The sequence below is a fragment of the Nocardioides sp. PD653-B2 genome (genome assembly GCF_002117935.1).
In the GTDB taxonomy this organism is placed as follows: Bacteria; Actinomycetota; Actinomycetes; order Propionibacteriales; family Nocardioidaceae; genus Nocardioides.
Genome location: NZ_BDJE01000062.1, coordinates 1 through 54,702, shown reverse-complemented (window position 1 = coordinate 54,702; position 54,702 = coordinate 1). Strand labels below are relative to the sequence as shown.

The window sequence follows — 54,702 nt, the reverse complement described above, 5'->3', positions numbered from 1 at the left end:
CCTACACGAAGATCCGCCTCGACGAGCGGTCGCTCGCGACGGTGATCGACGGCATCGCGACGCTCGACGACTCCCTGGCCCGTGCCCTGTGCTGGGGAGCCGCCTGGGACATGACCCGCGACGCCGAGATGTCGGCGACCGACTTCGTGGCGCTCGTGCTCAGCGGGGTCGGCAGCGAGACCGACGCGTTCGGCGTGAGCCGGATCCCGACGTACGCCGCGATGGCCGCGACCCAGTACTCCGCCCCCGGCAACCGCGCCGCGCTGCGTGCCACCTGGGAGCAGGGGCTGCGCAAGCTGCTCGAGAACGCCGAGGCCGGCAGCGACCACCAGCTGTCCTTCGCCCGCGCCTACGCCGGCGCGGCCCACAGCGACGCCGCGCTGAGGGACCTCGCGGCGCTGCTCGACGGGTCGCTGACCTTCGACGGGCTGGCGGTCGACACCGACCTGCGCTGGACCCTGCTCAACGGCCTGGCGAAGAACGGCCGCGCGGACGCCGACCGAATCGCCGAGGAGCTCGAGCGCGACAACACGAACTCCGGTCAGGAGCACGCCGCCGCCGCGCGGGCGCTGCGCCCGACCGCGGAGGCCAAGGCCGAGGCGTGGGAGATCGCGATGGTGCGCGACGACGTCGCCAACGAGACGCAGCGCAGCGTGGTGCTCGCCTTCCAGGCCTTCGGCCAGGACGACGTGCTCGCGCCGTACGTCGAGAAGTACCTCGCCGCCGCCGACACGATGTGGGAGGAGAAGGGCACCCAGCGGGCCTCGACCGCGCTGGAGTTCATCTTCCCCAAGCAGCTGGCCAGCCAGGAGCTGCTCGACCGGGTCGACGCCTGGCTCGAGACCTCCCCGGCCAACCCGGCCGCCAAGCGCTACGTGCGCGAGGGCCGCGACGACGTCGCCCGGGCGCTGGCCGCCCAGGCGAGGGACGCGCAGGGCGCGGGTTTCACCGGCTGACCGCCGATCCCCGCACGACACGCCGAGACCGCTCGGCGTGTCGTGCGGGTTCTGGCGGCTGACCGGTGAAACCCGCTGCCGCTACTCGCCTGCGTGCAGGGTCTCGGGTGCTCGGGCGTGGTCGGCGAGCATCTGGATGCCGCGCTTGAGGCCGCCGACGAGGTCGCCTGCGGCGAAGAGCGACTCCATCTGCAGCGTCGTCAGCTCGACCTCCTGGTCGGAGAGGGTGCGCCGGACGTAGCCGCCGGTCACGATCTCGAGCGCCCGCGCGGCCGGGTCGAGCATGATCAGGATGCTGCGGGCCGGCGCGACCAGGGAGTTGTGCAGCTGCGTTGCGAACGCGCGCGCGTCGTCGCCGGCGCGGCCGACGAAGACGCTGAACTCGTAGCGCGAGACCTGCTCCGCCTTGCGGATGGCCTCGTCGATCTGGAACCGCTCGTGGTTGTTGAACTCACCAACGCCCACTTGCGCCACCAGCCTTCGACTCCTCGGTGTCGGGAGCCGGGAGCGCGGCGGTGCCCTTGCTCGGGCCGCCGAACCACTGGTCCTCGGTCGCCTGGCCGCCCGGCGTGAACCGCTCGCCCTTGATGACGCCCGGCAGCACGACGGCCAGGGTGATCAGCGCGAACAGCAGCAGCGGGATGCCGGCGAGCACCAGGAGTGCGTGCACCGGGGACACGGCGTCGGGGTCGCTCCAGAACTCGGGGACGTCCGCGCCGGCCGGACCGGAGAGGCCCAGGACCAACCCGCCCGCGACGAGGACGACGGACGTACGACGGGCGAGGTGCGCGAGCTTGGTGGTCACGCGCAGCAGGATATCCGCTCCGTGTTTCGGCGGTTGGACCGCTCTCGGGTGGACTGGATCACACCGGCAGTCGGGCGTGGCCTGCGGACTTGCGCCGGCCTGTACATACTGGGCGCCATGTTTGGGCTAGAGACGCAAGGAACGTGCGCCGACGGCCACGAGGTCTGCAACCTGACCTTCAAGGCGACCAACAACCAGACGGCGGCCGACGTGGCCGACATCCTGATCGGCAAGCCGCTGGCGGTCCTCGGCCTGGTCCTGCTCCTCTTCGTCATCCGGTGGCTGCTGCACCGCGTGGTCGACCGGCTGGTCGCGCGCGCCGAGGACGGCGTCCTTCCTGACCGGATGAGCCGGTTCCGGATGCCCGGCAAGGCCGCCCAGAAGGCCACCGCGCGCGACCTGGCGACCTCCACCCGCCGGGTCCAGCGGGCCAAGACGATGGGCGACCTGCTCAAGAGCGTGGTCACCGGCATCCTGGTCGCGATCATCGGCACCATGATCCTGAGCGAGGTCGGGGTCAACATCGCCCCGATCATCGCGAGCGCCGGCATCCTCGGCCTCGCACTCGGCTTCGGCGCCCAGTCGCTGGTCAAGGACTTCCTGTCCGGCATCTTCATGATCTTCGAGGACCAGTACGGCGTCGGCGACGTGGTCGACGTGGGCGAGGCCAGCGGCACCGTCGAGGCGGTCAGCCTCCGGGTCACCCGGCTCCGCGACATCAACGGCACCGTCTGGTACGTCCCCAACGGCGCGATCCCCCGGGTCGGCAACATGAGCCAGAACTGGTCGCGCGCGGTCGTCGACGTCAACGTCAGCTACCGCGAGGACCTGGTCCGGGTCCAGCGGGTGCTCCGCGAGGTCGCTCACGACCTGTGGGAGGACGAGGACTTCAAGGACATCATCATCGAGGAGCCCGAGGTGACCGGCGTCGAGATGTTCGCCCCCGAGGCGGTGACGTTGCGGGTGCTGATCAAGACGGCCCCCATGGAGCAGTGGGGCGTCGCCCGCGCGCTGCGCCAGCGGATCAAGGCCCGCTTCGACCACGAGGGCATCGAGATCCCGCTGCCCCAGCGCGTCGTCTGGAACCGCGAGGAGAAGCGAACGGGCTCCCCCTCCGAGGAGGAAGAGCCCGTCACGGGTGGTTGATCGGGGCCGCGTCAGCCCAGCGACGCCTCGAGCTTGATCGGGACGGCGGCGAGCGCCTGGCTCACCGGGCAGCCGACCTTGGCGCCCTCGGCGGCGGCGACGAAGTCCTCCTCGCTCATGCCGGGCACGACACCCTTCACGGTGAGCCGGATCTCGGTGATGCCGGTGCCGGGGACGAAGTCGACCGCCGCGCTCGTGTCGAGCGAGGTGGCCGGGGTGCCCGCCTTCGCCAGGCCGTTGGACAGGGCCATGGAGAAGCAGGACGAGTGCGCGGCCGCGATCAGCTCCTCGGGGCTGGTCTTGCCGTTGGCGTCCTCGGCGCGAGAGGCCCAGGAGACGTCGTGCGTGCCGAGGCCGGAGGACTCCAGCGTGACCTGTCCGGCGCCCTCGAAGAGGGTGCCCTCCCAGTGGGTGCTGGCGTTGCGGGTGGTTGCCATGTGCGTCGATCTCCTCGTGTGTGGCTCGGAAGACTGGTTCGATCCCGAGTCTGGCACGCCGGTGTCGGGTCGCGATCCGGGCCTGGTCACAATGGACGCATGACCACGTTCTACGAGGAGATCGGCGGCTTCGAGACCTTCCGGCGGATCGTGGCGAAGTTCTATGAGGGCGTCGCCGAGGACGAGGTGCTCCGGCCGCTGTACCCCGAGGAGGACCTCGGCCCCGCCGAGGAGCGCTTCCTGCTGTTCCTCGTGCAGTACTGGGGTGGGCCCACGACGTACTCCGACACCCGTGGTCACCCCCGGCTGCGGATGCGGCACGCACCCTTCGCCGTGACGCCCGAGGCCAAGGACCACTGGCTGACGCACTTCCGGGCCGGGCTCGACGAGGTGGCCCTGACCCCGGAGCAGGACGCGCAGTTCTGGGACTACGTCACGCACGCCGCGCAGTTCATGGTCAACAGCCTCGAATGATTCTCGGCTGACGACGTAACACCGGGGGCCGCTCGCGACAGGTGAGGGGTGGACGGGCGGATCTCCGCCACCCCCATCTCAGGAGGCAACTCCCCATGCGCAGGACCACCACCGCCGTCTCGGCCACCGCCGCCCTCACCGCCGCCCTGACCTTCGGCGCGGCGTACGCGACACAGGGCGGATCGTCGGCCCCGACCGCGGATGACACCTCGCCCACCGCCTCGGCGTCCTCCTCCCCCGTGACCAACAAGAACGGCCACGAGGTCGACGAGCACGCGGCGGCGGGCCAGGCACGTGCCGCCGAGGCGCGGGCGAAGCACGCGGCGCCCACGCCGGCGCCCACCGAGGCCACGGAGCCCTCCGAGGTCACGGAGCCGACCGGGGCCACGGAGCCGGCGCCGGAGACCGAGGTCAGCGACACCGAGACCCCGACCGAGGACTCGCAGCCGAACGAGCACGCCGGCACCCACCCCGACACCCACGCGCTGCCGGGCGGCACCGACCACGGTCACGACGCCGGTCACCCGAGCGAGCACCCGCACCCCGTGCCGCACCAGGGCCATGGCCCGAACGAGCACGCCGGCGACCACCCCCACGAGCACGCCACCGCGACGCCGGCCCCGGCCGCCGGCTGACCCCCCGATCCGGACGGTCCCGGCGCTCTGTGACCCCCGCTAGCGTCGGGACCGTCCTACGTCCACCCCGAGGAGGCACGCATGGCTGATCAGCCGGCCCGCAGCTCGTCGCTGCGAGCAGTCGTGCCGACCCTCGAGCCGGACGAGACGTTCCTCGCCCGCCTGAGCTCGCTGGCCGCGGCCGGAGCCCCCGTGCGGGAGAGCGCAGCGGCACCGCGCGCGACCTGGCGGGTGGGTCTGGCCGCGGCCAGCGTCGCGGCGGTGCTGGTCGGTGCCGCCTGGCTGACCGGGCTGGGTGCGCCGGCCGGCCCCGATCCGACGCCGGCCCCGACGACCCCGGCGAGCAGCCCCGGCTCGCCCGACCCCACGCCGACGGCCGCGGCGCCGACCGAGCGGACCCGGCCGCCCGCGACCTCCGGCCCGTCCTCGACACCCGCCGGCACCGGGCCCGGCGGGTCCGTGCCTCCCACCGGCCGGCCGAGCGCCTCCGCCGGTTCGGGCGGGGGTCCCGCTCAGAACCCGGGTCAGCAGCACCAGGGCAACGGGCGGGGCAACGGGCCCGACGAGCACGCCGGCGACCATCCGAACCAGCACGCCACCGAGAAGTCCGGCAACGCGAACGAGCACGCCGGGGCGCATCCCGGCCACGGAGCGGGTGGCAGACGGCCCCGGTGAGTACCGACGACGCGGTGGTGGCGGGCGCGAAGAGGGGCGACGCCGACGCTTGGCGCGCCCTCTACCGCGAGCACGCCGGCCGGCTGGTGGTCTGGCTGAGCACCCGGCCCAGCGGTGACACCGCGGTCGCGGCCGACGATCTCGCCGCGGAGGCGTGGCTCGTCGCGGCCGAGAAGATCTGCGGCTTCAGCGGTACGTCGTCGGAGTTCGCCGGCTGGTTGTTCGGCATTGCCCGCAAGCTCGGCGGCAACACCCGGCGCCGCGGGCTGCGGCGCAACACCCACCCCACCGACCTGCACGCCCTGGCAGAACCGCCTGCCGTGCCGGGGCCGGCGTCGGCTCATGCTGCCCACGACTGGGTGGTCCGTGCGCTGGCGACCCTGCCGCGGCGCGAGCGCGAGGTGGTGGGCTGCCTCGACGTGGTCGGCCTCGATGTCGCGACCACGGCCTCCGCGCTCGGCATCTCCGCGGTGGCCGTCCGGGTCGCCCACCACCGCGGCCTGCGCCGGCTCCGCGAGTCGGGCGTCCTGGCCGACGATCAGGCGGGCAGCAGCGTCCGCAACGCGTCGAGGTAGGGCGCGGGCGGCGCCGTCGAGCGCTGGGTCTCCTGGTCGAAGAAGACGATCGCGACCCGGGCGCGGGACAGCACCGCGTCGCCGTCCATGATCAGCGACTCGATGGTCGCCGACCGGGTGCCGACCCGCGAGACCCACGACCACGCGTCGTAGGGCTCGGGCCGGAAGAGGATCGGGACGCGGTAGTCGACGTCGGTCTGCGCGACCACGAGCGAGACCGGCTCCAGGCCCTCCCAGAGTCGCGCGTTCAGGAAGATCCGCGCCTCCTGGAGGTACTCGAAGTACTTCACGTTGTTGACGTGCCCGTAGACGTCCACGTCGGAGAACCGCACCTGGATCGGGTAGCGGCTGGCGGTCTCGGGCCGCACCTTCCGCACCGGGGGGAGCCGCACCCGCTCGGTCGGCTCCAGGAAGCCGGCGAGCGTCTCCCGCTCGAGCTCGGTGAGCCGGCGAGGGCTCTCGGTGGAGAAGACGTACGGCGTCAGGACGGTCGTCGCCCGGAGGTAGACGCGACGGCCCTCGTCCCCGGGGAGGTCGTGGAAGATCTCGTAGGCCACGGTGAACGTGGCCGCCCGGATCTCCGTGACCCAGCACTCGATCGAGACCGGTCGGAAGCCGAAGGTCAGCGGGGCGAGGTAGCTCACCTCGTGGCGCACCACCACGGTGCCCTCGGCCAGCGCGCCCTGGGCCGCCGGGCCGTGGGTGCGCATCATGTCGACCCGAGCCTCCTGGAGGTAGTCCACGTAGACCACGTTGTTGACGTGGCCCAGGAGGTCGAGGTCGGCCCAGCGCATCGGGCACTCGTACAGGTGTCGCACGGCCCCGATGCTGCCAGAGATCCGCTCGCCCGGGCGGCACCGGGCGGATGGACGGACGTCAGTGCAGGTGGGCGAGCCCGCGGTAGTACGTGCCGACGGACTGGTGGCGGGCCAGGCGGACCCTGCGGTTGCTCGTGACGAACTCGGTGAGGACGGCCAGCGAGGCGGCCGACGTCACCACGCCGAGCACGATGAAGGCGATGATCATGAACGAACCGAGCGGGGTGATGACGGTCATCACGGTTCCTTTCTACAGATGTAGACTCCTGCTTCTGTAGAAGGTACTGCCGCGCCCGGAGGCAGGCAACGACGCGCGGTAGTGTCTCCGGTCACAGCCCGTCGAGAGGTGTCCATGCCCGCCCGCGAGACCGCCGCCGCCACGGTCGAGGCGCCCGCCCTCAGCCCGCGGCGCCGCCAGCTCCTCGACGCGGCCCTGCACGTGATCGCCGACCACGGGCTCCGCGGGCTGACCCACCGGGCGGTCGACCGACGAGCGGGTCTGCCCGAGGGCAGCTGCTCGGCCTACCTCCGCACCCGCCAGGCCCTCCAGGGGGCGCTGACCGAGTACGTCGCCAGCGCCCTGCTGGCGGACGTCGACCGGCTCGCCGACCGGATCCTCGCCTGCGACGTGGACGACGACGGCGAAGGCGTGCGGGCGGCCCTCGACCTGTTCCTGCACTGGCTGGACCAGCGCGAGCTGCTGGTCGCCCGGCTGGAGCTGACGATGGCGGCCACCCGCGACGCCGATCTCTGCGCGATCCTGGCCGACCACCGGGCCCGCCTCATCGGCCTGGTCGAGGGGATCATGGCGGCCACCGGCAAGGAGCACAGCTCGGAGAGGGCGGAGGCGCTCGTCGCGTCCTACGACGGCGTCCTGTTGGCCGCGCTGCTGAAGCCGGCCGCCGAGCGCGCGGACTTCCTGAGCCGCTCGCTCCAGCTGCTCAGCAACGGCCTCGCCGGCGCCCCGGGAGCGTGACGAACGCCTCGGTCCGACGTACTAGAACACGGTCTAGTGTGGCGAGCGCAGCAACCCCCATCCGAACGGAGAACCCATGCCCGAGGCAGTCATCGTTTCCGCCGCACGCACCCCCATCGGTCGCGCGAACAAGGGGTCGCTCACCGAGCTGCGGCCCGATGACCTGACCGCGTTCATCGTGCAGGCCGCCCTGGACAAGATCCCGGAGCTCGACCCCCACACGATCGACGACCACTACCTCGGGTGCGGCCTGCCGGGCGGCGAGTCCGGCAACAACATGGCGCGGGTCGTGAACGTGCTCAACGGCCTGGACGACGTCCCCGGCGCCACCATCACCCGCTACTGCTCGTCGTCGGTGCAGACCACCCGGATGGCCTTCCACGCGATCAAGGCCGGCGAGGGCGACGTCTTCATCTCGGCCGGGGTCGAGACCGTGTCGCGCTTCGCCAAGGGCACCTCGGACCACTGGCCCGACACCCAGAACCACACGTTCGACGAGGCCAAGGCGCGCACCGCCAAGGCTGCCGAGGGCGGGCAGGACTGGCACGACCCGCGTGAGGACGGCCTGCTCCCCGACGTCTACATCGCCATGGGCCAGACGGCCGAGAACGTCGCGAAGCTGCGCGGCCTCAGCCGCCAGGAGCTCGACGAGTTCGGGGTCCGCTCGCAGAACCTGGCCGAGAAGGCGATCAACGACGGCTTCTGGGCACGCGAGATCACGCCGGTCACCACGCCTGACGGCACCGTGGTCAGCAAGGACGACGGCCCGCGCGCCGGCGTCACCTACGACGGCATCAAGGACCTCAAGCCGGTCTTCCGGCCCGACGGCGTGGTCACGGCCGGCAACTGCTGCGGCCTCAACGACGGCGCGGCCGCGGTCATCATCATGTCCGACACGAAGGCCGCCGAGCTGGGCCTCACCCCGCTCGCCCGGATCGTCTCCACCGGCGTCAGCGGCCTGTCCCCCGAGATCATGGGCCTCGGCCCGGTCGAGGCGACCAAGCGGGCGCTCGCCCACGCGAAGATGAGCATCGGCGACATCGACCTGGTCGAGATCAACGAGGCCTTCTCGGCACAGGTGGTGCCGTCCTACCAGGACCTCGGCATCGACCTCGACCGGCTCAACGTGAACGGCGGCGCGATCGCCGTCGGCCACCCGTTCGGCATGACCGGCGCCCGGCTCCAGAACACGATGCTGAACTCGCTCGACTGGCACGACAAGTCGACCGGCCTGATCACGATGTGCGTCGGCGGCGGGCAGGGCATGGCCCTGATCCTCGAGCGGATCTAGCGCGAGCGAAGCGACCGCGAGATCCGCTGATGATGGTCGAGCAAGCCGCGCGACTGAGACACGAAGCCGAGACCGGCGTGTCGAGACCGGCTGTCTTCACAGTCACGCGAACCCGGCGTCCGCACCGTCTGCTTACACTGCCCGGATGACGGACAACGGGGGCACGACCTGGCTGACCGAAGACGAGCAGCGCTCCTGGCGAGCGCTGCTGATGGGGATGACCCTGCTCCTCGACCGACTCGACGACGACCTGCACCAGGCGTGCGACCTGTCGCTGGTGGAGTACGAGATCCTGGTCCGCCTCTCCGAGCGGGAGAACCGGCAGATGCGGATGGCCCAGCTCGCCGACGCGCTGGCCCACAGCCGCAGCCGGGTGACCCACACGATCGCCCGGATGGAACGCGCCGGCTACGTCGTCCGCGGGAGCTCGCCGGAGGACGGCCGCGGGGTCGTCGCGACCATGACGTCCAAGGGTCACGACCTCCTGGTGCGGATGGCCGACATCCATGTGAGCGGCGTCCGCAGCCACCTGGTCGACCTGGTCAGTCCCGAGGACTTCGCGGCGCTGGGCCGCGTCATGGACGCCGTCTCCGACAACCTGGTCGCCGACCACCCCGAGATGGAGATGCGGAGATCGTAGGTGGTTGCGGCCGGCGACGGCTGGGGTCGCCGAAGCCGGTAGCGCTGCGGGGGTTTCGAGACGGTTGCTAGCGCAACCTCCTCACCCGACGGTCCGTCAGTCCCTGGTGAGGCGGCGGTGGGTGACCCGGTGCGGGCGGGCCGCCTCGAGACCGAGCCGCTCGATCTTGTTCTCCTCGTAGGACGCGAAGTTGCCCTCGAACCAGAACCACTTGGCGGGGTCCTCGTCGTCGCCCTCCCACGCGAGGATGTGCGTGGCGACCCGGTCGAGGAACCACCGGTCGTGCGAGGTGACGACGGCGCAGCCCGGGAAGTCGAGGATGGCGTCCTCGAGCGAGGACAGGGTCTCGACGTCGAGGTCGTTGGTGGGCTCGTCGAGCAGCAACACGTTGCCGCCCATCTTGAGGGTGAGCGCCAGGTTGAGACGGTTGCGCTCTCCGCCGGAGAGCACGCCGGCCTTCTTCTGCTGGTCGGGTCCCTTGAAGCCGAACGACGCGACGTACGCGCGCGAGTTCATCTCGAAGTTCGCGACCTTGATGAAGTCGAGCCCGTCGGAGACGACCTCCCAGACGTTCTTGTTGGGGTCGATGCCACCGCGGCTCTGGTCGACGTACGACAGCTTCACGGTCGTGCCGACCTTGAGCTCACCCTCGTCGGGCTGCTCGCTGCCGGTGATCATCCGGAAGAGCGTGGTCTTGCCGACGCCGTTGGGCCCGATCACGCCGACGATCCCCGCGCGGGGCAGCGTGAACGTCAGGTCGTGCATCAGGGTGCGGTCCTCGAACCCCTTGGCCAGGCCTCGGGCCTCGAGCACGATGTCACCGAGGCGCGGGCCCGCCGGGATGTTGATCTCGGAGGTGTCGATCTTGCGCATCCGGTCGGCCTCGGCCGCCATCTCCTCGTAGCGCGCGAGCCGGGAGCGGCTCTTGGTCTGCCGTGCCTTGGCGTTGGAGCGGACCCACTCGAGCTCCTTCTCCAGCATCTTGGCGCGCTTGGCGTCCTTCTGGCCCTCGATCTTGAGCCGGGACTGCTTGGTCTCGAGGTACGTCGTGTAGTTGCCCTCGTAGGGGTGGGCCTGACCGCGGTCGAGCTCGAGGATCCAGGTCGCGACGTTGTCGAGGAAGTACCGGTCGTGGGTGACGGCCAAGACGGCGCCCGGGTAGTCCTTCAGGTGGTTCTCCAGCCACTGCACGGACTCGGCGTCGAGGTGGTTGGTGGGCTCGTCGAGGAGCAGCAGGTCCGGCTGCTGGAGCAGCAGCTTGCACAGCGCGACGCGCCGGCGCTCACCACCGGAGAGGTTGTCGACGATGGCGTCCGGCGGCGGGCAGCGCAGCGCGTCCATCGCCTGCTCGAGACGGCTGTCGAGGTCCCACACGTTGGCGGCGTCGAGCTCGCTCTGGAGGTTGCCGGCCTCCTCGTTGAGCTTGTCGAGGTCGGCGTCCGGGTCACCCATGGCCATGTAGAGCGCGTCGAGCCTGGCCATCTTGTCCTTGATCTCGGACACGGCCTCCTCGACGTTCTCGAGGACGGTCTTGCCCTCCGTCAGGGGCGGCTCCTGCTGCAGCATCCCGACCGTCGCGCCCGGGCTCAGCAGCGCTTCGCCGTTGTTGGGCTTGTCGAGCCCGGCCATGATCTTGAGCAGGGACGACTTGCCGGTGCCGTTGGGCCCGACGACGCCGATCTTCGCGTCGGGGAGGAACGAGAGGGTGACGTTCTCGAGGACGACCTTGTCGCCATGGGCCTTACGCACATTGCGCAGGGTGAACACATACTCAGCCATGGTCCCCGAGCCTAGTTGGACACGAGCGATGAGACCCGATCGGGGGTCGCGGCGTCTGTAGGGTGACAGGCCCCGCCGGGGCCCGCGGAACGTCGAACGGGTGGAGGTCCAGGTGCGTCGCTCGCCACGGATGGACGATGAGTTCGAGGAGTTCGTGGCCGCCCGGTCGGCCCAGCTCTACCGCAGCGCCTACCTCCTGACGACCTCGCCGCACGCCGCCGAGGACCTCGTGCAGTCGGCGCTCGCCAAGGCGTACGCCTCGTGGTGGCGGGTCAGCGGCGCCGGCGACCCGGTCGCCTACGTGCACGGCGTGCTGATCAAGACCTTCCTCTCCGAGCGTCGCCGGCGCAGCAGCTCCGAGCTCCCCGTCGCCGAGCCGACCGACCGGGCTACCCGCGACGCCGACCCGGCCGACCGCGTCGCCCTCCTGGCCGCGCTCGCCGAGCTGGCGCCGGTCGACCGGGCGGTCGTGGTGCTCCGCTTCTGGGAGGACCGCAGCGTCGCCCAGACCGCCGCCGACCTCGACCTCAGCGAGGCCGCCGTCAAGAACCGCAGCCTGCGCGCGCTCAGGTCGCTGCGCACCCTGCTCACCGACACCACCCCCCACCCGAACGGGAGCGCCCGATGACCGACCCCGATCTCAGCACCGGACTGCACGACCTGATGGTGCGGTCGCTGGACGACCTGCCCACGCCGACCGAGCGCCTGCGCGCGGGGTCGCTGCAACGCGGCCGCGCCGTACGACGTCGGCGCCGCGCCGGAGCCATCCTCGGCGGGGTGGCGCTGCTGGCCACGGTCTCCGTGGTCGTGCTGCCCGCGCTGGCGGGCAGCCAGGCCGACGAGGGCACCGTCGCCACCGATCCCGGGAACCCGCAGCCGACGTTCGCCGAGCCGCCCCCGGGCCGGTGGGACATGCCCGGGGCCGTGATGCTGCACCGCGTGGCAGACCTCCTGCCCGACGGCATGACGACCACCGACGAGAACCTCGGCGACGAGGAGCTCGCACCCGGCGAGGAGCCGGGGGGTGGTTGGTTCGCGACCGACCTCGTCGACGAGGACGGAGACACCGTGGGTGGGCTCAACCTCGTGCTCTACCCGCCGGCCGACGACCACGGCGCATTCATCGACGACCACACCACCTGCCCGGAGCCGGCCGCCACCGCGTGCACCGAGCTGCGCGACGCGGACGGGAACACCATCGGCCGGACCAACCGCTTCGACACCGACGGCGTGATCGTCCGGGAGGTCACCCTGGTCGGGCCTGACGAGGGTCTGCTCTACATCGCCGGCTCCAACAGTGCTGACGACAAGTGGGGCGAAGGCTCGACCGTCGCGGCCACCGCTCCCCCGCTGAGCTTCGCGCAGCTGCGCACGATCCTCTCCGACCCGACCTGGCTCGACTGGACCCCGCCGGCCGGCTGAAGCTCACGCGGCGACCTCCTCCGACCGGTCGGTGTCGGTCGTCTCGTCGACAGGCTGCGGCTTCGGCGTCCGGGTGAACCGGCTGGTGCCCCGGCTCAGGTCGTGGCCGACCATCGTGGCGTCGACCTCGAAGGACGTCACCTCGATGCCCTGGGCGTTCAGCCAGACCGACACGGTGAGCCGGCCGTGCACCACGACCGGGTCACCCCGGCGCAGCGACCCGGCGCAGTTGTCGGCCAGTCCCCGCCAGGCGCTGACGGAGTACCACTGCGTCGGGGAGTCCTCCCACGACCCGGTCTTGCGGCTGTAGCGGCGCGGCGTGGCGGCGACCCGGAAGGCCGCGACGGGCACGTCGCCGGCCTGGCGAACGGTCACGTCGCTGCCGAGCCAGCCCTGGAGGGTGACGGTCGTTTCGTTCATCGGAGCTCCTTGTCTCGATCCGTGTGGACAGATCGAGACAACGCGTCGCCACCGACGACCAGGGGCGGGCGCCGGGCCGGCTGTGGAAGCCGGCGCGAGAAGCGGGTCCTGTGGACGAGAAAGGGGCTCAGCTGAGCGCGCGGTCGACGCCCGAGCGCACGGTCGTGTACGCCGTCAGCTCGGTCTCGACCGGGGCGACCACGAGCTCCTGCGACACCCCGGAGACCGACGCGCGCAGCCGATCGTCCGCGTCGGTGGCCCGGCGCCGGGCCGTGCCGCCCGCGACCACGCGGCACACCAGGTCGATCGCGATGCCCAGGACCAGCCCCCCGACGAGCAGGATCAGGCCGAGCGCGACGCCGCCGACGCGCACCGTGTCCCCGTCCTGCAGCTTGCCCGAGCCGGCCAGCACGCCCGTCCAGCCCAACCCGGCGACCGTCGCGACGACGAGCAGCCACTGGAGCACGCGCACCGCCCCAGCCCAGACCGGCAGCCGGGACCCACCCAGGTGCGTCGCCGCGAGCGCGGCGTCGAGGCGGTCGCCGAGCTCGTCGAGTCGCGACGTCGACGCCCGGCGTACGGCGCTGACCCAGGGCTGGGTGAGCCCGTTGGAGACGTCGTCGGCCAGGGCCCGCACCTCGGCGTCGACCCGGGCGCGCTGCACCTGGGTCGCCTCCGGCAGCGCGGTCCGGGCTCGACCGGACAGCTCGCGACCGTCGGCGCCGAGGTCGAGCTGGAGGCGCTTGACCGGGTCCGGCTTGACCCCGGAGACCACGCTGGCCACCGGCCAGCCGGTCGCCCGCCCGACCGACATCCGGGTGGACCGCTCCACGGCCTCCACGACGGTGGGTACGCCGGCCGCTTCGGCGAACGCGTCGTCGAGGGCCCGGACCCGCTCGGCCGACAGCGCGCGGGTCGGCGCGCTGCCGGAGGCAGCGGAGATCCGGCCGGCGACCGCCTTCACGTCGGCGTCGACGCGCGCGCTCGTGGCGAGCTTGTCGGCGGCCCGGCGGGCGATCTCGGACTTGAGCTCGGCGATGCCGGTGCCCTCCCGCGCGCTCACGGCGAGCACCGGGACCCGGTCGAGACCGTCGGCGTCGAGCAGTCGCCGGATGTCGTCGAGCATCGACTGGCGACGCTCCTCGGGCACGGTGTCGATCTGGTTGAGCACCACGAGCATGACGTCCTGGTGCTCGGCGGACGGCGCGAGGTAGCGGTCGTGGATCGCCGCGTCGGCGTACTTCTGCGGGTCGAGCACCCACACCAGTAGGTCGGCGAGAGCGACCAGCCGGTCCACCTCGAGGTGGTGGGAGACCTCGGTCGAGTCGTGGTCGGGGAGGTCGAGCAGCACGACGCCGTCCAGCTCGGAGGCGCTCTCGCGGCGCCCGGTGTCGAGCATCGAGTCGCGGGTCGTCTGGTGGCGCGGCGGGATGCCCAGCCACTCGAGGAGCTCGTCGGCGCCGTCGCGACCCCACACGCAGGCCGACGCCCACGAGGTCGTCGGACGGCGCACCCCGACCGCGGAGAGCTCGAGGCCGGTCAGGGCGTTGAACGTCGAGGACTTGCCCGAGCCGGTCGCACCCGCGATGGCGACCACCGTGTGGCTGGCCGAGAGGCGCAGCCGGCCGGCCGCGCGGTCGACCAGGTCCTGGGCCTCGTCGACGAGCGAGTCGTCGAGCCGGCCACGAGCTGCCCGGGCGGCCGTGTCGAGGCCGTCGATGCGGGCACCGATGTCGGTACCACGGGTGACCAGCTGCTTGGCCCCCTCGAGCAAGGACGTCATCTTCTCCCTCGACCCCGTCCGGAGGACGGTGGTGGTGCAGTGAACAGTGCAGCCTCCACCCTAGAGGCTCACTCCTGCGGCGCCGATCCTGACCTCGCCTGCTCGAACCGACGGTCGTCGACACGGCGCGAGGCGGCCCGCAGCTGCTCGGGCGCCGTGGCCGGGATGTCGAGTCCGGCGAGCAGGTCGAGGTAGCGGCGGCGCTCGGTCTCGAGGAGGCCCGAGACCCGGCGTTCGAGGCTGTGACCGGCGCGGTCGACGAGGCGCTCCAGCGCCGGCGCCCCGAACACCGCGTCGAGAAGCGTGCGCCCCAGGGCGGCCGCGTGGCTGGTGGCGTTGCGGCCCAGCACGACCACGCTCAGCGCGGCGGTCAGCCCGTGCACGCCGTACGCCAGGTAGCGGGCGCTGGTGCGCTTGTCGGCGCCCTCGGTGCGGACCAGCTCGAGGATCTCGGCCTGCCAGGCGCGGACCTCCGCCTCCGTGCGGCGGCGCAGGTCGCGCGACGCGCGCTCCAGCCCGTCGTCGGCGGTCAACGGTGCGCCGGTGTCCGGTGACTCCCATGCGGCGCGGGCCCGAGCCGTCGCCGACTCCGCGTGCTCGAGCACCAGCAGCTCCAGCCCGGACTCGACGGCGGCGGAGACGCGCTCGGCCTGCTGGGGCGTGCCCTTGACGGCGTTGACGACGCGCTCACGCAGCCGCCCGACCTTCGCGTCGAGCGACCGGAGCAGCTCACCGGTCCCGACGAAGTCCTGCCAGCGCACCAGGATGTCGCCGCGCAGCAGCGTCCCGTCGCCGGTCTCGGCGACCAGCCTCGCGGCCGCTTCGTCGTACGTCGTGTCGACGGCCTCTCGCAGCGACGCGACCGCGCGCAGCTGCTCCGCGGCGGCGTCGGCGACCGTGTGGGTCTGGCGAGCCAGGGTGCGGATGGTGCCGTCGAGCGTCTGCTTGACGACCTCGCCCCGGGCGTCGCTGTCCTCGGCGAGCGAGACCAGCCAGGCCCGGATGTCGGCGACCTCGGTGGGGGCGAGCAGGCCCTCCTCCGAGACCGGCGCCTCGTTGACGGTGAAGAGCGGGGAGTCCTTCAGCCCGCGGCTGGCCAGCAGCCGCGCGAGGTGCGCGGCCACCGTCTGGACGGCGTCGGCCGGGGTGCGGTCGAGCACGATCGCGACGGACGTCGAGCGCTCCGCGGCGCGCTTGAGGTACTCCCACGGCACCTGGTCCGAGTAGCGGGCGGCCGAGGTCACGAAGAGCCAGAGGTCCGCCGCCGCGAGCAGCTGTGCGGCCAACGTCCGGTTGCGCTCCTCCACCGAGTCGACGTCCGGGGCGTCGAGGATCGCGAGACCCGCCGGGACGGTGTCGGACGCCACCAGCTGGAGGGAGTCCGGGTCGTCGGTGGAGTGGTCGACCCGCTTCAGGTCGGGCAGGAGCCGGTCCTGGCCGAACCACTCGGCGTCGTCGGGGTGGTGCACCAGCACCGGCGACCGGGTCGTCGGCCGCAGCAGCCCCGAGGCCGTCACCCGCCGGCCGACCAGGGAGTTGACCAGCGTCGACTTGCCGGAGCCGGTCGAGCCACCGACGACGGCGAGCAGCGGCGCCTCGAGGCTCATCTGTCGCGGGATGACGTAGTCCTCGAGCTGGTCGACCATCTGCCGCAAGACCGTACGACGCTCCTCGACCCCGGGGACGTCCAGCGGCAGCCGGGCCTCCTGGAGCGCACCGCGGAGCTGCACCAGCGCGGTGAGCATCCGGGTGTTGTGGTCGCGGGAGACGGTCATCGGGTGGGTACCACCTGTCCGGGGAAGGCGATCGACGGCCGGAGCTGGTCGATCCGCTGGAGGAACTGCTGGCCGCGGGTCGCGTAGTCCGGCGGCGGGGTGCCGCGCAGGAACCGGTGGTGCAGGAAGCCGAGCTCGATCGTCGCCTGCTGGTAGTCGCGCATCGCGCGCTCGGCCGGCTTGCCGCCGACCTCGCGGGCATAGGCGCGGCTGCGGCGCCGAGCCCGGAGGTCGACGACCCAGCCGATGTCGGTGGCCGGCACCAGGCCGCGTTCGGCTGCGTCGGTCAGCGCGGAGACGAGCATGTGGCGCTCCGAGCTCCGCGACCACATGGCCAGGCCGACGACGCCGATGAGCGCCGGCAGGATCAGCACGACGTAGACGAGGCCGAAGGTGTCGAAGCCGTAGACCGTCGAGGTGTTCCAGATCGCGTGCGTGGTGACCGCGGTGGCGTAGCCGCCGAGAGGCCACACGATCCGGGCCGGTGTGCTGCGGGCGTTGACCGCGATGCCGACGCCGATGCCGATGAATGTCGTGAAGAGGGGGTGGGCGAAGGGGCTGATCACGCAGCGCACCACGAACGTGGCGGTGAGCGCCTCGGTGCCGCCGGGGCCCGAGCCGTCGGTGCCGTTGTAGGCCGCCGCGAGGTAGAGGATGTTCTCGGTGAAGGCGAAGCCGATGCCGACCATCCCGGCGTAGACGATGCCGTCGAGCACGCCGTCGAGCTCGCCGCGCCGCCACCAGAGCAGCAGGATGAGGAAGAGCCCCTTGCACGCCTCCTCGGTCACCGGCGCCACGAACTCCAGGCTCTGCCGGTCGGTGAACGTGAGCACGAAGCCGCCGACGCCCTGGAGGACCAGCGCCGCTGCGGTGGCGACGAAGCAGCCCCAGAGCAGACCGGCGGCGAGCAGGCTGCGCGGCTCGGGCTCGTAGCGGTCGAGCCAGAGGTAGCAACCGACGAGCGGGCCGACCGGCAGCGCGGCGAGCACGGTGGCGAGGAGCAGCGTCTTCGGGGCGCCTGAGAAGGCCAGCACGGCCAGGATCGCGAGCGCGCCGAGAGACACCAACACGGTCACCACGACCGTGAAGGCGACGCTGTCGCGGCGGGCTCCGGGCATGGGGCGAAGCCTATCGGGGCAGGTCGGTCGACCCCGCGCCCCGGCGTACCATGGCTCGGATGAGCGAGCAGAGCGAGCTGAAGACCGAGTCCCACGACCCCAAGGTCCCGGCTGCGTGGGCCGCCTTCATGCGTGAGGGCTGGGGTGACCGCGAGCTGGATCTCCCCGTCGCGGCGGTCGCCGAGCCGGCGGCGCGCCGCCGGGCCCGGCTGGCCGAGGCGTTCCCGGGCGAGCGGCTGGTGCTCCCCGCGGGCGGCTACAAGGTGCGGTCCTACGACACCGACTACCGCTTCCGCCCCGACACCGCTCACACCTACTTCTCCGGCAACCAGACGAGCGACGCGGTGCTGGTGATGGCCGACGGCGAGGCGGTCCTCTACGCGCGTCCGCGCTCGTCGCGCGACACCGACGAGTTCTTCCGCGACCGGCAGTACGGCGAGCTGTGGGCCGGCCGGCGCCCGTCCCTCAAGGAGATGTCGGACTCCCTCGGTCTCGAGGTGCAGCACATCGACGGGCTCACCGCGGCCCTGCAGGGCACCGGCAAGACCCGGGTGCTGCGCGGGGTGTCGATCCCGGTCGACGGGTCGGTGGTGGGTGACGACGCCCGCGACAGCGAGTTCGCCCGGGTCGTCTCCGAGATGCGCCTGGTCAAGGACGACTGGGAGATCGCCCAGCTGCAGGAGGCGTGCGACATCACCACGCTCGGCTTCGAGGACGCCGTCCGCGACTGGGACGACGTGTTGACGTACGGCGAGCGCTGGATCGAGGGCACGTTCTTCCGTCGGGCTCGCGCGATGGGCAACGACATCGGCTACGACTCGATCGTCGGCGGCGGCTCGCACGCGACGACGCTGCACTGGATCGAGAACTCCGGGCCGATCACCCCCGGCGAGCTGGTGCTGCTCGACATGGGGGTCGAGAACCGCGCCCTCTACACCGCCGACGTCACCCGCACGATCCCGGTCGACGGTCGCTTCACCGACCTCCAGCGCGAGCTCTACGACCTGGTCTTCCACGCCCAGGAGGCGGGCATCGCCGCCGTCCGCCCGGGCGTCCCGTTCGCGGCCACCCACGAGGCGGCGATGGAGGTGCTGGCCCACGGGCTGGGCGACCTCGGGCTGCTGCCCGTCTCCGTCGAGGAGGCGCTCGACCCGGACAGCAAGGTCTACTCCCGCTGGACGCTGCACGGGACCAGCCACATGCTCGGCATGGACGTGCACGACTGCGGCCAGGCCGCGCCGGAGGCCTACGCCAAGGGCGAGCTGGCCGAGGGCATGGTGCTGACCGTCGAGCCCGGCCTCTACTTCCAGGAGGACGACCTGCTCGTCCCCGAGGAGCTGCGTGGCATCGGTATCCGGATCGAGGACGACATCCTGGTCACCGCCGACGGCTCCCGGAACCTCTCCGCCGCGCTGCCGCGCACCTCGACGGACGTCGAGGCGTGGATGGCTGAGCACCGCCGCTGATCGGCACCCACGCAACCCCGCGGGGTTGCCGCTCGTCTGATTCTGGGTAGGGGTGCACGACGCACCTCGCCCGACGGAAGGCCTTCCCCATCTCCTCCACCACCCACCGACGACACCTGCCCTGGTGGCGGGCCGTCGTGGCGACCCTCGCCGTCGCCCTGGTGGCCGGCGCCTGCGGCGACTACACCCCGGCGCAGGTCGCGAGCGAGCGGGCGGCCGAGGACCCGTCGCCGCGGCTGCTCGACGCATGGCCGTTGCCGACCGTCGCCGACCAGCCGCCCGACTACGAGTTCGTCGCCGCCCCCGACTTCCTGAACCAGGACGTCGGCGACGTGCGGACCCTGCCGACGTGGCGCCCCGGCGACCCGAACTCGTGGACCCCGCAGCTCCAGCAGGGCATCACCCGCTTCCTGGACGAGATCAAGGCCGTCGACCCCGACTCGGTCCTGGTGCCGGGGGACCTGGTCGAGGGCCACTGGGGCCGCGACAAGGACCACACCGGGATCTTCGGGCCGGTCCGCACCCGCCGCGAGAAGCAGCAGGCGATCCGTCGGGCCGCGAACTTCTACTACTCGACGTACAAGCACCGGTTCGACATCCGCGACCTCCCCCTCTACGCCGCGCTCGGCGACCACGACATCGGCGACAACGACTGGGACAACAGCACGCCGGCCACGCGCTTCAAGCGCAGCCAGATCGGCCTCTTCAGGCAGATGTTCGGCCGCTACTTCACGCACACGCCGTCCGGGAAGCCGCGGTTCGCCGACCGGCCCGTCGGCACGGTGTGGGCGGACACGGCGTACGCCGTGCACCTGACGCCCGACGTGCTGCTGGTGAGCCTCGACGAGTTCAACCGCCGCGACGCAGACGTGCACCTCGAGGTGGTGGGCGACCAGCTGCGGTGGCTGCGGCAGACGCTGCGGCAGGCGCGTGCCGACGGGGTGCCCTGGGTGATCGTCCAGGGCCACAACCCGATCCTGATGCCGGTCCGCGAGCGGTCCACCTCCGGCGGCCACATCGAGGGCGGCCGGCGCTCCGCTCTCTGGCGGACGATGGCGCGCTACGGCGTCGACGTCTACCTCAACGGCGAGGTCCACGACACGACCATGCGACAGGCCGACGGGGTCACGCAGATCTCGGCCGGCGGGCTGCTCTACACGGGCAACGCGAGCTATCTGGTCGCGAAGGTCTACGACGACCGGATCGACTTCGATGCCCGCCGTATCGCCGGCGCCCCCGGTCCCGGCGGCGACCTCTGGCAGACCACCGGGCCCCGGACCCGCGCGCGGCCGGAGTACGGCATCGCGCCCAGCATCTCGATCGGGTCGATGAGCCTCACCTCCGACGGCCGCGCGATCAACCAGGTCGGGCAGCTCCAGGCGTACGACGTGCCGTGAGCGGCCGTACTGGATCCGCTCCGCGACCGTGATCCCCGTCCCAGGTGCCGTTGCTGATCCGCAGGCCTCCGCAGGAGCCGTTGTGCGGGAAACTGGGGCATGGCCGTCCCGCAGACCGGAATCTTCGCCCTGGGCAACCTGGCGCACACCTACCTCGAGCTCGACCGGCGCGAGCCCGCCACCGCCTCGGCGCTGGTGGCAGCGGTCGCCGACCTCTCCGAGCCGCGCACGACGATGGGCGGCGTGAACCTGGTCGCCGGGTTCCGCCCCGAGGTGTGGCGCGCTGCCGCGCCGGACCGCTCGCCCGTCGCCGTGCACGGCTTCGACGACGACGTCGTGGGCATCGAGGGGTTCACGATGCCCGCCACCCAGCGCGACCTGGTGCTGTGGATCGCCGGAGGGTCCTACGACGTGGTCTTCGACGCCGCGATCGGCATGATCGCGGCCCTCGCGGACGTCGCCGTGCTGGTCGAGGAGACCGTGAGCTGGTCCTACCACCGCGACCTGGACCTCACCGGCTTCGTCGACGGCACCGAGAACCACTCGCTCCTGGTGGCGCCGCAGGAGGTGCTCGTGCCTGCCGGCTCCCCCGGCGCCGGCGGCTCGGTGCTGCTGCTCCAGAAGTGGGTGCACGACGCGCCGGCCTGGACGGCGTTGGGCCAGGAGCAGCAGGAGCGGGTCATCGGCCGCACCAAGGCCGGCAGCGTCGAGCTCGACGACAAGCCGGAGAGCTCCCACGTGGCCCGCACGGACCAGGAGGAGTTCGGCCAGATCTTCCGGCGCAACACGCCGTACGGCCGCGTCACCGAGCACGGCACGATGTTCGTCGGGTTCAGCGCCGAGCAGGGGCCGCTCGCCACGATGCTCGACAGCATGGCCGGCCTGACGAACGGCGTGCGCGACGCGCTGACCCGCTACACGACCGCGCTCACCGGCGGCTACTACTTCGTGCCGTCCGCCGATGACATCTTGGTGTTCGCGTCACCGGACGAGGACTGACTGACCGACCACCAGCACCGCTGACCGGGATCGTCGTGCGTCACAATGGTCGCGCCCAGCCCCTGTAGCTCAGCTGGATAGAGCAAGAGCCTTCTAATCTCTAGGTCGCAGGTTCGAGTCCTGCCGGGGGCGCCCAGAGCCGGTCCGTCAGGCAGCGACCCGGTTCCGCAGCGCGCAGGTGGCGCGGCGCTTCCCGTGCGAGGGCTCCGGGCGGTAGTAGGGGAGGATCCCGTCGCGCTGGTCCTCCGGGACGATCCCCCCGTCGGACCTGGTGACGTCGTACCCGAGCGACGTCGCCATCATCTCCATCGCGGCGCGGCTCGGGAACCCGTCCGGCGCCGGCTCCTGGCCGGGCTCGTGCTCGATGCTGGCAACACCATCGAGTCCCGGGTCGAGGCCGGCGAGCGCCTCTGAGGCGTCCGGCTAGGAGCGGCCCTGGGCCGGGGCGACGCTGCGCATCCGGTCGGGCTCGAAGCCGTGCCGCATGCCCCAGGCGACCGCCTGCGAGCGCCGCGAGACGCCGATCTTGCGGTACGCCGTGCGGATGTAGGTCTTCACCGAGTTGATGGACAGGTACGTCTGGAGGGCGATCTCCTGATTGCTCAGGCCCTGGGTGATGAGCGCGAGGACCTCCGCCTCCCGAGCGGTGAGGCCGGCTTCGCGGCCGGGCCACTCGCCGGAGGCATCGTGTCCGACGGACTCGGCCGACTCCCGCGGTACGACGGTCTCGCCGGCGTGCATGGCCTCGATCGCGGCGATCACCCCGTCGGCCGACAGCCCCTTCGACAGGTAGCCGGACGCGCCGCGGTCGATCGCCTTCTGCACGAGGTCCGTCTGGAGGTTCCAGCTGAAGATGGCCACCTTGGCGGAGCTGCCGTGGAGCAGGTCCTCGAGGTCGACCGCGTCGCCCTGCACCTGGCCGAACGTGTCGTAGAGGATCACGTCGACCTCGCTGAGCACGGGGAGGCCGGAGTCGAGCTCGACGATCTCCACCCGCTCGTGGTGGGGCGCGAGCATGGCCGCCACCCCGGCCACGACGATCTCATAGTCGTTGACGATCGCGATGCGGATCGGTGCAGCGCCTGGCATGCCACTACCCTATGCCCCGCTCGCCGGCCGGGGTCCGGTTTGGACCGTTACCCGATGTGAGGCAGTCGACACGCGCGCCAATGCACGGTTCAAGGCCGCGCGCGGGATACAAAGGTGGTGGCCCCGCAAAAGTATGAGTTTTGCGGGGCCTGAATCATTTCCGGATCAGGGTGTGGCGGCGTACTCGTCGATCTCGCCGAGCACCCGCGCCTTCAGGTCGTCATCGGCGAAGGACGCACGCACGGCGGTCCGCGCCAGGTCGGCGACCCCGGTCTCGTCGAGGCCGAGGAGGTCGGCCGCGATCTCGTACTCCCGGTTGAGGGTGGTGCCGAACATCGGCGGGTCGTCGGAGTTGACCGTGATCGTCACGCCGGCGTCGCGGAACGCGCGGATCGGGTGCTCGTCGAGCGTGGCGACGGCCCGGGTGGCGATGTTGGACGACGGGCAGACCTCGAGCGGGACGCCGGTCGCGGCCAGGTGGGCGAGCAGCTCGGGGTCCTGCGCCGACGACGTGCCGTGGCCGATCCGCTCCGCACCGAGGAGGCGCAGAGCGTGCCAGACCGTCTCCGGACCCGTGGTCTCGCCGGCATGCGGGACGCTGTGCAGCCCGGCGGCCCGGGCCGCGTCGAAGTGCGGCTGGAACTGCGGCCGCGGCACACCGATCTCCGGTCCACCGAGCCCGAAGCCGACCAGCGCGTCGGTGCGGTGGTGCAGCGCGTAGTCGAGGGTCGCGTCGGCCGCCGGGACACCGGACTCGCCGGGGATGTCGTAGATCCAGCGCAGCACCAGCCCGAAGTCGCGCTCGGCAGCGACCCGCGCGTCCTCGATCGCGTCCGTGTAGGCCTCGATCGGCATGCCCTTGCCGGGCTCGTCGGGGCGCACCGAGGTGTACGGCGTGCACGTGAGCTCGGCGTAGCGGAGACCCTGGCCGGTCGCCATCTCGCGGGCGACCTCGTAGGTCAGGTAGCGGATGTCCTCCGGGGTGCGGATCAGGTCGACGACCGCGAGGTAGACCTCGATGAAGTGCGCGAAGTCGCGGAACTCGAAGAACGCCCGCAACGCGTCGGGGTCGCTCGGCACCGTGCCCGGGTGCCGCTCCGCGAGCTCCGCGACGATCCGCGGCGACGCCGAGCCGACGTGGTGGACGTGCAGCTCGGCCTTGGGCAGACGGGCGATGAAGCCGGACAGGGTGCTCATCCGACGGAGTCTGTCAGCGGACGTGGACGAAGCACCAACCGGCGGCCGCGGGCAGCGTCGTGGGCTACTGCAGCTGCTCGACCAGGTTGGAGGCGAGGTCCTGCATGTTGCTGTAGTCGGTGAAGACCTTGCCGTCGAGGAGCACCGTCGGCGTACCCGACACCCCGGCCTCGTCGGCCGCCTTCGTCGCCCGGTCGGCCCAGCCGGCGCCGTCCTCGTCCTCGATCGGTCCCTTGACGTCCGCCTCCGTCGCTCCGGCCTGGACGGCGAGGTCGACCAACGCGGCGTTGTCGGGGAATGGGCCGGCCTCGCTGGGCTGGTTCTCGTAGAGCAGGTCGTGGAACTTCTTGGCGACGTCCGCACCGGCCTTGTCGAGCACGATCGAGAACGCACCGGCCGAGCGGGCGGAGTAGTCACCGGCCTGGGTGAGCAGGTCGAACGGCCGGTACTCGACCTGGACCTTGCCGTCGGCGGCGAGCTGGGAGAGGTCGTCCCGCGAGGCCGCTTCGAGCTCTCCGCAGAACGGGCAGAGGAAGTCCTCGTAGATGATCACCTCGTGCGGGGCGTCGTCCGGCCCGATGGTCAGCCCGAACTCGCTGCCGGCCGCGGGCGCCGACACGTCGGTCGTGGTGTCGAGGCTTCTCGAGATGAAATAGCCGACCGCGACCACGACCAGGATCGCGAGCACGACCCCGCCGACCATCACGTTGCGGCGGCGGGCTTCCTGGCGGTGCTGCTCGGCCATCGCGGCGGCAGCGCGCGCGGCGCGGTCGGTCTCCCGGTTCTTCTTCGACATCAGATTCCTTCGGCGACGGTGGTACGGCGGAACAGCAGGTTGTCCAGGGCCAGCTTCGTCGACGGCAGCCAGGCGGCAAAGACAGACGCGACGAGCAGGGCGACGTCGCGGGCGATCTCCCAGGGGTAGCTGGACGCCGCGTCGGGGTCAGCACCGCCGCCGCCGAAGCAGCCGCAGTCGATGCTGATCCCCCGGGCCCACACCGAGGCGATGCCGATGACGAACGCGAGGAAGAGAAGCGCGGAGACCACGGCGGCCCCGCGGGTCAGGAGGCCGACGACCAGGCAGACGCCCACGACGATCTCGACCACCGGCAGCAGCTGGCCGACCGTCGGGACGATCGAGGCGGGCAGCAGGTCGTAGGCCCGGACGGCCGCGACGCTCTGCGCGGGGTCGGGCAGCTTGATGGCGCCGGCGACGATCCACACCCCGCCCGCCACCACCCGGGCAAGCAGGCCCCACCACTCCTTCACGCCCCTGACCCTAGAGCGGGCGGCTGAACGACGGCTGAGAGTGCTCACCGATTGCGGCGTAGGGTGCCCTTCGTGAACGAAAGACTTGTCTGGATCGACTGTGAGATGACCGGCCTGGATCTCGGGGCCGACGCGCTGATCGAGGTCGCCGCCCTGGTGACCGACTTCGACCTCAACGTGCTCGGCGACGGCGTCGATCTCATCATCAAGCCACCGGCCGAGGCGCTCGACCAGATGAACGACTTCGTCAAGGAGATGCACGAGAAGTCGGGGCTGACCCGCGAGCTCGACTCCGGCATCACCCTCGACGAGGCCGAGGAGCGAGTGCTCGCCTACATCAAGGAGCACTGCCCCGACGGCAGCCGTCCCCCGCTCGCCGGCAACACGGTCGCGACCGACCGGGCCTTCCTCGCCCGCGACATGCCGACCCTCGAGACGTTCCTCCACTACCGGATCGTGGACGTTTCCTCGATCAAGGAGCTCTCGCGCCGCTGGTTCCCGCGGGCCTACTTCCAGGCGCCGCCGAAGCGCGGCAACCACCGCGCCCTGGCCGACATCCAGGAGAGCATCGAGGAGCTCCGCTACTACCGCGAGGCCGTCTTCGTCCCGTCGCCCGGCCCCGAGAGCGACGTCGCCCGGGCCATCGCCCTCAAGCACGGAGGTGCGCTCACCGGGCTCACCGGAGATCCCGAGCCGCCCGCGGCGGCCACCGACGAACCCGATTCAGCGAACGACGACTGAGTCCCCTACACTTTCTGCTCGGTCCGACAGGACCGTGATGGTGGGTATAGCTCAGCTGGTAGAGCGCCGCCTTGTGGTGGCGGATGTCGCGGGTTCGAGTCCCGTTACTCACCCCAACGAGTCGAGCCCCTGACCTGCAACAGCAGGTCAGGGGCTCGATGTCTTCCGGGCCGTCGTCCAGCGGAGCGTCGCCGGCTCCGTCACCGGGCTCAGCGGCGCGTCGTGGCGTCGTCCACCTCTCCGACCAGGACCTCGAGGACGTCCTCGAGGAAGAGCAGGCCGGTGGTGGCACCGTCCTCGTCGACGGTGCGGGCCACGTGGGTGCCCAGCTGGCGCAGGCGCCGCATGGCGTCCTCGAGCTCGGCATCGCGCTGGACCGAGACCAGGCGCCTGATCCGCTTGGCCGGGATCGCGGTGTCGAAGGCGGTGTCGAGGTCCATCACGTCCTTGACGTGCAGGTAGCCGCTCGGCTCGCCGCTCCTGTCCTGGACGACGTAGCGGGAGTACCCGTGCTCGACGACCGCCTGGTGCACCTGCGCCGGCGTCACGCCGTACGGGAGCAGGACCACCTCGCCCAGGGGCACCTCCTCCTCGGCGACGCGCTTGGTGGTGAACTCGAACGCGCCCGCCAAGGTGCCGGCGGTGTCGGCCAGGACCCCTTCGCGCTGGGAGCGCTGGACGATGCCGGCGACCTCCTCGAGCGTGAAGGTGCTGGTCGCCTCGTCCTTCGGCTGCACGCCGCACAGGCGTACGACGCCGTTGGCGACCCAGTTGAGCGCCCAGATGATCGGCCGGAAGATCCGCGAGACCAGCACCAGCGGCGGTGCGAGGAGCAGCGCGGCCCGCTCCGGCACCGAGAACGCGGTGTTCTTCGGCACCATCTCGCCGAACACGACATGCAGGTAGGTCACGAGCACCAGGGCGACGATAAAGGCGACGACGCCGATCGCATCCGGCGTCAGGGGCGTGGCGCCGAGCGGGTGTTCGAGCAGGTGGTGGATGGCCGGCTCGGAGACGGTGAGGATGAGCAGGGAGCAGACCGTGATGCCGAGCTGGCTGGTGGCCAGCATGAGGGTCGCGTGCTCCATCGCGTACAGCGTCGACTTCGCCGCGCGGCTCCCCTCCGCCGCGCGCGGCTCGATCTGGGAGCGGCGCGCGGAGATGACGGCGAACTCGGCGCCCACGAAGAACGCGTTCCCGGCCAGCAGCACGACCAGCGAGACGAGACCGGGCAGGTAGTCGCTCATCGGGCGTCCTCCGTCAGCGGGATGTAGCGGAGCCGCACGATACGGGCGCCGTCGACGCGGTCGACACGCAACGTCCCGGTCTCCAGGTCCGTCTCGTCGCCGAGCTCCGGCAGCCGTTCGAGCCGGTGCAGCACGTAGCCGGCGACGGTGTCCCACTCCTCGGAGTGAGGTACCGACACGCCGGCCCGCTCGAGCAGCTCGTCGGGCCGAAGCGAGGCGTCGAAGACGACGGAGCGGCCACGCCGCTGGACGTCGGGACGGGCGCGGTCGAACTCGTCCTCGAGCTCGCCGACGATCTCCTCGACCAGGTCCTCCAGCGTGACGATGCCGGCGGTGCCGCCGTGCTCGTCGCTGACCACCGCGAGCTGGAGGCCCTCGGCCCGTAGCAGCGAGAGCAGGGCGTTCGCCTTCATCGACTCCGGCACCCGGGCCGGAGCGCTCATCAGGTCACCGGCGACCGTGCCGTGCCGCCGCTCCGGCGACACCGCCCACGCCTGCTTGACGTGCACGACGCCGACCACGTCGTCGGGCCCGTCCTCGACGACGGGCATCCGGGAGTGGCCGCTGGCCAGCGAGGTCGCGACGACGTCGGCGGCCGTCGCCGTGACGCTGACACTGGTCATCTGGACACGCGGTGTCATCACGTCTGCCGCGTCGAGGGCCGCGAACCGCAACGTGCGGTCCAGCAGCGTCGCATCATGCTGGTCGAGCGCCCCGGCCCGAGCCGAGTGCCGGACCAGGTAGGTCAGCTCGTCGGCGGAACGGGCGCTGGAGAGCTCCTCCTTGGGCTCGATGCCCAGGGACCGGATGATCGTGTTCGCCGTCTCGTTGAGGGCCACCACCAACGGCTTGAACACCGCGGTGAACGCGACCTGGAACGGCACGACCGCCTTCGCGGTCTGTCGCGGCACCGCCAGGGCGAAGTTCTTCGGGACCAGCTCACCGATCACCATCGAGAACACCGTCGCGAGCACGACACCGACCAGGGCACCGGTCGTCTGGACCGCTGCATCGGACATGCCGAGCCCGGACAACGGGCTCTCGAGCAGGGAGCTGACCGCCGGCTCGAACGTGTACCCGGTCAACAGGGTGGTCAGCGTGATCCCCAGCTGGGCGCTGGACAGGTGTGTCGAGGTGATCTTCAGCGCCCCGATCACCAGACCGAGGCGCTTCTCGCCGTCGTCCCTCCGGCGCTCGAGGTCGTGTCGATCGAGTCCGACCAGCGCGAACTCGGACGCCACGAACAGTCCGGTGCCGACCGTCAACACCACCCCGACGGCGAGCATCGCCCACTCGTTCACGACTCACTCCTCCTGGCCCCGGTCGTGGCGGGCTTCCGGTCAGGAGGGCACGTACTTCGAGGGCGCGGTCGTCGGCGCGAGGTGCTCACACCAGAGCCAACGGGTCGCTGGGGGCCGTCGTTCCGAGACCTCGACCACAAGCGCTCGGCCCCGGACGGGTCAGTCGTTGTAGAAGTCACAGTGGTGGGCGAGTCGGCGGGTGGCGGCGTCGAACGGCGGCAGGTCGGGGCCGCCGGAGCCGGACCCGATGGCCGCGCGCTGGGCGTCGACGGACTCGCGAGCGATGGCGATGTCCTCGGCGAGCGGGCCGAGCGAGTGACCCTCGACCTCGGCGAGACCGGTCACCAGCTCCTCGGCGTCGGCGGCGTCCTCGGCCGACGGTGACCCGTGCACGAACTCGATCGCGCGCGGCATCAGCTGGGCCGGCGGGTGGTAGAGCTCGGCGCAGGTCTTCTGCACGCTCACCGACTCCGCGCTCTCGCTCGGAGAACCCGACAACGACTCGCTCGGCGTGACGGACGCCGAGGCCGAGACGCCTGGGTCGGTCGCGGTCGCGTCGCTGCCGTCGGAGCCGCAGCCGGCGAGCAGCGAGCCGGCCAGGGCGAGGCCGGCGAGGGCGGCGAGGTGTGCGCGCATGCCTCACTGTCTCGCGTTTGCCGGGCCAGGTCGACACGGGGCAGTTGTCTGACTAAAGTCAGAGAATGTCCGAGGCCGCTCCGACCGACACGCTGCGCCGCTTCAACCGCACCTACACGCAGCGCATCGGCGCGCTCGACGAGTCGTTCCTCGGCACCGGGCGGCCGCTGGGGGTCTCGCGCCTGCTCTTCGAGGTCGGGCCCGACGGCAGCGGCGTCCGCGCGCTGCGCGAGCGCCTCGACCTGGACTCCGGGTACCTCACCCGGTTGCTGCGCCGACTCACCGACGAGGGGCTCGTCGACCTCCACCCGGACCCCGCCGACGGCCGTCGGCGCGTCGTCGTGCTGACCGCCGCAGGCCGTACGGCGTGGCGCGAGCTCGATGACCGATCGGAGGCGCTGGCCCGCACCCTCGTCGAGCCGCTGGCACCCCGCCAGCGCGAGCGCCTCGTCGCGGCGTTGCACACGGCCGACCTGCTGGTCCGCGCGGCGACCGTGCACCTGCGCGAGGTCCCGCCCACCGAGCCGGTCGCCCGACGGGCGGCGGCCCATTACTTCGCCGAGCTCGACCGCCGCTTCCCGGACGGCTTCGACCCCGGGGAGCCCGACCACGCCGGGACGTTCGTGGTCGCGACCAGCGACGGCGTGCCGGTGGCGTACGGCGGGGTGCGCCCGATCGACCGCGAGACCGGCGAGATCAAGCGGATGTGGGTGCACGACGAGTGGCGCGGCGCCGGCCTGGGGTCGCGGATGCTGCGCCACCTCGAGGACCTGGCGCGCCGGCTCGGCCACACCCGCGTCGTCCTGGACACCAACGGCACCCTGCTCGAGGCGATCGCGATGTACGAGCGCGCGGGCTACGCACACATCGAGCGCTACAACGACAACCCCTACGCGCAGGCGTGGTTCGCGAAGGCGCTCTCGTAGGCGCGTCAGGAACGCGAGCGGCTTCGACCGCCGGACGACCGGTCCGAGTCGGAGCCGGGCAGCATCAGGTGTCCTCCTGGAGCCGGGCCCAGTCGGTCACGATCGGCGCCAGCTCGCCGGCCGCCCACAGCGGCAGCTGGTCGAGGTGGTGCGGGTCCCGGGCGTCGCCGACAGCGCCCAGCGGGACCACCCACCCGCCGGCCTCGCGGTCGGCGAGGTCCCACACGTAGCGCGCCACCGAGCCGCGCGTGCAGGAGTCCGTCAGCCCCGGCACCGAGCCGGTGCACCGCACGCAGTCGATGTCGCCCGAGACCGGCAGCGGCGGCACCGGCGGCGGTGCGAGGTCGGTCGCCACGACGTCGAACGCGTGCACCGGCGTCACGACGTGGGTCGCACCCCAGGTCTCCGGATGACCGGCGGCATCGTCGAGCGCATCGCGGGCGTGCGCCCGCAGGTCGATGCCGTACGGCGTGCCCGCGGCCACCAGCGACTCGAGAGCGAGACCGACCCGGGCGGCGACGTCGAGCCAGGGCGCGAGCACCGGGTCGTCGGTGAGCGGCTCGGCCAGCGGGGCGAGGACGGGCTCCGCCGCGAGCCGCAATGTGAACGCCGAGCGCCAGGCGGCGAACGCCGCGGCTCCCGGGGAGGTGGCGTCCATCCGGCCGTCCCAGGCGACGATCGCGTCGCGCACGCCGAGGCCCGCAGGTCCGGGCGACAGGCCACCGACCAGCTCCTGGAACGCCGGCGCGGTCAGCAGCAGCGCGTCGTCGTGGACCGCGGCGAAGTCGTCGGCCGTGAGGTCGTCCCTCTCGTGGAGCAGGGCGTGGATGCGAGCGGCGCGGTGCGGGGGCGCGAAGCCGGTGCCGACCGCGTCGCTCTCGGGCCCGCGGCGTTCGTTGGCGGTGACGACCTGCCCGTCGGCGGGGACGTCGTGGCGCGGCAGCGGGTCGAGCCAGCCGGTCCACGCCGCCGCCGGGTCCGAGGCGGCGATGACGCCGCGACGGTTGCCTTCGGCACGGACCGGGATCCGGCCGGCCACCCGGTAGCGCACGTCGCCCTCACGGTCGGCGATCACGACGTTGTTGACCGGCTCGACCCAGTCGTCGAAGGCCGCCTCGACGTCCGCCGCCGTGCGCGCGTACAGGAGCGGGAGGAAGGCGTCGAACCCGAGGTCGCCGAGCACCGTCGACGGGGTCCGCACGCTCAGCCCGTGCCCCTCGTCGACGGAGCCGGCGAAGACCGGGCCGCGCGCGGTCGCCACGACCTCGAGCCGTTCGTCGGGCCGACCGGCCACCGTGATCGTCTCGACCCGCGCGTCGGCCGCCTCCCAGCCGGCCGGCCCGAGGGCCTCCACGCCCCGGGACCCGCGGCGCAGCGTCTCGGCGTACACGTCCTGGTAGTCGGCCATCGCGTTCGTGATCGCCCACGCGACCTCGCCGGCGTGCCCGAAGTGCTGCACGCCCGGGACGCCGGGGAACGCGAACCCGACCACGTCGAACTCGTCGCACGAGAGCCGCACCTGCTGATAGACGCCGGGCGCCTCGATCAGCCGGTGCGGGTCGCCGCCGATGAGCGGGAAGCCCGACGCCGTGCGCGACCCGCCGACCGCCCACGCGTTGCTGCCGCTCGCGTGCGGCCCTTCGTGGGACAGCAGCCGGGCGTCGTCGCCCAGGACCTCGCGGGCCCGGGCGTTCCAGAGCTTGCCGGGCAGGCTCGCGAAGAGGAGGTGCTGGGCGAGGAACACCGCGAGCGGCGTCCACGGCTCCCATCTCGTCGGCGAGGCCCCGAGCCGGTCGAACTCCGGCGAGCCGGCGTGCAGGCCGGCGTTCACTCCCTCGACGTACGACGCCACGAACGCCGTCGTGTCCGGTCGCAGCCGGGCGTGCGCCCGGCGCGCGGTCTCGGCCATCCGGGTGCGCCGCGCGAAGCGGTCCCACGGCAGCGCCGCGACGCCGAAGACCTCGGCGGTCGTGCCGGTCGCCCGGCGCCGGAGGAACTCGAGCTGCCAGGCCCGGTCCCGTGCGGTGACCTCGCCCTGACCGTGGGCGAGGTCCGAGATCGAGCCGGCCCGGACGTGCGGGACGCCGTACGCGTCGCGGTGGGTCCGGGCCATGAGAGGTGACGCTAATCGGTCTCGCCGGGCGAGACCACCGAGGAGCTCAGGCCGGGAGGTGCCCGAAGCGGCCCTTCTGGAAGTCCTCGTAGGCCTGCCTGACCTCGGACTGGGTGTTCATCACGAACGGACCGGCCCAGGCGAGCGGCTCACGGATCGGCCGCCCGCCGACCACGATCACGTCCAGCTTCGGCGAGCGGCTCTCCTGCCGGCCGTCGGCGGCGATCGTCAGGTAGTCGCCGGCGCCCAGCACCGCGGCCTGACCCGTCCTGATCGGCCGCGCGTCGGTGCCGACCGTGCCGCTCCCGTTCAGCACGTAGACCAGCGCGTTGAAGCCGACCTCCCACGGCAGCTCGAGCCGGGCGCCGGGCTCGATGGTGGCGTGCACCAGTGACATCGGGGTGTACGTCGCTCCCGGGCCGTCGTGACCGTCGACGGAGCCGGCGATCACCCGCACCAGCGAGCCGGCATCGGCCGAGGTCAGCAGCTGCACCTGCCCGGAGCGGATGTCCTGGTAGCGGGGGTCGGTCATCTTCGCGTCGCGCGGGAGGTTCACCCAGAGCTGGATGCCGTGGAAGAGACCGCCCTGCTGGACCAGCCACTCCGGCGGGGCCTCGATGTGCAGCAGGCCCGACCCGGCGGTCATCCACTGGGTGTCGCCGTTGGTGATGGTGCCGCCGCCTCCGTGGCTGTCCTGGTGGTCGAAGGTGCCGTCGATGATGTAGGTGACGGTCTCGAAGCCGCGGTGCGGGTGCCAGGGCGTGCCCTTCGGCTCGCCCGGCGCGTACTCCACCTCGCCCATCTGGTCCATCATGATGAACGGGTCGAGGTGCTGGAGGTCGATGCCCGCGAAGGCGCGACGGACCGGGAAGCCCTCTCCCTCGTAGCCCTGCGGTGCCGTGCTGATCTGCAACACGGGTCGCGGCTGGTCACCCAGGCCGGGCTCGCGGAGTCGGTCGAGGACGGTCAGGTCGTCGACGGTGACAGCGGGCATCTGCCCACCTCCTGGGATCGGTGTATCGGAACAGCCGACCCAACAATGGTTGAAAGTTGAATATTCCGGGCGGAGCGCCGGCGAGCGAGGAGCGGGCGTCAGCCCGGCGCGAGCACCGGCAGCCGCACCCGGAAGGTCGTGCCCTCGCCCGGCGCGGACTCCACCGACATGGAGCCGCCGTGCTTCTCGACGATCGCGCGCGCGATCGACAGGCCCAGGCCACTGCCCGGGATCGCCTGCTCCTGCGCGAGCGACGACCGGAAGAACCGGGTGAACAGCTTCTCCTGCTCCTCGAGCGGGATGCCGATGCCGGTGTCCGCCACGCTCAGCAGGGCGGACTCGTCCTCGGTCACCAGACCGACGTCGATCCGGCCACCCTCGGGCGTGAACTTCACGGCGTTGCCGACCAGGTTGATGACGACCCGCTCGAGCATGTCGCGGTCGCCGAGGAAGGGGATCGGGTCGTCGGGCAGGTCGATGGTCATCTCGAGGTCACGCCGTTCGAGGGTGGGCGCGACCACCGCACAACCGGCGGCGACGATCTTGCGCAGGTCGACCAGTCGGTCCACGAACACGAGCCCGTCCTCCTGGACGCGCGAGAGCGTGAGCAGGTCGTCGATCAGCGACAGCAGGCGGGCGCTGTTCGCGCCGACCCGCCGCACGGCGTCGAGCTGCTCCTCGTGGAGGTCGCCGTACACGCCGTCCTCGAGCATCTCCGTATAACCGAGGATGCTGGTGATCGGCGTGCGCAGCTCGTGGCTGACGCTGGAGACGAAGGCGTCCTTGACCTGGTCGACCTCGCGCAGCCGCTCGACCGCACGGCGCTCGCTCTCCAGCGCCTCGAGCGCCGCCTCCTGGGCCCGCAGCCGCTCGGTGATGTCCTCCGAGGTGCTGACGTAGCCGAGCAGCTTGCCGCGGTCGTCCTCGATCCGGTTGAGCGACATCGAGTGGCTGCGCTCCTCGCCGTCCTTGCGCAGGAAGCGCATGTCCGTCGGGCCGACCATGGCCACGATCGCCTTGGCGACGGCTTCGAAGTCGTTGGCGACCCCGAGCTCGGCCGCCTTCTCCGCGATCGCCTCGTCGGAGTGCAGGCTGCGGGTCGTGTGGCCCGTCATCTCCTCCGCGGTGTAGCCGAGCAGCCGCTCGGCGCCGGGGTTGAAGAGCGTGACCCGGGCGTTCTCGTCCGTGCCGATGATCGCGACCCCGGACGCGCCGTGCACGATGTTCTGCACCCGGTCGCGCTCGCCGGCAACCTGCCGCGCGTTCTCCAGCTGCTCCCCGACGCTCAGCATCAAGGGGATGACGATCAGCGCGCAGTCGACGATGAACGTGCAGAGCAGGATCCCCTGCACGTCGGGGTCGAGGCCGTAGCGGTCGACCACCGCGAACGGGCCGTGCCCGCGCGTGGTCAGCGCGATCGCGATGCCGAGCACCGCGAACAGCTGGGCCAGCGCCTCGTAGGCCCCGTCGCGCAGGGCGGCCCAGCCCAGCAGCGGGATGACCAGGAAGACGATGGCCGGGAAGTCGTCGAGGGCGAAGACGATCGGGGTGACGGTCAGGACCAGCACCCACTGCACGATGCGTTCCGCGAGCGGCGCCATGCCTCCGTGGCCGCGGAGCTTGGCGAAGAACGGCGTGACGGCGAGCTGGGAGGCCAGGCCGGAAGCTGCGAGCGCCAGCGCGAGCAGGCCCGGTGTGCCCCACCCCGTCACCTCGCTCGTCAGCGCCGCGCCACCCGCGACGGCCACGGCGCCGGCCGCGGACGCGAGGATGAAGCGGGCCAGCTCGCGGTCGGTGTAGAGCGTCGGCCGGGTGCGCACCCCGTTGGTGAAGATCCGCCAGAACACCCACGTCTCGAGGGTGATGGCGCCCGCGAGGCCGATCGAGACGTCGAGGGGGCGTCCGGTCCAGATCGTGACCACCGCGATCAGGAACACCAGCGCGAGCACCACCGAGGTCGGGGGGCGCCGAGCGACGAGCAGGGGCGCCGACGCCAGGGCCACCGGCCAGATGCCGATCGCATGCCCCTCGGCGGGCGAGCCGTAGACCGCAAAGATGCCGAAGACGGCGGCACCCGCGAGCAGGCCGACGACGTACATCGCCCTGGACTTCGTCACTACCCACCCCTCCCGAGCGGTCGTGCCTTCACCGGCAAGATCCATCTTGGCGGGTGCGCGGCTCGGTCGCGCGCGCGACCTGCCGATGTGGTGCGAAGCCATGATCCCGACAGCGTGGAGCCGTGGCCTAGGTTGGGTCGGTGAACTCGGTGAACAAGCAGTACGACGTGGTCGTCGTCGGAGGCGGTCACAACGGACTCGTCGCGGCTTCCTACCTCTCGCGTGCGGGCCTGTCGGTCCTCGTCCTGGAGCGCCTCGGCCACACCGGCGGCGCCGCGACGTCGGGCTACGCCTCCCTCCTCCCGCCGGTGCCCGAGCGGCTGCTCGCCGACCTCGGGCTCGACCTGCCCCGGGTCTCCCGGTCGATCGCGTCGTACACGCCGACCCTCCGGGACGGGAAGCCCGGCGGCCTGCTCGTGCAGCGACCGGAGCAGGGGGAGACCGAGAAGTCGTTCCGCGAGCTCACCGGCGGCGACGACGAGTACGCCGCCTGGCGGGCGTTCTACGCAGACGCCGGCGACCTGGCCCGCGCCGTCGCCCCGACCCTCCTCGAGCCGTTGCCGCCCGAACGCGCCGTCCGCGACCAGGTCCACCCCGGCACCTGGGACGCCTTCGTCGGCCGCCCGCTCGGCGAGACCATCGAGGCCCGGTTGTCGGACGACACCGTGCGCGGGATCGCGGCGAGCGACGCCCTGACCGGGTCCTTCGCCTCGCTGCACGACCGGTCACTGGTCCAGAACCGGTCCTTCCTCTACCACCTGATCGGCCACCACACCGGCGGGTGGGACGCGCCCGTCGGCGGCATGGCCGCGCTCACCGACGCCCTCGCGCAAGCCGCGACCGCGGACGGCACCGAGGTGGTCACCTCGGCCGGCGTCAGCCGCATCGAGGCCGGCGCCGACGGCGCCGAGGTGACGTGGCACGACGGATCCGGCTCGCACACCGTGGCCGCGCGCTTCGTGCTCGCGAACGTCGCACCCTGGGTGCTGGGCATCCTCCTCGGCCAGGGCGAGGACCCGGAGTCCAAGCCGGAGGGCGCCCAGGTCGCCATCGACCTCGTGCTCGACCGGCTGCCCCGCTTCACGTCGGGGATCGACCCCGAGGTCGCCTTCGCCGGCACGCTCCACCTCGGCCCGGGCTACGCCGAGCTCGCCGCGGCGTACGACGACGCGGCCGCAGGCCGGGTGCCGGCGGCGCTGCCGGGCCGGATCGTCGCGGAGCCGACCGCCGGCGCCTACGCGTTGACGTACGTCGGCCGGCACACCCCGGCGTCGCTCTTCGAGCACGACCCCGAGGGCGCCAGGGAGCAGGCCGTCTCGCGCGCCCTGGCCTCGCTCGACCAGCACCTGGTCGAGCCGATCCAGTCGTGCCTCGCGACCGACGCCGCCGGTCGTCCCCGGATCCGGGTGACGCTCCCCCAGGACCTCGAGCGCGACCTCGCGATGCCGGGCGGGCACCTCTGCCACGGTGACCTCGAGTGGCCCTGGGCTCCGCACCGCTCCCGGCTCGAGACGCCGGCCCACCAGTGGGGCGTGCAGACCGACGTCGCGTCGGTGCTGGTCTGCGGCTCCGGATCGCGCCGGGGCGGCGGCCTGTCGGGGCTCGGCGGGCACAGCGCGGCGCAGGCCGTCCTCGCCTCGCTCTGACCCGGCCTGCCGGCGCGCTCCCCGATTTTTCCCGATCCATCCCCGCTGGTAGAGTTCACGTCGCTTCACCAGCACGCGGCATTAGCTCAATTGGCAGAGCAGCTGACTCTTAATCAGCGGGTTCGGGGTTCGAGTCCCTGATGCCGTACCGCAAGAGCCCCTGACCGGCGAAAGCCGAGTCAGGGGCTCTTCACGTTGTACGCTGCGATGCCGGAACACCCTCACGGGCTCGGCGCGCTGGGGGGCCGCCGCTGCGCGACCGGCTCGACCGCATTGCTCGTCAACAGAGCCGGCGCAGGAGCTGGACCATCCTGAGCCGACGCTCGATCCGCACCGAGCCCTGCCGCGAGCGGGCCACGACCTCGTCGCGCCGCCTGGCGCGCTCCGGGGTCAGGCGCGACGTCACGACGCCGCTCTCACGATGAACTGCACGCGGTGACCGGCGCACGTCTCGGCGTCCAGCTCGCCGTCCTCGAGGCGCTGGGCCGCGTCCGGCCCGACATACAGCCGGCCGCCCTGGCGTTCGAGGGTGTGGTCTCCCGGCTGGGGTCCCGATACGGCCCGGACCTGGAGAGGCGCGTCCAGTCCTTCGTCGGCGGCGATCCGCACGCCGGCCATCGGCATCGTGGTCGGGTGGGCAGTCACTCGCTGAATGATGTCGAGGGCCCGGGGAGTGATCGTCAACATGGTGGTCGCCTCCTGGTCTCCTGTGCTCGGGGAATCCGATGACACGCTCTCCATCCAGACATCCCCGGGGACCGCGGACAAGTGTTGCGACGAAGTGCTCGAACCTCGACCGCGAACCGTCATCAGGCCGCAACAAAGCTGACGATGAGACTGTCATGAGGCGCTGGAACCGTGTCACCCATGGACGACAGCAGCACACCTGGCTCAGGGGCGACGGCAGGGTCTCGGCACCCCGTGGCAGGCGCGTGGCCTCCGCCGGTCGACCATCAGCCCCCCGAGGTCCTGATGAGGCTGCCGGGGGGCGGTCCACCGGAACGCGGGGCCGCGCAACGACACCTGGATGCACTGCTCGAGCGAGGCCCCCGAACGCTCGAGGTGGACCTGTCCGAGATCTCGCATCTCTCGTCGACCACCGTCACCACGCTGCTGTGGATCCAGCGGCGCTGCTCGGTCCGCGGTGTCAGGGTCGTGATCTGTGCGGCATCGAACCGGAACTTCAGCGCCCTGCGGCGCATCGGCCTGGTGGCTGTCGAGTCGACAGCGGCGGGGTCCTCGCCGGCACGCGGACCGGACCGGTGACGAACAGCGCCGGCGGTGAAGCGGCACCTGACGAGCCGCGCTCGTACCCTCACGTCACGAGGGAGCACATCCCCCGCCCTGAGCACCCTGCTCACGGTGGGGCAGCAGATCCGCATAGTCCTCGGCGGTCACGGGGCGGTCGGTGAGGGCACCGCCGGGCAGAGGGACGGACACGGGCCCGTCGGCGTTCACCAGCAACACCGACTGGACGCCGGGCGCGGAGGCCGCAGACATCACGATCTGACCCACGGCGGCCGGCAGTCGGTCTGCGCTGATCGGGGTCGCTGGATCGACCTCGACCTCGACCGTGGCCGTGCCGTCCTGGATGCTCACGAGGTCGAGCACGGTGCCCGGAGGGATCGCGGTGGACCGGCCGGCGGCGCGTGCGTCGTCTCGCGGCCCGGCGCCCAGCTCCCCCAGGACGCGCTCGACCGAGTCCTGGGACCGCTCGCGGCAGGATGCGTCTGCCGCAGTCGGGATGAGCCGGTCGTCATCCCGCAGCCAGAAGACCAGAGGCGTCGAGTTCGAGGTCCCGCCGTCGCCGGAGACGCTCGGGGCAGGCACGGCCGAGTCGAGGAGTCGGTACGGGACATCGTCGTCGTCGACGCGCTGAGCGTGTCCGTCACCCGGCAGGCCGCACGATGCCATGACCAGCACGGCGCCGGCCCCCAGGACACCTGCCGCGCCGGCCCGCCACCGCCGTGCTCCAGCCATCACGGCGCGACTCCCGTCGCGTGCGTGGTGGTGGGCAGCCTCACGACGAACGCGGCGCCGCCCCCTCCTCGCTCGGTGCACCAGACGTCACCGTGGTGGTTGCGCACGGTCTGTTCGACGATGCTGAGACCGAGCCCGCTTCCGGTGCCCAGCTTCTCACCTCCGGCGCGGGCGAACCGCTCGAAGATGCGGCTCCGCTCCTCCGGCGGGACGCCCGGCCCACAGTCCTCGACCTGGATGTCGACGTAGTCTCCGCCGTCCACGACCCGGACGCCCGTCAGGCCGCCGCCGTGAATGTCGGCATTCATGAACAGGTTCGCCAGCGCGCGGACCATCTGGGGGCGCTCCACCACGATCATCGGATCCGACGAGCGTGCAGGCTCGTACGAGAGCAGCGCGGCCGGCCGATCGGTCGCCTGAAGCGCTTGGCTCACCAGATCGCGGGCGCCGAGCACGGACGGTCGGACCTCAGGCACCCCGGCGTCGAGTCGACCCAGCGCGACCAGGTCCTCCAGTGCACGACGGAACCGGGTGAGCTCGTCGGTCATCAGCTGGACGGCGCGGGTGGAGCGGGGCGAGAGATCGGTTGCACGCTGGAGCAGGCTGAGGCTGGTCGTCAACGTCGTCACCGGGGTCCGGAGCTCGTGGCTGACATCGGCGGCGAAGCGGGCGTCCCGCTCGATGCGGTCGTGCACAGCGTCGACCATGTTGTTGAAGGCGCCGACCAGGGCGGCGAGGTCGGGATCGTCGGTGTCCTTGAGTCGCGTGGTCACGTCACCACCTGAGACCCGGACGGCCGCCGACGTCACGTCGCGCAAGGGTGCCAGGACCCGGCGGCTGGCTGTTCGACCCAGCCCGGCTCCGGCGATCGTGGTGAGCGCGGCACAGATGCCCAGCGCGACCGCCAGGGTCCGAAGAGTCCGGTCGAGTTCGTCTGCGACGGCTACCTCGTAGTACTCGGCGTCGACGGCCGGGATGGGGATCCCCACCACCACGGCGTGGGGGCTCGTGGCATCCGTCCAGCCGACGCCCGCCGACCCGTCCTCCACAGCCGCTTGGACCTCGGTCGTCAGCTCGGGCCCGGGGCCGTCCAGCGACGAGGCGTACCACGTGCCGTGGCGGCGGACGTAGATGAACGAGCCCGCCGGCGCCGAGATGGATCCGAGGACGTCGCTGACCTGGGCGCCTGAGGTCAGCAGGCTGTCGCGGACCAGAGCGCCGTCCGCGAAGGCTTGCCGGGTCGCCGTTCGTTCTCGTTGCTCGACGAGGAAGTGGCGAGCGGAGAAGTAGGTCCCCAGGGCCAGCGACGCCGACAGAGCAAGGGCGCCGAGCGCGAAAGCCAGGGTGACTGCCGATCGCAGTCCCCGTTTCCGGCGGACACCCGTCATCGCACGTCGAGCCGATAGCCCAGCCCACGCACGGTGATCAGTGTCGAGGGCGCGCTCGGTTCGAGCTCGAGCTTCTTGCGCAGGCGTCGTACGTGGACGTCGACGATGCGTTCGTCGCCGAAGAAGCCGCGGTCCCACACGTGCTCGAGCAGCGAACTACGGCTGAGCACTCGTCCTGCGTTCTCGGCGAGCACGCCCAGGAGGCGGAACTCGGTGTGCGTGAGGTGGATCTCCGCGGACCCACGGGTCAGGGTCCCCGCGCCTTGGTCGAAGACGAGTGGCCCGGCCACACTGTCCAGCACCAAGGCGTCCTCGGGCCCGCGCGTATCGCTGCTTCCCATGGACGGGCGACGCAGGAGCGCTCTGAGCCGCGCCTTGATCTCGTCGACGACGAATGGTTTGGTCACATAGTCGTCGGCGCCGGCCTCCAGAGCGGCCACGATGTCCTGGACCCCGTCCCGGGCGCTGATGACGACGATCGGCGCCTCGGTCTGCGGACGGGCACGCTGGATGAACGAGAACCCATCCATCCCGCCCAGCATCAGGTCCACCAGCATCAGGTCTACGCCGTGACGACCGAGTGCCGTGAGCCCGTCCTCGGCACTGGCGGCCTCGGCGACCTCGTACCCGTCGTCCTCGAGCACCATCCGAAGCGAGGACCGGAGACCGTCGTCGTCCTCCAGCACCAGGAGTCTCGTCACCACCCCGAGCCTAGTCGACCGCCTGCCGGACCCCGGGTGACGACGTGGGTGCAGGTCAGCAATGTCACGCAACTGCAAAGTGCCCGCGGTCTGCCCGCCATCCGTCTCCGCCATAGTGAAGGTGAGGGCGCGCTGATCGAACGGCAGCGTGGGACGAGGAGGAACAGAACATGGCGAGTACCGCCACGGACCAGTCGAGCCTCGCACGGCTGGAAGACGTCGATGCGGTGCTCGCGCACGCCTCCGACGACCTGACCGGCCAGACGGTCGTCGACCCGAACGGGCATCGCGTCGGCGAGGTCGACGGCCTGATCATCGACCTGGACGAACGCCGGGCGAGACTCCTGATCGTCGCGTCGGGTGGTCAACTGGGACTCGCACGAGTGCGTCGTCTCCTCCCGGTCGATGCCGTGACGCGCATCGACGACCGGGTGCACATCGAGGTAGCCCACGAGGACGTCCACAGCGGCGCCGAGTACCGCCCCGGGGTCGGGCCCTCCCCCCGTTACGCCGACGTGTACGCCCACTACGGCTACTCGCCGTACTGGGATGCGTCCTATGTCAGCCCGTACTTCCTTCGACGTACGTGACGGCGCCGGTCAGGGACGACACCGAGCACGAGAGCGGATCCGGCGGGCCGCCGATCCTGGATGGCCCCACACACGGAAGGACGTCGAGCATGTCCGAGATGCCCGGCCGTGATGCGTCCGACCGCGGGCACCGGCGAACGGCCCTCGCGGTCGGCGGACGAGCGGGCGCCGGTGACGGGGCCCGAGGGTCCTGGACAACACTTCCGCCACTCGCCCGACTCGGTGGCGGGCTGGCTCTCCTGGTGTCCGCCTGGCTGCTCGTGATCCAGTGGGGACTCCTCCCCTTCTCCCACACCGGACGTGCCACCGCCATCCGGGGACTGGTGATCGCGATCTTCGTTGCCGTCGCCGCCCTGCGGCAGCTGGCCGGCCCGCACATGGTCGCGGCAGCAGTGCTGGGTGTGGGTGGGCTGCTGCTGGTGGTGTTCGGGTTCGCCTTCCCGCACGTGTCCGCGGCCGCCGCCGCGAACGACGTCTCTTGCGGTGTCCTGCTGCTCCTCGCTGCCGCAGTCGGCGCAGCCCTGCCCCGCCATCGACCCCTCCACCGAGCGGCTCGATGAGCCCAGCGCGGGTCGGGGTCCGCCAGAGGCTGACGCCCTCGACCGGCGGGCGCAGGAACCGTCGCCTCGCAGTCGGCGATCTACGTCGGACGGGTGATCGTGGACCTGGGACGAGCGACGTGAGCCAGCGGCCGTCCGTCGGCTCGACGGCGGCGCCGGAGCGGTCGCGGTCACCGACGCCGACGGGGCGCTGGTGGGCTGGGTGCGACATCGCGACGTGTTGACCGCTCTCGGGTCCTGACCACGCCAGTCCCGGCGAGAGCCCGCACGAGGTGGCTCCCCGGACCCGGTGGACACGTGCCGGCGCGCGGCGCGGGGGGCGCGCCGACCGCGCACCCGGACAAAATCACCCCTTCGGGCGTAACGTCAGAGTTGGTCGCGGCATTCGGGCGTCGCCACGATGTGACCTGTGCACCAGCCGCCCCCGAGCGTCGGGATCGTGAGCCACCAGGAGGTGCTCGGCAAGGGCCTGATCGCCATGCTCGCCGAGCATCCCGGTCGCTCCGTGATCGTCGACGCCCACGACGCCGACGTCGTGCTCTACGACGTCCTGGGGCTGCACCGCAACGACGGGACCGACCTCGACGAGCTCCTCGGCCGCGACACCGGCGTCGTGGTGGCGATCAGCCGCGACCTCCGGCCCGACCTGCGCGCACGGGCGCTGGCCCGGGGTGCGCACGGCTGGGTGTCGATGAGCGCCCGGTCCGACGAGCTGATCGACGTGGTCGAGGCGGCCGCCTCGGGCGCACCGCTGCCGGGACCCGACGACCCGCTCGGGCGCGAGAAGGGCCTGACCGACCGCGAGGTCGAGGTGCTGTCGCTGGTGACCCAGGGGCTCAGCAACAACGAGATCGCCGTCCGCCTCTTCCTCTCGATCAACTCGGTCAAGAGCTACATCCGGTCGGCCTACGCGAAGATCGGCGTCCGGTCGCGGACGCAGGCGGTCGCGTGGTGCCTGCTCCACGGGTTCGCGCCACCCGAGGCCTGAGACGGATCCCGCGGCCGGGCATGGCCCGGGCCCGGGTCGGGCACCGCGAGGCCATGGCCCAGCAGACGGAGACACGCGCCGACGAGGACCCCGACGCCGGCAAGGTGGACTCGCCGACGGACCTGTCGAAACGGTCCTGGCGCTACGTGCTGCGCAAGACCGTCCGCGAGTTCTCCGGCGACCAGTGCACGGACCTGGCCGCGGCGCTCACCTACTACTCGGTCCTCGCGGTCTTCCCGGCCGCGATCGCGCTGACCTCGCTGCTCGGCCTGGTCGGCAAGGGGACGGACAGCGTGAACACGCTGCTCGACATCGTCGGCGACCTCGGCGGCGCGTCGATGGTCGAGAGTGTCCGCGATCCCCTGCTCGAGATCAGCCAGTCCCAGGGCGCAGGGCTCGCGTTCGTGCTCGGCCTCCTCGGCGCGCTCTGGTCGGCGAGCGGCTACGTCGGCGCCTTCGGCCGGGCGATGAACCGCGTCTACGAGATCCAGGAGGGGCGGCCGGTGTGGAAGCTCCGGCCCGTGATGCTGCTGCTGACGCTCGTGCTGGTGGTGCTCGCGGCCGCGGTGCTGCTCGCGCTCGTCGTGACCGGCCCGGTCACCGACTCGGTCGGCAGCGCCCTCGGGGTCGGCTCGACCCTCCGGGTCGCGTGGGACATCGCCAAGTGGCCGGTGATCCTGCTGGTCGTCGTCCTGATCGTCGCGCTGCTCTACTACGCGACACCCAACGTGAAGCAGCCGAAGTTCCGCTGGGTCAGCATCGGCGCCGTGCTGGCGATCCTCACCTGGATCGTGGTGTCCGCGGCCTTCGGCTACTACGTGGCGAACTTCTCCTCCTACGACAAGACGTACGGCGCCCTCGGTGGCGTGATCGCCTTCCTGCTGTGGCTCTGGCTGACCAACCTGGCGCTGCTCTTCGGCGCCGAGCTCGACGCCGAGCTGGAGCGCGGCCGCGAGCTGGAGTCCGGGATGCCGGCCGAGCGGTCCATCCAGCTGCCCCCGCGCGACACCCACGGCATCGACAAGGCGCGAGCCAAGGACGAGGACGACGAACGACGGGGCCGGGCGATCCGGCTCGGCCTTCGGACCCGGCACCACGACCACGAGAAGGACTGACATGGCGCTCACCTCCGTCTGGCGGGACCGCAACCCCCGACCCGACCCCGCCGGAGCCGCGGCCTCCGGCGAGTGGGACGTGATCGTCGTCGGCGCCGGCATCACCGGCCTCACGACAGCCGCCCTGCTGTCTCGCGCCGGGAAGTCCGTGCTGGTGGTCGAGGCGCGCCGGGTGGGTTCCGGCACCACCGGCGCCAGCACCGCCAAGGTGAGCCAGCTCCAGGGCACGCAGTACTCGCGGATCTCGCAGCGGCACCCCGCCTCCGTGCTGCGCCAGTACGCCGACGCCAACACCGAGGCGATGGAGTGGGTCACGCAGTTCTGCGACCACCACGGAGTCGACCTCCAGCGCCGCCCGGCCTACGTCTACGCGACGTCCGACTCCGGCGTCCGGTCGATCCGGTCCGAGCTCGACGCGCTCCACCGTGCCGGCCTGGAGTCGGCCACGTGGGTGGACGAGGCGCCGCTGCCGTACCCGATCAGCGGCGCCGTGCTGATGCCCGACCAGCGCCAGGTGGACCCGCTGGAGCTGCTCGACGCGCTGGCCGCCGACGCCACCGCGCACGGCGCGACGATCGTCGAGAGCGCCCGGGTGCGGCGGGTCCACGGACACCGGCCGGTGCGCGTCTCGACGGAGGCCGACGAGGCGACCGGGGCGACCGTGGTGATCGCGACCAACATGCCGATCCTCGACCGGGGCGGCTTCTTCGCCCGCGCCGAGCCCGCACGTTCCTACGGCCTCGCGTTCCGCACGCCGACCCAGGCCGTGGACGGGATGTACCTGTCCGCGGACTCACCGAGCCGTTCGCTGCGCGACGCCCCCACCGACGGTGGCAGCCTGCTGCTCGTCGGTGGCAACGGGCACAAGCCGGGCGCCGCGGTCTCCGAGCAGAGCCGCATCGACGACCTGCGCGCATGGACCCGACGGCACTTCCCCGACGCGCAGGAGACGCACGCCTGGTCGGCCCAGGACTACGTGCCGACCCGCGGGCTGCCGTACGTCGGGCCGATCCTGCCCGGGACCGACGACGTGCTGGTGGCCGGCGGCTACTCCAAGTGGGGCATGACCAACGGCGTTGCCGCGGCACTGGCCCTCGCGGGCCGGATCCTCGGCGGCCACCAGGAGTGGGCGTCGGCCTTCGAGCCCTGGAGCACCCGCGAGCTCAGCGGGCTGCCGGGTGACCTCAGGGTCAACGCCGAGGTCGGCTTCGAGATGACGACCGGCTGGATCCGTCCGCTCCTCCGTCCGGGCGCGGGCAGTCCACCCGCCGAGGGCGCGGGCAGCGTCCGCCTCGACCGGGTCGGACCGCCCACCGCGACGTCGCGGGTCTCCGGCGTCGAGCGTCGCGTCTCCGCCGTGTGCACCCACCTGGGCGGCGTGGTGCGCTGGAACGACGCCGAGGCGAGCTGGGACTGCCCGTTGCACGGCTCGAGGTTCGGACCGGACGGCGACGTCCTCGAAGGTCCGGCCACCTGCGGTCTGCGGCGGCTCGCGGCGGACTGACGCCTCCGGGTGCATGCTGGGGCCATGGACATCGACGAGGCCGTCGCGGCAGCGCGCGCCAACCGGCACGGCGTACTCACCACCATCAAGAAGGACGGACGACCGCAGCTGTCCAACGTGCTGCACACCGTCGACGACGCCGGCGTGCTGCGGGTCTCCACGACCGCCGACCGGGCGAAGTACGCCAACCTCCGCCGTACGCCGTGGGCGGCGGTGCACGTCAACGGCGCCGACTTCTGGTCGTACGCCGTGATCGAGGGCGACGTCACCTTGTCGGACGTCGCGGCCGGCCCGCACGACGCGGCCGTCGAGGAGCTGGTCGAGCTCTACCGCTCGCTGTCGGGCGAGCACGACGACTGGGACGACTACCGCGCGTCGATGGTGAACGACCGCCGGGTGGTCGTCCGGATCACCCCGACGCACGCCTACGGCATGCTCCGCTGACCCGGACGCCATAACCCGGGCCCGTCCGCGCTCGTTCGCCTGGTGGGAGATCACCGATGAGGGAGCGCCATGTCCGTCCGCAGGCTCGTGTCCATGTCCGCCGCACTGGTCGCCGCGCTCACGTTCGCCGGTGCCGCGCCGGCCGACGCCGGCAAGCCGCACCGGGTGGACCGCTGGGCCTCGGCGGCGAAGGCTACCGTGCACCCCGGCACGATGATGTACACGAAGGGCGCCCAGTGCACCGCGAACTTCGTCTACACCGACCGCACCGGGCACGTGTACGTCGGCTACGCCGCCCACTGCGCGGGCAAGGGCGAGGCCACCGACACCGACGGCTGCTCGACGACGTCGCTCCCGCTCGGGACCAAGGTCGTCTTCACCGAGGGCGGCAGCCTCGTCGACGGAGGCACCCGCCTCGCGACCGGCAGGCTCGCCTACTCGTCCTGGCTGACCATGGGGAAGCTCGGCACGACCGGCGCCAACGCCTGCGCCTACAACGACCTGGCCCTGGTCCGCGTCGCGGCCGACGACGTCGAGAAGATCAACCCGTCGGTCCCCTTCTGGGGCGGACCGACCGGCATCGACACCGACGGCACCGCCGCCGGCGACGAGGTCTACACCTACGGCAACTCGAGCATCCGGGGCGGCACCGAGCAGCTGTCACCCCACACCGGCACCAGCCTCGGTGACAACGCGGCCGACGGCGGCTGGTCGCACCCGCTCTACACCGCCTCGCCCGGCATCCCCGGTGACTCCGGCTCCGGCTTCATGACCGCCGACGGCTCGGCGATCGGGGTGCTCTCGACCCTCGGGCTCGCGCCGCTGCCCGCGTCGAACAACATCGGCGACCTGGCCAAGGAGCTGACGTTCGCGCAGCACCACTCCGGCATCACGGGGCTGCAGCTCACGAAGGGCACCGAGCCCTTCGCCGCGCTCCCCTGAGCGTGCGGAGGTCGTTTTCTCAAGACAACCGCAAGGTTCGTCCCCGGGCGACCCACGGTTGCTCCACGGCACGGTGACATCGCGAATTCTCGTGCGACTCTCCTCTCCTAGACCGCTCCACCCCCCGAGGAGAACCCTGTGCGAGCCCGACTCGTCTCCGCCGCCGTCCTGGCGGCCGCCGTCGTCGTCCCGGTCCTCGCCGTCGCCGGACCGGCGTCGGCAGCCCGTGGCAACGACGGGACCATCAAGGTCGCCGAGGTCAACGACGTCGGCACCGAGAGCAACGACCCGCACGTCGCCTGCACCTTCGCGCTCGAGTGGTACGGCTTCGACGCGAAGGCGGTCTCCACCGTCTCGTTCGAGGCCGTCGCCCCGACGAAGGACGCCGCGCCGACGGTCGTCTCCGGCGCGACCACGGTGACGCTGGAGGACGACGCGGCCAAGGGCGGGACCGACCTGGACGGCCGCGAGATCTACACCCTCAGCTTCCAGGGTGAGCCGCAGAAGAACCAGGGCTACCACGTCGGCGTCACGACGAGCACGACCGGTTCCCAGGGCAACGACTCCAAGTCGAAGACCTTCTGGGTCGGTCCGTGCGAGACGACGGACCCGGGCACCACCGACCCGGGCACCACCGACCCCGGCACCACCGACCCCGGCACCACCGACCCCGGCACCACCGACCCCGGCACCACCGACCCCGGCACCACCGACCCCGGCACCACCGACCCGGGCACCACCGACCCCGGCACCACGGACCCCGGCACCACCGTCCCGCCGGTCACGACCGACCCGGCTCACCCGACCGACGCGGTCGTCCCGTGGGACTGGAACTGGGAGTACGCCGACCCGGCCTGCGACGCGCTCACGGTCGACTACCCGTCGAACATCCCCGACGGTCAGGCCAACGACGTCAACATCCGGGTCCAGACCGACAGCGGCCCGGTCACCCTCAACTTCCACCACAACGAAGGCACCTGGTCCGGTCGCACGGTCTTCACCTACGCCGGCCACCCGGGCTGGCCGGCCGACCTGACGTCGTACGACGTGGTCTGGGTCCAGGTCGGTGGCACCAACTACCACTGGCAGGGCAGCGTCTCCTGCTCGTCGACCACCTCGTCGGACGACGAGGTCGTCGAGCCGGCCGTCACCGACGTGTCGGGCTTCCGCTCGGGCTTCACCACCCTCGGCCGCGGCGCCACCGTCGCCGCCGACACCGTCGAGGTCGAGCAGGCCGGCTCCGAGGCACTGACCCTCGAGCAGTTCACCGGGGGCACCTGGCAGGTCGCCAAGACCGTGGCCACCAACGACCGCGGGGTGGCCCGGGTGACCTACCCGCGGCTCACCGCCCGGGGCACCTACAAGTTCCGCCTGACGGTCTCGCAGACGATCAGCACCACCGGCGACACCACCGGGGTGCTCACCGTCCGGGTCCGCTAGCCGGAGCTCGTCCTCCGCGGCCGGCGCACCCGGACTCGTCAGCCGCGGAGGACGAACCTCCGCACCAGGTCCTTGCGGATCTGGGCGTCGGTCCACGCGAAGTGCACCCACCGCTTCTGCGAGAACATCCGGGTCTGGTCGGTCGAGTACGGCGAGCGCGGGTTCTCGGACTGCCCGTAGGTGAGGATCGTGCGGGCGTCGACCCGCCCGCCCGGCAGGAACGAGATCGCCTGGATGTGCGACGAGCCGTAGGTGATCGGCCGGTAGTGGTCCTTGTTGTCCTTCACCCAGCGCGAGGCCAGGGCGTTGGCGTTGCCGGCCGCGTCGCCGGTGCCGCCGCCCAGCGGGATCGGCGGGGCGCCCCGGTCGCCGGCGACCTGGAGCGAGCCCCAGGTGGCGTCGAAGGGGATGCCGCGGTCGCGCAGCGACGCGATCGCGTCGCTCATCGCCTGGACCACCTGCGGGTTGGCGACGTCGAGGTCACGCGGCGTGTTCAGCGGGTCGTCGGCGTCGAACTGCGTCCGCCACACCGGGTCGGCCTCGCCGACCGGAGCCGACGGGAGCCGCTGGATGAACTCCTCGAAGATGTGGACGCCGACCGAGTCGGTGTTCGACCTGCCGTCCCAGTCGTGCAGCACCTGGCAGGCCTCGGTCTCACCGGTCGCGTCGCAGAGGGTGTCGAGGTCGCCGTTCTCCCGCATCACCTCGGCCGCCATCACCCGGTTGGCGTGCTCGTGGCCGCGCAGGCTCTTCGGCGACTCCTTCCTGCCCGTCGCGAGCCGGTCGATCACGTAGTGGGAGACCATCCGGGTCCGCATCGTGCGCACGCACTGCTCGCAGCCGATGATGCCCGCGTAGCCCTCGATCGGCTGGGCGGGGTTGGGCAGCCAGTAGGAGTCGTTGGCGTTCATCACCCAGTCGCGACGGACCTCCGAGGGCAGGTTGCCCGGCCCGAAGATGCCCGGCCGCTCCGCGTCGTCGTCGGTCCGCCACGCGCAGCTCGAGTCGGCGAACGTGCCGTCGAGCCCCGGCAGCCCGGCCACCTCGTCGAGGACCCGGCCGGTCGGCGTCATGCACGCCTCGGCGAGGTCGTCGGGCACGTTCGGCACCACCGAGTGGTCGGCGTAGAGGACGTTGCCGTCGCGGTCGGCCGCCGTGGTGTTCACCCACGGCATCCCGCCGCCGGCGTCCTGCCTGCGCAGCAGGTCACGCACGCCGGTCGCCTTGCCCATGTCGAGGAAGGTGTCGATCGTGCGCAGCTGCTCGCCGTTGGCGTCGCGGATCGCCCACAGGCTGGCCCGCCCCCACGGCATCAGCAGCGCGGGCGCGTCGATCACGTAGCCCTGAGGCGTGCGGTAGAGGTCCTCGGTGGCGGTGCCGAGTGAGCCGTCCTTCTTGCGGACCCGCACCTTCACGGTGCGGTGCTCGAGCTCCTGCGGGCCAGCGTCGGTGAGGTACGTCGTGCCGGGGCCGGGCGTCTTGTACTCGTACGGCGTGAAGCGGTAGGCCGTGGACACGGTGTGGCTCCACGCGACGTCCTTGTTCCAGCCGATGTTGATGGCGGGCGACCCGATCAGCGAGGCGCCGGCGACGTCGTACCTGCCGGGGATCGTGAGGTGCTGCTGAGTGAAGTGGTAGCGCCCGCGCCACGGGAAGTGCGGGTTGCCGAGCAGCATGCCCTTGCCGGTCGTCGTGGCGTCGCCGCCGACCGCGGTGGCGTTGGAGCCGAAGGGCGACTCGGGGTCGCGGCCGAGCCCCACGAGCAGCTTCTCGCGGTCGACCTGGGCGGCCTTCACCGGGACCTCGGGCAGGCCCGGGTCGTCGGCCGAGGGCGGCTCGGCGTCGACGATCTCCTTGACGAAGACGCCGCTCGACGCGAGCAGGTTGGCGAGGTAGACGCCGTACCAGAGGTCGATGGGCTTCACGTCGGGCCGGAGGTAGCGCGCGCCGTGGCAGGCGGGGTCGGTCACGCCGTTGCGCCCGGTCTTGCGCAGGTAGCGGTTGGCGCCGGCGACGTAGCCCTTCACCAGGGCGCGGGCCTGCTGACCGGGCCCGGCCAGCGGGTCGGCGAGCAGCTTCTCGACGACCCGGCGGTTGTGGAGGTCGGTGACGAACGCGTCGACCTGGAGGTTGGACGCGTCCAGGGTGACCTGGTCGTTGTAGCGACCGGTCGGCCCGAACCAGCGCGACCGCTCGCCCCGGGCGGTGACCACGGTGTCGGCGAGGGTGCAGATCGAGTCCTGCGCCGCGGCGAACCCGCTGCCGAAGCCGAGCGAGCCGAAGTCGTGGGCGGTGATGTGCGGGATGCCGTGCTTCGTGATCTCGACCGTGGCCTGGTAGCGCGGCTTCGGTGTCGAGGGGGCCGCGTCGGCACCCCCGCCGGGGAGGGCGACCGCGGTGAGCGGGAGCAGGGCGGCGCTGGCGGTCAGGGCGAGCAGGCGTCGGAGCATGTCGACTCAACCGGCGGCGACGCCCGGAGGTTACGTGCTAGAGATAGAGACCGGTCGACTCGTCGGCGACCCGCTCGGCGGCGACGGCGTGCACGTCGCGCTCGCGCATCACGACGTAGAGCTCGCCGTTGACCTCGACCTCGGCCTTGTCCTCGGCGTCGAAGAGCACCTTGTCGCCGAGCTCGACGGCACGGGCGTGCGGACCGACCGCGACGACCTTCGACCAGGTCAGCCGGCGGGCGCCCATCGCCGCGGTCGCGGGGATGACGATGCCGCCCGACGACCGGCGCTCGCCCTGCTCCCGGTCGACCTCCACGAGCACCCGGTCGTGGAGCATCTTGATGGGGGTCTTGTCGGACATGTCCTTAACGAACGACCTTGCGGACGACGACGAAGAACGCGATCACACCGACCACGCCGCCGACGGCCTTGAGGATGTTGTCGGTGCGCGGCTGGCCCGTCTCGAGGTCGACGAAGTGGCCCTTGATGGTGGTCACCTGGCGTCCCGCGATGGTCTTGGGGCTGACCCGGTGGGCGAGCTGGTCGATCGTGCCCGCCAGGCGTTCCCTGGTCTCCTCGATCTCGCGTTCGAGGGAGGACAGCTGCTTGTTGTCCTGGCTCACGGGTTCTCCTGGCGTTCGATGGGGTCGGGTTGGAGGCTATCAACCGGTGCGGTACCCAGTCAGGGCCGGGGACCCACGGTTCGCGGGTCGAATCCGAAAGGAAGTTCCAGGCGGTTGGCGCGCATCAGCGCGTCGTCGGTCAGCACGTCGTAGGTCGGCCCGTCGGCCACCACCGACCCGTCGCTGAGGACGACCGCGCGCGGGCACAGCTCGAGGGCGTACGGCAGGTCGTGGGTGACCATCAGCAGCGTCACGTCGAGCGAGCGCAGGATGTCGGCGAGCTCGCGGCGCGAGGCCGGGTCGAGGTTGGACGACGGCTCGTCGAGGACCAGGATCTCGGGCTCCATCGCGAGCACCGTGGCGACGGCGACACGACGGCGCTGGCCGAAGGAGAGGTGGTGGGGCGGGCGGTCGACGAAGTCGGCCATTCCGACCAGGTCGAGCGCGTGCATCACCCGGCGGTCGAGCTCGGGGCCCTTGATGCCGAGGTTGGCCGGGCCGAAGCCGACGTCGGCGCGCACCGTGCCCATGAAGAGCTGGTCGTCGGGGTCCTGGAACACGACGCCCACCCGGCGCCGGATCTCCTGGAGGTGGGCCTTCTCGACCGGCAGCCCGCTGACGGAGACCGACCCGGCGCCCGCGGTGAGGATGCCGTTGAGGTGCAGCACCAGCGTGGTCTTGCCGGCGCCGTTGGGCCCGAGCAGCGCGACCCGCTCCCCCTGGTGCACGTGGAGGTCGACGCCGTACAGCGCCTGGTGACCGTCCGGGTAGGCGTAGGCCAGCCCGCGGACGTCGAGGACCGGTGTGCTCATCGGGGCATCCGGCCCGTGTAGCCGCGCGACAGCATCGCGAGGTGCACCCGCTCGCCGCGCTCGTAGCTGCGGATGAACAGCGCGCCGAGCGAGCGGGCCAGCACCGGCCAGTGCCGCGGGTTGCGCGCCGAGAAGCCACGGGAATCGCGCGCCACCTTCATCCGCTGCATCTCGCCGGTGACGACGTCGAGGTAGCGCACCATGAACGCCATGATCTGCACCAGCTGGTTCGGCAGGTGCAGCCGCTCCAGCCCGCGCAGGAGCTCCTGCGGCTCCGTGGTCGCGGCGAGGGTCAGGCTCGCGAGGACGCCGAGTGTGCCCTTGACCAGCAGCGCCCAGGCGGCGAGCAGCCCGTGCTGGCTCACCGTCACCCCGAGCACCTCGGTGGTCGGCCCGGTCGCGACGAAGGGCAGCAGCAGCGCGAAGAAGAGGAACGGCACCTCGACGACGCAGCGCTTCAGGATGTAGGTCACGGGCACCCGCGAGAGGGCGATGACGGCCACGACCACCAGCAGATAGAGCCCGAAGACCGGGTACCACTCCCGCGGGGTGGCGACCACCACGAGCATGAACGCGAGCAGCGTCAGGATCTTCAGGTGCGCCGGAGCGCGGTGCACGGGCGAGTGCCCGTGGAAGTGCAGCTTGTGGCCGTGCCCGGCGCCCACGTCAGGAGACCGGCTTGCGGCGTCGTACGACGAGCGCGAGCCCGCCGGCCAGCACGAGGACCACGACGACCCCGGCCACGCCGGCCAGCCCGCCCGAGAGCCGCTGGTTGTCGACGTCCTTGGCGGAGTAGCCCGCCAGCGGGCCGTCGGCCGCCGCGTGCTGCTTCTCGGTGCGGGAGATGCCGGTGTCCTGCGCGACCCGGTTGAGTCCGTCGGGCGCGGAGGAGGCGTAGTAGCTCACGACCCCGGCCAGGAGCAGGGCGACGACGAGGATCCCGAGCGCGACCCACTTCGTCGACACCGCCCTCACGCTGCCGCGCCCGTCGACGTGCGCACCTCGAGCTCGCGGCGGGCCAGGACGCGGCGCGCGCCGTACACGAGGTCGGGGCGGACGGCGATGATGCTCGCCACGGCGAGGAAGGTGATGACGGCCTCGCCGATGCCGATCAGCACGTGCACGCCGATCATCGCGGTGGCGAGGTGGTCGAGCGGGATGTCGGCGGTGCCACCGATCTCGTAGAGCACCACGAAGAGCGTCGCGGCGACGGGGACCGACAGGAGGGCGGCCGCTCCGGCGCAGAACGGCACCAGCGTGAGCCGCTTCGGGAGCACCACCTGGAGGCCGCGGAAGACCAGCCAGCCGACCACGACGGTCGTGACGCCCATCAGCATGATGTTGGTGCCGAGCGCGGTGATGCCGCCGTCGGCGAAGAGCAGGGACTGCACGAGGAAGACCACGCTCATGCAGAGCACGGCGGTGAACGGGCCGACCAGGATGGCCGCCAGCGCTCCCCCGAGCAGGTGGCCGCTGGTGCCGGACGCGACCGGGAAGTTGATCATCTGCGTGGCGAAGACGAACGCCGCGACGAGGCCGGCCATCGGGGCGGTCTTGTCGTCGAGCTCCCGGCGAGCGCCTACGAGGGCGACCCCGACGCACGCCACGGCGGCCGCGCCCGTGGCGACGGACGTCGGTGCGTCCAGGAACCCGTCGGGGACGTGCATCGTGACTCCTCGCGGCGGTCGGTAGGTTGGGCCCGGCCCGATGGATCGGGCTTCGCGCCTACCCTAGGTTATTGCACATCATTCGCGACAAGCGCCTTCCCGGATTGGAGCCATTCCCGTGAGCGAGACCCCGCGCCTCTCCCCCGGCGACACCGCACCGGAGTTCACGCTCCCCGACGACACCGGCACGGACGTCGCGCTCGGCGACTTCCTCGGGCGCAAGGTGATCGTCTACTTCTACCCGTCGGCGATGACCCCGGGCTGCACCAAGCAGGCCTGCGACTTCACCGACTCCCTCGACTCCCTGCAGGCCGCGGGCTACGAGGTCGTCGGCATCTCGCCCGACTCGCCTTCGAGGTTGGCGAAGTTCCGCGAGAAGGAGGGCCTCACGATCACCCTGCTCTCCGACCCGGACAAGTCCGTGCTCACCCAGTACGGCGCGTTCGGTGAGAAGAAGCTCTACGGCAAGACCGTCCAGGGCGTCATCCGCTCCACGGTCGTCGTCGACGAGGACGGCAAGGTCTTCCTCGCGCAGTACAACGTCAAGGCCACCGGCCATGTCGCCAAGCTGCGCAAGGACCTCGAGCTGAACCTGGCCTGAGCGCTGCTCGCCAGTGCGGGTTTCACCGGTCGGC

60 protein-coding genes and 3 tRNA genes (1 of these 63 only partly in view) are annotated in these 54,702 nt (G+C 71.8%); 30 read left to right on the top strand and 33 right to left on the bottom strand.

Translation table 11 applies throughout. The features are described from left to right. Positions 1-956 carry the final stretch of an aminopeptidase N gene (pepN, locus tag PD653B2_RS22615; RefSeq protein WP_085874680.1) on the top strand. 1,621 nt of this gene lie to the left of the window's left edge, so only the last 956 of its 2,577 coding nucleotides appear in the window; its start codon lies beyond the left edge, outside the window; the stop codon is at positions 954-956. A gap of 81 nt (positions 957-1,037) precedes the next feature. On the opposite strand, the gene PD653B2_RS22610 is transcribed toward pepN, so the two are convergent. Together PD653B2_RS22610 and PD653B2_RS22605 are read right to left on the bottom strand one after the other, a co-directional pair. Then, on the bottom strand, positions 1,038-1,430 hold the full coding sequence (locus tag PD653B2_RS22610) for a DUF5130 family protein (RefSeq protein WP_242665409.1): 393 nt from the start codon (positions 1,428-1,430) through the stop codon (positions 1,038-1,040). Beyond that, positions 1,408-1,761, bottom strand: coding sequence for a hypothetical protein (locus PD653B2_RS22605; protein WP_085874678.1), 354 nt, complete (start codon positions 1,759-1,761; stop codon positions 1,408-1,410). The genes PD653B2_RS22610 and PD653B2_RS22605 overlap by 23 nt, the downstream gene beginning before the upstream one ends. Positions 1,762-1,878: 117 nt before the next feature. On the opposite strand from PD653B2_RS22605, the gene PD653B2_RS22600 reads away from it, so the two are divergent. Then, positions 1,879-2,907 (top strand): mechanosensitive ion channel family protein, encoded by a 1,029-nt coding sequence (locus PD653B2_RS22600; RefSeq protein WP_085874677.1) that lies wholly within the window; start codon positions 1,879-1,881, stop codon positions 2,905-2,907. 11 nt (positions 2,908-2,918) lie between these two features. Here the strand turns inward: PD653B2_RS22600 and PD653B2_RS22595 are convergent, their stop codons facing one another. Beyond that, complete coding sequence (locus PD653B2_RS22595) at positions 2,919-3,344, bottom strand: OsmC family protein (protein ID WP_085874676.1); 426 nt, start codon at positions 3,342-3,344, stop codon at positions 2,919-2,921. Positions 3,345-3,443: 99 nt separating this feature from the next. Here PD653B2_RS22595 and PD653B2_RS22590 point away from each other — a divergent pair, with 99 nt between their 5' ends. The 4 genes from PD653B2_RS22590 to PD653B2_RS22575 all read left to right on the top strand — a co-directional run bounded on the left by PD653B2_RS22590 (position 3,444) and on the right by PD653B2_RS22575 (position 5,703). Then, on the top strand, positions 3,444-3,818 hold the full coding sequence (locus PD653B2_RS22590) for a globin (RefSeq protein ID WP_085874675.1): 375 nt from the start codon (positions 3,444-3,446) through the stop codon (positions 3,816-3,818). A 95-nt stretch (positions 3,819-3,913) separates the two neighbouring features. Further along, entirely contained in the window at positions 3,914-4,453 is a 540-nt protein-coding gene (locus PD653B2_RS22585) for a hypothetical protein (protein ID WP_085874674.1), read from the top strand. 81 nt (positions 4,454-4,534) lie between these two features. Then, positions 4,535-5,128 (top strand): hypothetical protein, encoded by a 594-nt coding sequence (locus PD653B2_RS22580; protein ID WP_085874673.1) that lies wholly within the window; start codon positions 4,535-4,537, stop codon positions 5,126-5,128. Beyond that, positions 5,125-5,703: an RNA polymerase sigma factor gene (locus PD653B2_RS22575; RefSeq protein ID WP_085874672.1), complete on the top strand. Its 579-nt coding sequence runs from the start codon at positions 5,125-5,127 to the stop codon at positions 5,701-5,703. Before PD653B2_RS22580 ends, PD653B2_RS22575 begins: the two co-directional genes overlap by 4 nt. Here PD653B2_RS22575 and PD653B2_RS22570 read toward each other — a convergent pair. Continuing rightward, entirely contained in the window at positions 5,667-6,521 is an 855-nt protein-coding gene (locus PD653B2_RS22570; protein WP_207559436.1) for an acyl-CoA thioesterase, read from the bottom strand. The genes PD653B2_RS22575 and PD653B2_RS22570 overlap by 37 nt on opposite strands. A gap of 58 nt (positions 6,522-6,579) precedes the next feature. Then, entirely contained in the window at positions 6,580-6,759 is a 180-nt protein-coding gene (locus tag PD653B2_RS22565; RefSeq protein WP_085874670.1) for a hypothetical protein, read from the bottom strand. Between the two features lie 114 nt (positions 6,760-6,873). Between PD653B2_RS22565 and PD653B2_RS22560 the strand changes: the two genes are divergently transcribed. From PD653B2_RS22560 to PD653B2_RS22550, 3 genes are all read left to right on the top strand, one after another. Then, a complete protein-coding gene (locus PD653B2_RS22560) occupies positions 6,874-7,497 on the top strand; it encodes a TetR/AcrR family transcriptional regulator (protein WP_085874669.1) in 624 nt (207 codons plus the stop codon). 76 nt (positions 7,498-7,573) lie between these two features. Further along, a complete protein-coding gene (locus PD653B2_RS22555) occupies positions 7,574-8,788 on the top strand; it encodes an acetyl-CoA C-acetyltransferase (protein WP_085874668.1) in 1,215 nt (404 codons plus the stop codon). A gap of 145 nt (positions 8,789-8,933) precedes the next feature. After that, positions 8,934-9,428, top strand: a complete 495-nt coding sequence (locus PD653B2_RS22550) for a MarR family winged helix-turn-helix transcriptional regulator (protein ID WP_085874667.1) — start codon at positions 8,934-8,936, stop codon at positions 9,426-9,428. 96 nt (positions 9,429-9,524) lie between these two features. On the opposite strand, the gene ettA is transcribed toward PD653B2_RS22550, so the two are convergent. Continuing rightward, the gene (gene ettA, locus PD653B2_RS22545; RefSeq protein ID WP_085874666.1) at positions 9,525-11,207 is read right to left on the bottom strand and encodes an energy-dependent translational throttle protein EttA; all 1,683 of its coding nucleotides are present in this window, start codon (positions 11,205-11,207) and stop codon (positions 9,525-9,527) included. Positions 11,208-11,337: 130 nt separating this feature from the next. Here ettA and PD653B2_RS22540 point away from each other — a divergent pair, with 130 nt between their 5' ends. After that, positions 11,338-11,835, top strand: a complete 498-nt coding sequence (locus PD653B2_RS22540) for a SigE family RNA polymerase sigma factor (RefSeq protein ID WP_085874665.1) — start codon at positions 11,338-11,340, stop codon at positions 11,833-11,835. Further along, positions 11,832-12,629, top strand: a complete 798-nt coding sequence (locus tag PD653B2_RS22535; protein WP_085874664.1) for a hypothetical protein — start codon at positions 11,832-11,834, stop codon at positions 12,627-12,629. Before PD653B2_RS22540 ends, PD653B2_RS22535 begins: the two co-directional genes overlap by 4 nt. 3 nt (positions 12,630-12,632) lie before the next feature. Here the strand turns inward: PD653B2_RS22535 and PD653B2_RS22530 are convergent, their stop codons facing one another. The 4 genes from PD653B2_RS22530 to PD653B2_RS22515 all read right to left on the bottom strand — a co-directional run bounded on the left by PD653B2_RS22530 (position 12,633) and on the right by PD653B2_RS22515 (position 17,725). After that, a complete protein-coding gene (locus PD653B2_RS22530; protein ID WP_085874663.1) occupies positions 12,633-13,049 on the bottom strand; it encodes a single-stranded DNA-binding protein in 417 nt (138 codons plus the stop codon). 127 nt (positions 13,050-13,176) lie between these two features. Further along, positions 13,177-14,832, bottom strand: coding sequence for a GTPase (locus PD653B2_RS22525; protein WP_085874662.1), 1,656 nt, complete (start codon positions 14,830-14,832; stop codon positions 13,177-13,179). A 68-nt stretch (positions 14,833-14,900) separates the two neighbouring features. Then, on the bottom strand, positions 14,901-16,607 hold the full coding sequence (locus tag PD653B2_RS22520; RefSeq protein ID WP_085874661.1) for a dynamin family protein: 1,707 nt from the start codon (positions 16,605-16,607) through the stop codon (positions 14,901-14,903). After that, on the bottom strand, positions 16,604-17,725 hold the full coding sequence (locus PD653B2_RS22515; RefSeq protein WP_085874660.1) for a PrsW family intramembrane metalloprotease: 1,122 nt from the start codon (positions 17,723-17,725) through the stop codon (positions 16,604-16,606). Before PD653B2_RS22515 ends, PD653B2_RS22520 begins: the two co-directional genes overlap by 4 nt. Positions 17,726-17,784: 59 nt before the next feature. Between PD653B2_RS22515 and PD653B2_RS22510 the strand changes: the two genes are divergently transcribed. The 4 genes from PD653B2_RS22510 to PD653B2_RS22495 all read left to right on the top strand — a co-directional run bounded on the left by PD653B2_RS22510 (position 17,785) and on the right by PD653B2_RS22495 (position 21,719). Beyond that, positions 17,785-19,191, top strand: coding sequence for an aminopeptidase P family protein (locus PD653B2_RS22510; RefSeq protein ID WP_085874659.1), 1,407 nt, complete (start codon positions 17,785-17,787; stop codon positions 19,189-19,191). A gap of 137 nt (positions 19,192-19,328) precedes the next feature. After that, on the top strand, positions 19,329-20,588 hold the full coding sequence (locus tag PD653B2_RS22505; protein WP_165763585.1) for a metallophosphoesterase family protein: 1,260 nt from the start codon (positions 19,329-19,331) through the stop codon (positions 20,586-20,588). 99 nt (positions 20,589-20,687) lie between these two features. Next, positions 20,688-21,587 carry a Dyp-type peroxidase gene (locus tag PD653B2_RS22500; RefSeq protein WP_085874657.1) on the top strand — a complete coding sequence of 300 codons (900 nt, stop codon included), beginning with the start codon at positions 20,688-20,690 and terminating at the stop codon, positions 21,585-21,587. A gap of 58 nt (positions 21,588-21,645) precedes the next feature. Continuing rightward, positions 21,646-21,719, top strand: a tRNA-Arg gene (locus PD653B2_RS22495). 15 nt (positions 21,720-21,734) lie between these two features. Here PD653B2_RS22495 and PD653B2_RS25225 read toward each other — a convergent pair. The 5 genes from PD653B2_RS25225 to PD653B2_RS22475 form a co-directional block, all read right to left on the bottom strand. Continuing rightward, positions 21,735-21,896: a hypothetical protein gene (locus PD653B2_RS25225; protein ID WP_165763584.1), complete on the bottom strand. Its 162-nt coding sequence runs from the start codon at positions 21,894-21,896 to the stop codon at positions 21,735-21,737. 114 nt (positions 21,897-22,010) lie between these two features. Beyond that, positions 22,011-22,676, bottom strand: coding sequence for a response regulator transcription factor (locus tag PD653B2_RS22490; RefSeq protein ID WP_085874656.1), 666 nt, complete (start codon positions 22,674-22,676; stop codon positions 22,011-22,013). Between the two features lie 165 nt (positions 22,677-22,841). After that, entirely contained in the window at positions 22,842-23,873 is a 1,032-nt protein-coding gene (locus PD653B2_RS22485; protein ID WP_085874655.1) for an adenosine deaminase, read from the bottom strand. Between the two features lie 64 nt (positions 23,874-23,937). Further along, a complete protein-coding gene (locus tag PD653B2_RS22480; protein ID WP_085874654.1) occupies positions 23,938-24,669 on the bottom strand; it encodes a DsbA family protein in 732 nt (243 codons plus the stop codon). Then, positions 24,669-25,142 carry a MauE/DoxX family redox-associated membrane protein gene (locus PD653B2_RS22475; protein ID WP_085874653.1) on the bottom strand — a complete coding sequence of 158 codons (474 nt, stop codon included), beginning with the start codon at positions 25,140-25,142 and terminating at the stop codon, positions 24,669-24,671. Before PD653B2_RS22475 ends, PD653B2_RS22480 begins: the two co-directional genes overlap by 1 nt. 72 nt (positions 25,143-25,214) lie before the next feature. Between PD653B2_RS22475 and orn the strand changes: the two genes are divergently transcribed. Both orn and PD653B2_RS22465 read left to right on the top strand, forming a co-directional pair. After that, positions 25,215-25,883, top strand: coding sequence for an oligoribonuclease (orn, locus tag PD653B2_RS22470; protein WP_085874689.1), 669 nt, complete (start codon positions 25,215-25,217; stop codon positions 25,881-25,883). A 40-nt stretch (positions 25,884-25,923) separates the two neighbouring features. Beyond that, positions 25,924-25,999 (top strand) — tRNA-His (locus PD653B2_RS22465). Positions 26,000-26,092: 93 nt separating this feature from the next. Here PD653B2_RS22465 and PD653B2_RS22460 read toward each other — a convergent pair. The 3 genes from PD653B2_RS22460 to PD653B2_RS22450 form a co-directional block, all read right to left on the bottom strand. After that, positions 26,093-27,130: a hemolysin family protein gene (locus PD653B2_RS22460; protein ID WP_085874652.1), complete on the bottom strand. Its 1,038-nt coding sequence runs from the start codon at positions 27,128-27,130 to the stop codon at positions 26,093-26,095. Continuing rightward, entirely contained in the window at positions 27,127-28,431 is a 1,305-nt protein-coding gene (locus PD653B2_RS22455) for a hemolysin family protein (protein WP_085874651.1), read from the bottom strand. Before PD653B2_RS22455 ends, PD653B2_RS22460 begins: the two co-directional genes overlap by 4 nt. Positions 28,432-28,590: 159 nt before the next feature. Further along, positions 28,591-29,067 (bottom strand): hypothetical protein, encoded by a 477-nt coding sequence (locus tag PD653B2_RS22450; RefSeq protein WP_085874650.1) that lies wholly within the window; start codon positions 29,065-29,067, stop codon positions 28,591-28,593. A 65-nt stretch (positions 29,068-29,132) separates the two neighbouring features. Here PD653B2_RS22450 and PD653B2_RS22445 point away from each other — a divergent pair, with 65 nt between their 5' ends. Further along, a complete protein-coding gene (locus PD653B2_RS22445) occupies positions 29,133-29,993 on the top strand; it encodes a bifunctional helix-turn-helix transcriptional regulator/GNAT family N-acetyltransferase (protein WP_085874649.1) in 861 nt (286 codons plus the stop codon). Positions 29,994-30,057: 64 nt separating this feature from the next. Here PD653B2_RS22445 and PD653B2_RS22440 read toward each other — a convergent pair whose 3' ends face one another. The 3 genes from PD653B2_RS22440 to PD653B2_RS22430 all read right to left on the bottom strand — a co-directional run bounded on the left by PD653B2_RS22440 (position 30,058) and on the right by PD653B2_RS22430 (position 35,217). Next, entirely contained in the window at positions 30,058-32,106 is a 2,049-nt protein-coding gene (locus tag PD653B2_RS22440) for a penicillin acylase family protein (RefSeq protein ID WP_085874648.1), read from the bottom strand. A gap of 46 nt (positions 32,107-32,152) precedes the next feature. Further along, complete coding sequence (locus PD653B2_RS22435) at positions 32,153-33,100, bottom strand: pirin family protein (RefSeq protein ID WP_085874647.1); 948 nt, start codon at positions 33,098-33,100, stop codon at positions 32,153-32,155. 98 nt (positions 33,101-33,198) lie between these two features. Continuing rightward, positions 33,199-35,217 (bottom strand): PAS domain-containing sensor histidine kinase, encoded by a 2,019-nt coding sequence (locus PD653B2_RS22430; RefSeq protein ID WP_133059033.1) that lies wholly within the window; start codon positions 35,215-35,217, stop codon positions 33,199-33,201. Positions 35,218-35,357: 140 nt separating this feature from the next. On the opposite strand from PD653B2_RS22430, the gene PD653B2_RS22425 reads away from it, so the two are divergent. Together PD653B2_RS22425 and PD653B2_RS22420 are read left to right on the top strand one after the other, a co-directional pair. Further along, a complete protein-coding gene (locus tag PD653B2_RS22425; protein WP_345775758.1) occupies positions 35,358-36,863 on the top strand; it encodes a phytoene desaturase family protein in 1,506 nt (501 codons plus the stop codon). Positions 36,864-36,938: 75 nt separating this feature from the next. Then, a tRNA-Lys gene (locus tag PD653B2_RS22420) sits at positions 36,939-37,011 on the top strand. 132 nt (positions 37,012-37,143) lie between these two features. Here PD653B2_RS22420 and PD653B2_RS25940 read toward each other — a convergent pair. Beyond that, the gene (locus tag PD653B2_RS25940) at positions 37,144-37,269 is read right to left on the bottom strand and encodes a hypothetical protein (RefSeq protein ID WP_278247493.1); all 126 of its coding nucleotides are present in this window, start codon (positions 37,267-37,269) and stop codon (positions 37,144-37,146) included. Then, entirely contained in the window at positions 37,266-37,508 is a 243-nt protein-coding gene (locus tag PD653B2_RS22415) for a hypothetical protein (protein ID WP_133059034.1), read from the bottom strand. Before PD653B2_RS22415 ends, PD653B2_RS25940 begins: the two co-directional genes overlap by 4 nt. Positions 37,509-37,730: 222 nt before the next feature. On the opposite strand from PD653B2_RS22415, the gene PD653B2_RS26100 reads away from it, so the two are divergent. After that, a complete protein-coding gene (locus PD653B2_RS26100; RefSeq protein ID WP_123061261.1) occupies positions 37,731-38,129 on the top strand; it encodes an STAS domain-containing protein in 399 nt (132 codons plus the stop codon). Positions 38,130-38,183: 54 nt separating this feature from the next. Here PD653B2_RS26100 and PD653B2_RS22405 read toward each other — a convergent pair whose 3' ends face one another. Genes PD653B2_RS22405 through PD653B2_RS22395 form a run of 3 tightly spaced genes read right to left on the bottom strand, consistent with a single transcriptional unit; the run spans position 38,184 to position 40,932 of the window. Then, positions 38,184-38,843 (bottom strand): GerMN domain-containing protein, encoded by a 660-nt coding sequence (locus PD653B2_RS22405; RefSeq protein ID WP_085874643.1) that lies wholly within the window; start codon positions 38,841-38,843, stop codon positions 38,184-38,186. Continuing rightward, positions 38,843-40,231: a HAMP domain-containing sensor histidine kinase gene (locus PD653B2_RS22400; protein ID WP_085874642.1), complete on the bottom strand. Its 1,389-nt coding sequence runs from the start codon at positions 40,229-40,231 to the stop codon at positions 38,843-38,845. The genes PD653B2_RS22405 and PD653B2_RS22400 overlap by 1 nt, the downstream gene beginning before the upstream one ends. Next, positions 40,228-40,932, bottom strand: coding sequence for a response regulator transcription factor (locus tag PD653B2_RS22395; protein ID WP_242665408.1), 705 nt, complete (start codon positions 40,930-40,932; stop codon positions 40,228-40,230). The genes PD653B2_RS22400 and PD653B2_RS22395 overlap by 4 nt, the downstream gene beginning before the upstream one ends. Positions 40,933-41,102: 170 nt before the next feature. Between PD653B2_RS22395 and PD653B2_RS22390 the strand changes: the two genes are divergently transcribed. From PD653B2_RS22390 to PD653B2_RS24640, 8 genes are all read left to right on the top strand, one after another. Next, positions 41,103-41,522, top strand: coding sequence for a PRC-barrel domain-containing protein (locus tag PD653B2_RS22390; protein WP_085874640.1), 420 nt, complete (start codon positions 41,103-41,105; stop codon positions 41,520-41,522). A gap of 89 nt (positions 41,523-41,611) precedes the next feature. Then, positions 41,612-42,082, top strand: a complete 471-nt coding sequence (locus tag PD653B2_RS22385) for a hypothetical protein (protein ID WP_133059035.1) — start codon at positions 41,612-41,614, stop codon at positions 42,080-42,082. Positions 42,083-42,491: 409 nt separating this feature from the next. Further along, positions 42,492-43,070 (top strand): helix-turn-helix transcriptional regulator, encoded by a 579-nt coding sequence (locus tag PD653B2_RS22380; RefSeq protein ID WP_242665407.1) that lies wholly within the window; start codon positions 42,492-42,494, stop codon positions 43,068-43,070. Positions 43,071-43,123: 53 nt separating this feature from the next. Continuing rightward, on the top strand, positions 43,124-44,185 hold the full coding sequence (locus tag PD653B2_RS22375) for a YihY/virulence factor BrkB family protein (RefSeq protein WP_089504051.1): 1,062 nt from the start codon (positions 43,124-43,126) through the stop codon (positions 44,183-44,185). Position 44,186: 1 nt separating this feature from the next. Continuing rightward, positions 44,187-45,689, top strand: a complete 1,503-nt coding sequence (locus PD653B2_RS22370; RefSeq protein WP_085874637.1) for an FAD-dependent oxidoreductase — start codon at positions 44,187-44,189, stop codon at positions 45,687-45,689. 24 nt (positions 45,690-45,713) lie between these two features. Then, the gene (locus PD653B2_RS22365; protein ID WP_085874636.1) at positions 45,714-46,133 is read left to right on the top strand and encodes a PPOX class F420-dependent oxidoreductase; all 420 of its coding nucleotides are present in this window, start codon (positions 45,714-45,716) and stop codon (positions 46,131-46,133) included. A gap of 93 nt (positions 46,134-46,226) precedes the next feature. Further along, entirely contained in the window at positions 46,227-47,075 is an 849-nt protein-coding gene (locus PD653B2_RS22360; protein ID WP_207559437.1) for a hypothetical protein, read from the top strand. Positions 47,076-47,213: 138 nt separating this feature from the next. Next, entirely contained in the window at positions 47,214-48,515 is a 1,302-nt protein-coding gene (locus PD653B2_RS24640) for a hypothetical protein (protein WP_133059036.1), read from the top strand. Positions 48,516-48,553: 38 nt separating this feature from the next. Here PD653B2_RS24640 and PD653B2_RS22350 read toward each other — a convergent pair whose 3' ends face one another. From PD653B2_RS22350 to PD653B2_RS22325, 7 genes are read right to left on the bottom strand one after another with little or no spacing between them, the layout of a single operon-like run. Beyond that, positions 48,554-50,965, bottom strand: coding sequence for a penicillin acylase family protein (locus tag PD653B2_RS22350; RefSeq protein ID WP_085874634.1), 2,412 nt, complete (start codon positions 50,963-50,965; stop codon positions 48,554-48,556). 37 nt (positions 50,966-51,002) lie between these two features. Continuing rightward, positions 51,003-51,326 carry a GroES family chaperonin gene (locus tag PD653B2_RS22345; protein WP_085874633.1) on the bottom strand — a complete coding sequence of 108 codons (324 nt, stop codon included), beginning with the start codon at positions 51,324-51,326 and terminating at the stop codon, positions 51,003-51,005. A gap of 4 nt (positions 51,327-51,330) precedes the next feature. Continuing rightward, a complete protein-coding gene (locus PD653B2_RS22340) occupies positions 51,331-51,588 on the bottom strand; it encodes a DUF3618 domain-containing protein (protein ID WP_085874632.1) in 258 nt (85 codons plus the stop codon). A gap of 59 nt (positions 51,589-51,647) precedes the next feature. Next, a complete protein-coding gene (locus PD653B2_RS22335; RefSeq protein WP_085874631.1) occupies positions 51,648-52,400 on the bottom strand; it encodes an energy-coupling factor ABC transporter ATP-binding protein in 753 nt (250 codons plus the stop codon). After that, complete coding sequence (cbiQ, locus tag PD653B2_RS22330) at positions 52,397-53,065, bottom strand: cobalt ECF transporter T component CbiQ (RefSeq protein ID WP_085874630.1); 669 nt, start codon at positions 53,063-53,065, stop codon at positions 52,397-52,399. Before cbiQ ends, PD653B2_RS22335 begins: the two co-directional genes overlap by 4 nt. A gap of 1 nt (position 53,066) precedes the next feature. Further along, positions 53,067-53,366: a PDGLE domain-containing protein gene (locus PD653B2_RS25445; RefSeq protein WP_242665406.1), complete on the bottom strand. Its 300-nt coding sequence runs from the start codon at positions 53,364-53,366 to the stop codon at positions 53,067-53,069. 5 nt (positions 53,367-53,371) lie between these two features. Beyond that, complete coding sequence (locus PD653B2_RS22325) at positions 53,372-54,067, bottom strand: energy-coupling factor ABC transporter permease (protein WP_207559439.1); 696 nt, start codon at positions 54,065-54,067, stop codon at positions 53,372-53,374. 118 nt (positions 54,068-54,185) lie between these two features. Between PD653B2_RS22325 and bcp the strand changes: the two genes are divergently transcribed. Continuing rightward, positions 54,186-54,668, top strand: a complete 483-nt coding sequence (gene bcp / locus PD653B2_RS22320) for a thioredoxin-dependent thiol peroxidase (RefSeq protein ID WP_085874629.1) — start codon at positions 54,186-54,188, stop codon at positions 54,666-54,668. Positions 54,669-54,702: the final 34 nt, after the last annotated feature.

Bases quoted from the DNA above. Each gene is read 5' to 3' on its own strand.
- PD653B2_RS22580 (WP_085874673.1), top strand. From the start codon at position 4,535: ATGGCTGATCAGCCGGCCCGCAGCTCGTCGCTGCGAGCAGTCGTGCCG.
- PD653B2_RS22550 (WP_085874667.1), top strand. From the start codon at position 8,934: ATGACGGACAACGGGGGCACGACCTGGCTGACCGAAGACGAGCAGCGC.
- PD653B2_RS25225 (WP_165763584.1), bottom strand. From the start codon at position 21,896: ATGGAGATGATGGCGACGTCGCTCGGGTACGACGTCACCAGGTCCGAC.
- PD653B2_RS22360 (WP_207559437.1), top strand. From the start codon at position 46,227: ATGTCCGCCGCACTGGTCGCCGCGCTCACGTTCGCCGGTGCCGCGCCG.
- PD653B2_RS22390 (WP_085874640.1), top strand. From the start codon at position 41,103: ATGGCGAGTACCGCCACGGACCAGTCGAGCCTCGCACGGCTGGAAGAC.
- PD653B2_RS22555 (WP_085874668.1), top strand. From the start codon at position 7,574: ATGCCCGAGGCAGTCATCGTTTCCGCCGCACGCACCCCCATCGGTCGC.
- PD653B2_RS26100 (WP_123061261.1), top strand. From the start codon at position 37,731: ATGGACGACAGCAGCACACCTGGCTCAGGGGCGACGGCAGGGTCTCGG.
- PD653B2_RS22440 (WP_085874648.1), bottom strand. From the start codon at position 32,106: ATGGCCCGGACCCACCGCGACGCGTACGGCGTCCCGCACGTCCGGGCC.
- PD653B2_RS22325 (WP_207559439.1), bottom strand. From the start codon at position 54,067: ATGCACGTCCCCGACGGGTTCCTGGACGCACCGACGTCCGTCGCCACG.
- PD653B2_RS22370 (WP_085874637.1), top strand. From the start codon at position 44,187: ATGGCGCTCACCTCCGTCTGGCGGGACCGCAACCCCCGACCCGACCCC.
- PD653B2_RS22365 (WP_085874636.1), top strand. From the start codon at position 45,714: ATGGACATCGACGAGGCCGTCGCGGCAGCGCGCGCCAACCGGCACGGC.
- PD653B2_RS22530 (WP_085874663.1), bottom strand. From the start codon at position 13,049: ATGAACGAAACGACCGTCACCCTCCAGGGCTGGCTCGGCAGCGACGTG.
- PD653B2_RS22375 (WP_089504051.1), top strand. From the start codon at position 43,124: ATGGCCCAGCAGACGGAGACACGCGCCGACGAGGACCCCGACGCCGGC.
- PD653B2_RS22490 (WP_085874656.1), bottom strand. From the start codon at position 22,676: ATGCCAGGCGCTGCACCGATCCGCATCGCGATCGTCAACGACTATGAG.
- PD653B2_RS22590 (WP_085874675.1), top strand. From the start codon at position 3,444: ATGACCACGTTCTACGAGGAGATCGGCGGCTTCGAGACCTTCCGGCGG.
- PD653B2_RS22515 (WP_085874660.1), bottom strand. From the start codon at position 17,725: ATGCCCGGAGCCCGCCGCGACAGCGTCGCCTTCACGGTCGTGGTGACC.
- PD653B2_RS22595 (WP_085874676.1), bottom strand. From the start codon at position 3,344: ATGGCAACCACCCGCAACGCCAGCACCCACTGGGAGGGCACCCTCTTC.
- PD653B2_RS22405 (WP_085874643.1), bottom strand. From the start codon at position 38,843: ATGGCTGGAGCACGGCGGTGGCGGGCCGGCGCGGCAGGTGTCCTGGGG.
- PD653B2_RS22520 (WP_085874661.1), bottom strand. From the start codon at position 16,607: ATGACCGTCTCCCGCGACCACAACACCCGGATGCTCACCGCGCTGGTG.
- PD653B2_RS22445 (WP_085874649.1), top strand. From the start codon at position 29,133: ATGTCCGAGGCCGCTCCGACCGACACGCTGCGCCGCTTCAACCGCACC.
- PD653B2_RS22350 (WP_085874634.1), bottom strand. From the start codon at position 50,965: ATGCTCCGACGCCTGCTCGCCCTGACCGCCAGCGCCGCCCTGCTCCCG.
- PD653B2_RS22480 (WP_085874654.1), bottom strand. From the start codon at position 24,669: ATGTCGAAGAAGAACCGGGAGACCGACCGCGCCGCGCGCGCTGCCGCC.
- PD653B2_RS22565 (WP_085874670.1), bottom strand. From the start codon at position 6,759: ATGACCGTCATCACCCCGCTCGGTTCGTTCATGATCATCGCCTTCATC.
- PD653B2_RS22540 (WP_085874665.1), top strand. From the start codon at position 11,338: ATGGACGATGAGTTCGAGGAGTTCGTGGCCGCCCGGTCGGCCCAGCTC.
- PD653B2_RS22345 (WP_085874633.1), bottom strand. From the start codon at position 51,326: ATGTCCGACAAGACCCCCATCAAGATGCTCCACGACCGGGTGCTCGTG.
- PD653B2_RS22435 (WP_085874647.1), bottom strand. From the start codon at position 33,100: ATGCCCGCTGTCACCGTCGACGACCTGACCGTCCTCGACCGACTCCGC.
- PD653B2_RS22600 (WP_085874677.1), top strand. From the start codon at position 1,879: ATGTTTGGGCTAGAGACGCAAGGAACGTGCGCCGACGGCCACGAGGTC.
- PD653B2_RS22500 (WP_085874657.1), top strand. From the start codon at position 20,688: ATGGCCGTCCCGCAGACCGGAATCTTCGCCCTGGGCAACCTGGCGCAC.
- PD653B2_RS22450 (WP_085874650.1), bottom strand. From the start codon at position 29,067: ATGCGCGCACACCTCGCCGCCCTCGCCGGCCTCGCCCTGGCCGGCTCG.
- PD653B2_RS22460 (WP_085874652.1), bottom strand. From the start codon at position 27,130: ATGAGCGACTACCTGCCCGGTCTCGTCTCGCTGGTCGTGCTGCTGGCC.
- PD653B2_RS22485 (WP_085874655.1), bottom strand. From the start codon at position 23,873: ATGAGCACCCTGTCCGGCTTCATCGCCCGTCTGCCCAAGGCCGAGCTG.
- PD653B2_RS22385 (WP_133059035.1), top strand. From the start codon at position 41,612: ATGTCCGAGATGCCCGGCCGTGATGCGTCCGACCGCGGGCACCGGCGA.
- PD653B2_RS22400 (WP_085874642.1), bottom strand. From the start codon at position 40,231: ATGACGGGTGTCCGCCGGAAACGGGGACTGCGATCGGCAGTCACCCTG.
- PD653B2_RS22525 (WP_085874662.1), bottom strand. From the start codon at position 14,832: ATGACGTCCTTGCTCGAGGGGGCCAAGCAGCTGGTCACCCGTGGTACC.
- PD653B2_RS22335 (WP_085874631.1), bottom strand. From the start codon at position 52,400: ATGAGCACACCGGTCCTCGACGTCCGCGGGCTGGCCTACGCCTACCCG.
- ettA (WP_085874666.1), bottom strand. From the start codon at position 11,207: ATGGCTGAGTATGTGTTCACCCTGCGCAATGTGCGTAAGGCCCATGGC.
- PD653B2_RS22535 (WP_085874664.1), top strand. From the start codon at position 11,832: ATGACCGACCCCGATCTCAGCACCGGACTGCACGACCTGATGGTGCGG.
- PD653B2_RS22585 (WP_085874674.1), top strand. From the start codon at position 3,914: ATGCGCAGGACCACCACCGCCGTCTCGGCCACCGCCGCCCTCACCGCC.
- PD653B2_RS22560 (WP_085874669.1), top strand. From the start codon at position 6,874: ATGCCCGCCCGCGAGACCGCCGCCGCCACGGTCGAGGCGCCCGCCCTC.
- PD653B2_RS22510 (WP_085874659.1), top strand. From the start codon at position 17,785: ATGAGCGAGCAGAGCGAGCTGAAGACCGAGTCCCACGACCCCAAGGTC.